Origin of the sequence: Streptomyces sp. NPDC051173, from assembly GCF_040689515.1 — a bacterium.
GTDB lineage: Bacteria > Actinomycetota > Actinomycetes > Streptomycetales > Streptomycetaceae > Streptomyces.
Genome location: NZ_JBFBBD010000008.1, coordinates 55,158 through 112,115, shown reverse-complemented (window position 1 = coordinate 112,115; position 56,958 = coordinate 55,158). Strand labels below are relative to the sequence as shown.

The following is a 56,958-nucleotide window of genomic DNA, read 5'->3' as shown; positions in this document are numbered from 1 at the left end:
CATCACGGCGACGGGCCCGTCGGCGGTCGCCGGGTCGCCGGGGCCGTTGGAGAAGAAGACACCGTCGGGGTCGACGGCGTAGACGTCCTCGGCGGTGGCGGTGGCGGGCAGGACGTGCACCTCGATGCCGCGCTCGGCCATCCGGTGCGGGGTCATGCCCTTGATGCCGAGGTCGACCGCGGCGACGGTGAAGCGCTTCTCGCCGATCGCGGGGACGACGTACGCCTCCTTGGTGGCGACCTCGGCGGAGAGGTCGGCGCCCTGCATCTCGGGGGCCTGGCGCACCTCGGCGAGCATCGTGCCCGCGTCGGGCAGGGCGTTGCCGGAGAAGATACCGACGCGCATGGCGCCGCTCTCGCGCAGGTGGCGGGTGAGGGCGCGGGTGTCGATGCCGCTGATGCCGACGACGCCCTGGCGGGCCAGCTCCTCGTCGAGGGAGCGGCGGGAGCGCCAGTTGGAGGGGATCCGGGCGGGGTCGCGGACGACGTAGCCGGCGACCCAGATCCGCTGCGACTCGGGGTCCTCGTCGTTGACGCCGGTGTTGCCGACGTGCGGGGCGGTCATGACGACCACCTGGCGGTGGTACGACGGGTCGGTCAGGGTCTCCTGGTAACCGGTCATGCCGGTGGAGAACACCGCCTCGCCGAAGGTCGCCCCCACGGCCCCGTAGGCGCGGCCGCGGAAGGTCCGGCCGTCCTCCAGGACGAGTACGGCGGGGACCTTGGCGGTCCCCCTGGTGGAGGTCGTCATCGTGCGCCTTCCATGTCGTGGTTCGGGTGGTGCAGCCGGGTGAGTGCCTCGACCCAGGCGGGGTGCTCGGCGGCCCGGTCGGAGCGGAAGCCGGAGTCGATCTCCCGGTCGCCGTGCTCCCAGGTGATCACCAGCAGGCCGCCCTCGGTGAGGACCTTGCCGGCGATGCCCTTGTCGAGCCGGGCGCCGCGCACCCGGTCCGCGGGGATGAAGAAGTCCTGGGCGCCGGGCCGTACGACGCCGACCCCCTGGTCCGTCAGGGTGAGCTCGGCGCGGCTGCGGGTGCCGAGGCCGCGCGCGACGATCCGGTCGAGCCACTGCCCGGCGGTGGTGGAGCCGTGGTAGCGGCCCGCCATCGTCAGCCGCGGCTCGGCGGCGGTGGCCGGGGCCGCCGGCAGCTCGGGCAGGTCGCCCTGGAGCGTGCCGCGCCACTTCCAGCCCTCGCGCATCAGCCAGTAGAGCAGCGCGATGAAGAGCAGCAGCCCGACGACCCAGCCGATCCGTGCGGCCCAGTCGGTGACGGCCTGGGACTTCTCCTCGACCGCCAGATTGATCAGTGCAGATGTCACGCGAGATTCCCGTCCACGACCGTCGCCCGTCCCCGCAGGAAGGTGTGGGTGACGCGTCCCGGCAGCTCACGGCCCTCGTAGGGGGTGTTGCGGCTGCGGGAGGCGAAGCCCGCGGGGTCCACAGGTCCACGGTATGCGGAATCGACCAGGGTGAGGTTGGCGGGCTCACCCGCCGCGACCGGACGGCCGTGACCGACGAGGCGGCCGATCTCCGCCGGGCGGGCGGACATCCGCTCGGCGACGCCCGCCCAGTCCAGGAGGCCGGTGTCGACCATGGTGTGCTGGACGACCGACAGGGCGGTCTCCAGGCCGACCATGCCCATGGCCGCCGCGCCCCACTCGCAGTCCTTGTCCTCGTGCGGGTGCGGGGCGTGGTCGGTGGCGACGATGTCGATCGTGCCGTCGGCCAGCGCCTCGCGCAGCGCCAGCACGTCGCGCTCGGTACGCAGCGGCGGGTTCACCTTGTAGACGGGGTTGTAGCTCCGTACGAGCTCGTCGGTGAGGAGCAGGTGGTGCGGGGTGACCTCGGCGGTGACGTCGATGCCGCGGGACTTGGCCCAGCGGACGATCTCCACCGAACCCGCCGTGGAGAGGTGGCAGATGTGCACCCGGGAGCCGACGTGCTCGGCGAGGAGGACGTCACGGGCGATGATCGACTCCTCGGCGACGGCGGGCCAGCCGCCGAGGCCGAGCTCGGCGGAGACGACGCCCTCGTTCATCTGGGCGCCCTCGGTCAGCCGCGGCTCCTGGGCGTGCTGGGCGACGACGCCGCCGAACGCCTTCACGTACTCCAGCGCGCGGCGCATGATCACGGCGTCGTCGACGCACTTGCCGTCGTCGGAGAAGACGCGGACGCCGGCGGCGGAGTCGTGCATCGCGCCCAGCTCGGCGAGCTGCTTGCCCTCCAGGCCGACCGTGACGGCGCCGATGGGCTGCACGTCGCAGTAGCCGGACTCCTTGCCCAGGCGCCACACCTGCTCGACGACGCCGGCGGTGTCGGCGACGGGGAAGGTGTTCGCCATGGCGAAGACGGCGGTGTAGCCGCCGCTGGCGGCGGCCCGGGTGCCGGTCAGGACGGTCTCGGAGTCCTCACGGCCCGGCTCGCGCAGGTGGGTGTGGAGGTCGACCAGGCCGGGCAGCAGGATCTTGCCGTCGGCCTCGATGACCGTGGCGTCGCCCGCGTCGATTCCGGTGCCCACCGCGGCGATGGTCCCGCCGTCGATGAGGACGTCCTGGGGCTCGCCGCCGAGGATCTTCGCACCGCGGATCAGGGTCTTGCTCATGGTTAGTTGTTCTCCTCGGTGCGAGTGGAAGTAACGGCCGGCTCGGAGCCGCCGAGCAGGAGGTAGAGGACGGCCATGCGGGTGCTCACGCCGTTGGCGACCTGTTCGACGGCGGTGCAGCGGTCGGAGTCGGCGACCTCCGCGGTGATCTCCATACCCCGGTTCATCGGGCCGGGGTGCATCACGATGGCGTGTTCCGGCATCCGGGCCATCCGGTCGCCGTTCAGGCCGTAGCGGCGGGAGTATTCACGCTCGGTGGGGAAGAAGGCGGCGTTCATGCGCTCGCGCTGGACGCGCAGCATCATGACGGCGTCGGACTTCGGCAGCACCGCGTCCAGGTCGTAGGAGACCTCGCAGGGCCACTGCTCGACACCGATCGGCACCAGGGTGGGCGGCGCGACCAGGGTGACGTGGGCGCCGAGGGTGTGCAGCAGGTGGACGTTGGAGCGGGCCACCCGGCTGTGCAGGACGTCGCCGACGATCGTGATCCGGCGGCCGCCGAGGTCCCGGCCGAGACCGGCGTCGCGCCCGACCAGGCGGCGGCGCATGGTGAAGGCGTCCAGGAGCGCCTGCGTGGGGTGCTCGTGGGTGCCGTCACCGGCGTTGACGACGGCGCCGTCGATCCAGCCGGAGTTCGCCAGCCGGTAGGGGGCGCCGGAGGCGTGGTGGCGGATGACGACGGCGTCGGCGCCCATGGCCTCCAGCGTCAGGGCCGTGTCCTTGAGGGACTCGCCCTTGGAGACCGAGGAGCCCTTGGCGGAGAAGTTGATGACGTCGGCGGAGAGCCGCTTGGCGGCGGCCTCGAAGGAGATGCGGGTCCGGGTCGAGTCCTCGAAGAAGAGGTTGACGACGGTACGGCCGCGCAGGGTCGGCAGCTTTTTGATCGGCCGGTCGGCGACCCGCGCCATCTCCTCGGCGGTGTCGAGGATGAGGACGGCGTCGTCGCGCGTGAGGTCGGTGGCCGAGATGAGGTGGCGCTTCATCCGGATGCTCCGTGGTCGAGGAGGTGGGGTGGGGATGGCGAACGGCGGGGCCGCGTCCGGGCATGCGGCGGCGCGGAACCGGCGGTCGCCGGGGCCGGAGGCGACCGCTACTGCTGGGCCGGGGCGGTCTCGCGCACGCCGAGGAGCACGCTGTCGCGGCCGTCCTCCTCGGTGAGCTGCACCTTGACCGTCTCCCGCAGCGACGTGGGGAGGTTCTTGCCGACGTAGTCGGCGCGGATGGGCAGCTCGCGGTGCCCGCGGTCGACGAGGACCGCGAGCTGGACGGCGCGGGGGCGGCCGATGTCGTTCAGCGCGTCGAGGGCGGCGCGGATCGTCCGGCCGGAGAAGAGCACGTCGTCGACGAGGATCACCAGGCGGCCGTCGATGCCGGGGCCGGGGATGTCGGTGCGGGCGAGCGCACGGGCAGGGCGCAGCCGCAGGTCGTCGCGGTACATGGTGATGTCGAGGGAGCCGACCGAGGTCTTGCCTCCGGTGATCTCCTCGAGCTTGGCGGCCAGCCGGCGGGCGAGGAAGACCCCGCGGGTCGGGATGCCGAGGAGCACCACGTCGTCGGCGCCCTTGGCGCGCTCGACGATCTCGTGGGCGATGCGGGTCAGGACCCGGGCGATGTCCGGTGCTTCGAGCACGGGACGAGCGGCGGAACCGGCCTGGTTCACGTCACGGTTTGCGTCCATACGAAACGGACCCCCTTCTCCGCCTCACGGGACGGACATTAAAGGACGTCGGATTTACCGACTTCACCGTACCAGGGTCCCGGACCAGGACCGGCCACCGCCCCGCACGGGGGATGCTGTGGACCATTCGGCTTGACGAAGTCAGATTACGCTGCGTAACCTCACAGTGAGTTACCAGCCACGCGGCAGAGCCGCAGATTGATACCGCGTCCGGGGAGCTTTATGTCCAGCGAATACGCCAAACAGCTCGGGGCCAAACTCCGCGCCATCCGCACCCAGCAGGGCCTCTCCCTCCATGGCGTCGAGGAGAAGTCCCAGGGCCGCTGGAAGGCCGTGGTAGTGGGCTCGTACGAGCGCGGCGACCGTGCCGTGACCGTGCAGCGCCTGGCCGAGCTGGCCGACTTCTACGGCGTTCCGGTGCAGGAACTGCTGCCGGGCACCACGCCGGGCGGGGCCGCCGAGCCGCCGCCGAAGCTGGTTCTGGACCTTGAGCGCCTGGCCCACGTGCCGGCCGAGAAGGCGGGTCCGCTCCAGCGCTATGCCGCGACCATCCAGAGCCAGCGCGGCGATTACAACGGCAAGGTCCTGTCGATCCGCCAGGACGACCTGCGCACCCTCGCCGTGATCTACGACCAGTCGCCCTCGGTGCTCACCGAGCAGCTGATCAGCTGGGGTGTGCTCGACGCCGACGCGCGCCGCGCCGTCCAGCACGAGGACGCCTGAGCCTGAAGGCTCCGGCCGAATCCCCGCCCTGACGGGCCAAAGCCGTGGGGCGGGGAGAAACCTTGAAGGTTTCTCCCCGCCCCACGGCTTTTTCGCGTCTGTCAGCTCTCGTCGCGACGAAGGCTCGGCTTGAGGTCCTTGAACCGGCCGAGCAGACCGTTCACGAAGGACGGCGAGTCGTCGGTGGAGAACTCCTTGGCGAGCTGCACCGCCTCGTCGATCGCCACCGCGTCCGGGGTCTCGTCCTCCCAGATCAGCTCGTAGGCACCGAGCCGCACGATGTTCCGGTCCGCGACCGGCATCCGGTCCAGGTCCCAGTCGACCGCGTAGGTGGCGATGAGCTCGTCGATGCGGGACACGTGCTCCGCGTACCCCTCGACCAGCTGCATCGTGTATTCGTTGACCGGCGGCTGCCGGTCGTCGGAGCGCGAATGCCGGACCCAGTCGGCGAGGACGTTCTGCACGGTGGTGCCGCGCTGATCGGCCTCGAAGAGGATCTGGAAGGCGCGCTTGCGGGCCTTGCTGCGGGCGGCCACGGTTAGCTGTTCACCCGACCGAGGTAATCACCGGTGCGCGTGTCGACCTTGATCTTCTCACCCGTGGTGATGAAGAGCGGGACCTGGATCTCGTAGCCGGTCTCCAGCTTGGCGGGCTTGGAGCCACCGGTGGAGCGGTCGCCCTGGACACCCGGGTCGGTGTGCTCGATGGTCAGCTCGACGGCGGCCGGCAGCTCGACGTAGAGCACCTCCTCGCCGTGCTTCGCGACGACGGCCTCGAAGCCCTCGATCAGGAAGTTGGCGGCGTCACCGACGGCCTTGCGGTCGACGTGCAGCTGGTCGTACGTGTCCATGTCCATGAACACGAAGTACTCGCCGTCCATGTACGAGAACTGCATACCGCGCTTGTCGACGGTGGCCGTCTCGACCTTCACGCCGGCGTTGAAGGTCTTGTCGACCACCTTGCCGGAGAGCACGTTCTTCAGCTTCGTGCGGACGAAGGCGGGGCCCTTGCCGGGCTTGACGTGCTGGAACTCGACGACGGACCAGAGCTGGCCTCCGTCGAGCTTGAGCACCATGCCGTTCTTGAGGTCGTTCGTGGAAGCCACGGTTGCGGAATCTCCTGGACTGAAGCTGGGACCCCGAAGGCACGCGCTAGAGCGCGAGCAGCTCCTTGGTCGTAATGGTGAGTAGCTCGGGTCCGCCGTCCGCCTCAGGGCGGACGACGAGCGTGTCATCGATCCGGACGCCGCCCCGCCCCGGGAGGTGAACCCCCGGATCTACGGTGACCGGCACGCAAGCGTCCAGTTTACCCATTGCCGAGGGTGTCAGCCGAGGGTCCTCGTCGTTTTCGAGTCCCACGCCGTGTCCGATGCGCGGTCCGAGCCGCTCACCATGGCCCGCGGCCTCCAGCACGACCCGTGCCGCGCGGTCCACATCGCGGTACGGAGTACCCGGCGCGAGCGTCTCCCGGCCCGCCCGCTGAGCGGCGAACACCTGGTCGTAGAGCTCGATCTGCCAGTCCGCGGGGCTGGTGCCGATGACGAAGGTCCGGGCCACCTCGCTGCGGTAGCCGCGGTAGTCGGCGCCCAGGCACACACAGAGGAAATCGCCCTCCTCCACCCGCCGGTCGGTGGGCACGTGCCCGGCCAGCCCCGAATTCGGGCCCGTGCCGACCGAGGTGGTGAAGGCCGGGCCCGACGCGCCGTGGTCGACCAGGCGGCGCTCCAGCTCCAGCGCCAGATGCCGCTCCGTGCGGCCGACGAGGATCGACTCCAGGAGCTCGCCCAGCGCCTGGTCGGCGATCTCCGCGGCGATCCGCAGCGCGGAGATCTCCTCGTTGTCCTTGACCACCCGCTGCTGCTCCACGGCCGTGCCGAGGTCGTCAAGGCGCAGCCGGGGCGCGACCGAGCGCAGGGCGCGGTGGCGGGCGACGGTCAGGTGGTGCTCCTCGACGGCCAGCGAGCGGGCACCGGCCGCGGCGGCCCGCTCGGCCCCGGCGACGGCCGGGTCGCCGTCCGGCGCGGGCAGCAGCTCGATCCGCAGGCCCTCGGCGGGGCGGTCGGCCGGGCCTCTCACGGGGAGGTCGCCCGGACACAGCAGGGCGTCCTCGGCGGGCCCGACGAGCAGGGCGGCGCCCGCCGGCACCCCGCCCGCCAGATACCGGACGTTGGCACCGCCGGACACCAGGGCGGCCTCGCTGCCGGCCGCCTCGCAGCGCTCACGCAGCCGCGCGCGGCGCGCCGCGTACACCTCGGACATGCTTCCGAGCGTACGGCGGAGTGCCGTGGCGGGCCGTTCCAGCGCGTCCGACCGGGCGCCTACGGATAGCCGGGCGGCGCGGCCAGGGCGCGGGCGACCACGTCGTCCAGCAGCCGGGCCGTGGTGGCGACGTCCTGCTGGGAGTTGTCGATGATCGGCAGGCCGGAGCCGTACCAGCCGGCCATGCGGCCGTGGATCCGGGCGACCTCCTCGTCGCCGAGGCGGCGGTTGCCGGTGCGCTCGGCGTTGCGCTCCAGGACGATCTCCAGGCCGGGCAGCAGGACCACGGGCAGCAGCCCCGGCCCCACGTGCCGCTTCCAGCCGCCGAGGCCGACGACGGGCCGGTCGGGGAAGACGGCGTCGTCCAGGACGCAGGAGATGCCGTTGGCGAGGAAGTTGCGGGCGGCGAAGCCGCAGGTGCGGCGGGCGAGGCGGTACTGCGCCTCGGAGTGGTCGTTCCAGCCGGACTGCGGGTCGGCGAAGCCGGAGCGCACCCACTCGCGCACGTCGTCGAGGCTGATGTGCGCCGTGGGCACGGCACGGGTGTCCGCCCAGTGCCGCGCCACGGTGGTCTTGCCCGCGCCGGCCGGGCCGATGAGCAGCAGGGCCACGGCGGCGTGCGTCGCGGGCGCGGCTTCGGCGACGGGTGCGGTGAAGGCCGCGGGCACGCTGAAGGCCGCGGTGGCGTCCGGCCCGGGCGGGGGTGGTACGGAAGGCATCGGGGGGTGGGGCGGTGGCACCGGCGGTCCCCCTGGGTGCTGCATGCGGTTGGCACTCCGTCTCGTGCGGCGACTTGCGCGCAGAGGCTATCCCCCGCCCGGCCCGGGCCCCGTGCGGGGGTACGGCCCGCCGGTCCGGCAGGAGCTGGTCGTGCCGTTCCGAGTCCCTCGCGGGGACCGGGGCGTAAGGCCCCGGTCCCCGGTGAAGACGCGTGGGTCAGCCCCGCAGTTCCTCCGCCAGGGCGCGGAGCGCCAGCCGGTAGGACCCGATGCCGAAGCCGGCGACCGTGCCGCTGGCCACCGCGGCGATCACGGACGTGTGGCGGAACTCCTCCCGTGCGTACGGGTTGGAGATGTGCACCTCGACCAGCGGCGCGGTGCGCTGGGCCGCGGCGTCCCGCATGGCGTACGAGTAGTGCGTGAAGGCGCCGGGGTTGATGACGACCGGGATCCGCCCGTCGGCCGCCTCGTGCAGCCAGCGGACCAGCTCGCCCTCGTCGTTGGTCTCACGCACCTCGACGTCGAAGCCGAGCTCCGCGCCGAGCTCCGCGCAGGCTTCGACCAGTCCCTTGTAGGAGGTCGAGCCATAGACGTCGGGCTCGCGCGAGCCGAGCCGGCCGAGGTTGGGCCCGTTGAGCACGAGCACCCGGGCGCGCTCGACGGCGCTCACGCGGCGATCTCCGCGTGGGCGGCGAGGAGCATCGCCGGGTCCGGGGACTCCAGGACGGTGGGCTTGGCGAGGCCGTCGAGGACGATGAAGCGCAGCCGGTCGCCGCGGGACTTCTTGTCGACCTTCATGGTCTCCACGAGCTTGGGCCACTGGTCGCCGCGGTAGGTCACGGGCAGGCCCACGGACTCCAGGATGGCGCGGTGCCGGTCGGCGGTCGCGTCGTCCAGGCGGCCGGCGATGCGGCCGAGTTCGGCGGCGAAGACCATGCCGACGGAGACCGCGGCGCCGTGCCGCCAGTTGTAGCGCTCGTTCTTCTCGATCGCGTGGGCCAGGGTGTGCCCATAGTTGAGGATCTCGCGCAGGCCCGACTCCTTGAGGTCGGCGGAGACGACCTCCGCCTTGACCCGGATCGCGCGCTCGATCAGCTCCGCCGTGTGCGGGCCCTCCGGGGTGCGGGCGGCCGCCGGGTCGGCCTCGACGAGGTCGAGGATGACCGGGTCGGCGATGAACCCCGCCTTGATGACCTCGGCGAGTCCGCTGACGTAGTCGTGGACCGGCAGCGACCGGAGCGCGGCGAGGTCGCACAGGACCCCGGCCGGGGGGTGGAAGGCGCCGACGAGGTTCTTGCCCTCGGCGGTGTTGATGCCGGTCTTGCCGCCGACGGCGGCGTCGACCATGCCCAGCACGGTGGTGGGCACGGCGATCCAGCGCACGCCGCGCAGCCAGGTCGCGGCGACGAAGCCGGCCACGTCGGTGGTGGCGCCCCCGCCGACGCCGACGATGACGTCGGTGCGGGTGAAGCCGGTCTGGCCGAGGGCCTTCCAGCAGTAGGCCGCCACCTCGACGGTCTTGGACTCCTCGGCGTTGGGGAGCTGGATGGCGATCGCTTCGTAGCCCTGCGCGGCCAGGTCCTGGCGGAGCACCTCGCCGGTCTCGGCCAGCGCCTCCGGGTGGAGCACGGCGACCCGCTTGGCCTCGGTGCCGATCAGGCCGGGCAGCTCGCCCAGCAACTGGTGGCCGACCAGGACCTCGTACGGCTCGGAGCCCGCGCTGGCGACCCGGATGCGGGTGGGGGCGTCGGTCATGCGTTCCTCATTGCGTGGTGTCGGGGGTACGGTCCCGGGGCGGCGCCAGTGCGTCGAGCACGGCGTCGGCGACCTCGTCCGGGGTGCGGCCGCCGGTGGTGACGACGGCGCGGGCGACCTCGGTGTAGAGCGGGCGGCGCGCCGCCATCAGTTCCCGCCAGCGCTGCCGCGGGTTGACGGCGAGCAGGGGGCGCGGGGCGTCCAGGCCCACCCGGTGGACGGCGTCGGCGAGTTCGACGTCGAGGAAGATCACCGGGAGGCCCTTGAGCAGGGCGCGGGTGCCGTCGTCCATGACCGCCCCGCCGCCGAGGGCGAGCACTCCGGGGTGCTCGGCCACGGCGGCGCGGACGGCCTGCCGCTCCAGCTCGCGGAAGTGCGGCTCGCCCTCGTCGATGAAGATCTCCGGGATGGGCTTGCCCGCAGTCCGCTCGATGTCGGCGTCGGTGTCGCGGTAGCCGGTGCCCAGCCGCTGGGCGAGCAGGGCACCGATGGTGGACTTGCCCGCTCCGGGCGGGCCCACCAGCACGACGGCGGGGTGGGTCACTTGATGGCCAGGTTGTCGAGGTAGCTCCGGACGTTGCGACGGGTCTCGGCGACGCTGTCGCCGCCGAACTTCTCCGCCACCGCGTCCGCCAGCACCAGCGCCACCATGGCCTCCGCCACGATGCCCGCGGCCGGGACGGCGCAGACGTCGGAGCGCTGGTGGTGCGCCTGCGTGGCCTCGCCGGTGGCCACGTCGACGGTGGCGAGCGCGCGGGGCACGGTCGCGATGGGCTTCATCGCCGCCCGCACCCGCAGCAGCTCACCGGTGGTCAGGCCGCCCTCGGTGCCACCGGAGCGGCCGGAGGTGCGGCGGATGCCGTCGTCGGTGGCCACGATCTCGTCGTGCGCCTGCGAGCCGGGCACCCGGGCCAGGCCGAAGCCGTCGCCGACCTCCACGCCCTTGATCGCCTGAATGCCCATCAGCGCGGCCGCGAGGCGCGCGTCGAGCCGGCGGTCCCAGTGCACGTGCGAGCCGAGGCCGACCGGGACGCCGTACGCGAGCACCTCGACGACGCCGCCGAGCGTGTCGCCGTCCTTGTGGGCCTGGTCGATCTCGGCGACCATCGCCTTGCTCGCGTCCTGGTCCAGGCAGCGCACCGGGTCGGCGTCGAGGCGCTCGACGTCGGAGGGCGCGGGGTAGACGCCGTACGGCGCCTTGGCCGCGGCCAGCTCCACGACGTGGGAGACGATCTCGATGCCGGCCGTCTCCTTGAGGTAGGAGCGGGCCACCGCGCCCAGCGCCACGCGGGCCGCGGTCTCACGGGCGGAGGCGCGCTCCAGCACCGGACGGGCCTCGTCGAAGCCGTACTTCTGCATGCCCGCGAGGTCGGCGTGGCCGGGGCGGGGGCGGGTCAGCGGGGCGTTGCGGGCCAGCGCGGCGAGCTCGTCGGGGTCGACGGGGTCGGCGGACATGACCTTTTCCCACTTGGGCCACTCGGTGTTGCCGACCATGACGGCGACCGGGGAACCCATGGTCAGACCGTGGCGCACACCGCCGAGGAAGGTGACCTCGTCGCGCTCGAACTTCATGCGCGCGCCGCGGCCGTAGCCGAGGCGCCGCCTGGCCAGGTGGTCCGCCACCATCTCCGTGGTGATCGGCACACCGGCGGGCAGGCCCTCCAGCGTCGCCACCAGTGCCGGACCATGGGACTCTCCGGCCGTCAGCCAGCGCAACCTGCTCAACGGGACTCCTCTGCTCGCGCCTGATCTTGCTGCGGCGCGACCCGGGGGTACCTCCCAGCGGTGGCTGGGGGCGCGCGGCCCTGGCCCGCCGTCCTCGATCCTCCCACGTCCCGGGCCCTTTCCCGGCCTCAGGTCCGGGTTGTGGACGGACTCGGTCAGGTCGTGGTCAGCGGGCGCGTGCCGCGAGGGCGTGCTCGCCCGCCGCGCGCATCGCCACGAGGGGGCCCGGCCTGCGGCCGGTCATCTGCTCGACCTGGAGCACCGCCTGGTGCACCAGGAGGTCCAGACCGCTGAGCACGGCGCCGCCGCGGGCCGTCCAGGCGGCGGCCAGCGGGGTCGGCCACGGCTCGTAGAGCACGTCGAAGAGGGTGCCGGGGCACTCGGGGACCGCGGCGGCGAGGGCATCGGTGGCGCCGGCCGGGGTGGTGGCGACGACCAGCGGCGCGGTGAGGGCCTCGGCGGCGCGGGACCAGTCGGCGACCGTGACGGCCACGCCGAGCCGCTCGCCCCACTGGCGCATCTCGGCGGCCCGCGCCTCGCTGCGCACATAGGCGGTGACCTCGCCGGTGCAGATCCGGGCGAGCGCCGCGAGGGCGGAGGAGGCGGTGGCCCCGGCGCCCAGGACGGCGGCGGAGTCGACCTTCTCGACGCCGCGCTCACGCAGGGCGGCCTCGATGCCGGGGATGTCGGTGTTGTCACCGAGGCGGCGGCCGTCCTCGGTGAGGACGACCGTGTTGACGGCCTCGACGGAGGCCGCGGTGTCGCTCACCTCGTCCAGCAGCGGCATCACCGCGCGCTTGAGCGGCATCGTGAGCGAGAACCCCGCCCAGGTGCTGTCCAGCCCCGCGAGGAAGCCGGGCAGCGCGGCCTCGTCGATCTCGAAGCGGTCGTACGTCCACTCCCCCAGGCCCAGCTCGGCGTAGGCGGCCCGGTGCAGGACCGGGGAGAGCGAGTGGCCGATCGGCGATCCGAGCACGGCCGCGCGGCGCCTGGGCTGGGGGATCATCCCTGCTTCTTCCTCTGGTTCTCGTTGAACTCCTGAACGAGCTTGTCGTGCTCGGCCAGTGTCGTGGCGAACTTCGTCGTCTTGCCGTCGACGGAGACGAAGTAGTACCAGTCGCCCTGCTCGGGGTCCATCGCGGCCTTCAGCGCCTCTTCGCCGGGGTTGCCGATGGGACCGGGCGGCAGGCCCTTCGAGTGGTACGTGTTGTACGGGTCGTCGTACGACCGGAGCTGCCTGGGGTCGAGATCGAGCTTGCTCTGGTTCTTGATGTAGTTGTACGTCGAGTCGAACTCGAGCTTGCCGTTCGTCTGGGTGTTGGTCGGCTTGAGCCGGTTGTAGATGACGCGGGACATCTTGCGGAAGTCGTCGTGCGTCATGCCCTCGGCGTTGACCAGGCTCGCCACCGTGATCAGCTGGAGCGGGGACTTCAGGCCGAGCTCCTTGGCCTTGCCCTCCAGGTCCTGCTTGGCGTAGGTCTCCTTGGCCCGCGCGACCATCTGCTTGAGGATCTCCTCGGGCTTGGTGCCCTTGCTCGCGTTGTACTGCGAGGGGAAGAGGAAGCCCTCCAGCGGGTCCTTGATCTTGGGGTCGCTGTTGGCCCAGTCGGGCAGCCCGAGGTTCTTCACCTGGTTCTTGGCGACGTCCTGGGTCGTGCCCTTCGCCAGGCCGAGCTTCTCGTCGATCGCGGCGTAGATCGACACGGCCCGGCGGCCCTCGCCGATGGTGAGGAAGTTCGCGGTGTTGGTCATCATCGACACGGCCGCGGCACCGGACATCTCCTTGTGGAGGGTGTAGGTGCCGGGCTGGATGGCCTTGCCCTTGGGGTCCTTGCCCGCGGCCTCGGTGAAGGCGCCGACGCTCTTGACCACGCCGGCCTTCTGGAGGACCTCGCCCATCTGGCTGATGCCGTAGCCCTTGGGGATCTCGACCTGGACCTGGCCGGTGCCCTCGCCGTCGTAGTCGGGCGCGGCCCCGAAGTGGGTCTGCCAGTAGTCGTAGGCGAGATAGCCACCGCCGCCCACGACGCCGACGAGCACCACGGCGACGAGGAGGCAGGCGGTGCCGCTGCGGCGCTTGGTCTTCTTGGGCTTCTTGCCCCGCCGGTCACGGCCGCGGGAGCGCTCCTCGGCCGGCTCGTCCTCCGCCGGCTCCGCCCCGGCCGCCCCGGGGAGGTCGTCGAAGAACGACAGCTTGTCCTCGGCGGGCTCGGAACGCCACTCCGCGGGCTGCTCGAACTCCTGCGTGTGGTGCTGCTGCGTCTCGTGCTGAGCCTGCCGCGGCACCTGCTGTTCGTACTGCTGGGGCTGCTGGGGCGCTTGCTGCTGCGCCTGCGGCCCGCGCTGGTGCTGGGGCTGCGGCGGCGGATAGGCGTCCTGCGTGCCGTAGTAGTCCTGGGGCGCGCCGGTGTAGGGGTCGACGGGCGGCTGCCCGTACTGCTCTCCGGTGCCGTAGGGACCCCCCGCGTTCTGCGAGGGGTCCCAGCCGTACTGCTGTTGACCGTACTGGGGCTGTGACGACTGCTGGGGATGCTGATGCTGCGGATGCTGTTGACCGTCGTATCCCGGGTCCCCGTACAGAGGGTCCTCGGGATGCCACGGTTGGGAGCCGGAGCCCCGGCCATACTCAGTCATCAATCCCCTAGAGCCGCACAGCGGCAGCCGGTCGGCACTCCGTGGAGCGCGGGTTCCGAATCGTCCGGTCCTGTACGGGAGACGTTCGAACGGCTGCCATGTCAGCGCGGAACGTTACCGTACTGCGATCAGATGACCACGTCGACGGCCTCGCCGGGAGGCCGGCCGGAGACCTTCTCGATCTCCAGCGCGTTCTGCAGGATGACCACGGCGGCCGCCTGGTCGACGACCGAGCGCCCCTTCCTCGTGTTGACGCCGGAGGCCCGCAGCCCCTGCGCGGCTGTGACGGTCGTCATGCGCTCGTCGACCAGCCGCACCGGTACGGGCGCCACCCGCCGGGCCATCTCCTTGGCGAAGGTCCGCACCTTGGCCGCGGCCGGCCCCTCTCCCCCCTTGAGGGAGCGGGGCAGACCGACGACGACCTCGATCGGCTCGTACTCCGCGACGATCGCCACCAGCCGCTTGTGGGCCTGCGGGATGTCCCGCCCCGGCACGGTCTCGACCGGGGTCGCGAGGATCCCGTCGGGGTCGCACGAGGCGACCCCGATCCGGGCGTCCCCCACATCGACGGCGATGCGCCTGCCACGTCGCACGGCGGTCAGGCCGCTTCGGCGACGAGGCGCTCGACGGCGGCGACGGCCTCGTCGACGGCGTCCGGGTTCTGACCGCCGCCCTGGGCGACGTCCGGCTTGCCGCCGCCACCGCCACCGAGGGTCTTGGCGGCCGTGCGCACCAGGTCACCGGCCTTGAGACCGCGCTCGCGGGCGGCCTCGTTGGTGGCGATGACGGTCAGCGGGCGGCCGTTGACGACGGTGAACAGCGCCACGACGGCGGCCCGGCCGCCCTGGATCCGGCCGCGGACGTCGAGGACGAGCTTGCGCAGGTCGTCGGCGCCGGTGCCGTCCGGCACCCGGCCGATGGCCAGCGCCACACCGTGGACGTCCTTGGCGCCCGCGGCGAGACCGGCGGCGGCCTGGAGCACCTTCTCGGCGCGGAAGCGCTCGATCTCCTTCTCGGCGTCCTTGAGCTTGGCGAGCATCCCGGAGATCTTCTCCGGCAGCTCCTCCGGACGGCCCTTGACCAGCTCCTGGAGCTGGGCGACGACCGTGTGCTCCTTGGCGAGGAAGTTGTAGGCGTCCGCGCCGACCAGGGCCTCGACGCGGCGCACGCCGGAGCCGATCGAGGACTCGCCGAGCAGCTTCACCAGGCCCAGCTGGGCGGTGTTGGCGACGTGCGTACCGCCGCACAGCTCCTTGGAGAAGTCGCCGATGGTCACGACGCGCACCCGTTCGCCGTACTTCTCGCCGAACTCCGCGATGGCGCCCTGCTTCTTGGCGTCGTCGATGCTCATGACCTCGGCCTGGACGTCGAGTTCCCGGGAGAGGACCTCGTTGATCCGCTGCTCGACGTCCGTGAGGACGCTGCCGGGCACGGCGGCCGGGGAGCCGAAGTCGAAGCGGAAGCGGCCGGGCGAGTTCTCCGAGCCGGCCTGGGCGGCCGTCGGGCCCAGGGCGTCGCGCAGCGCCTGGTGGGTGAGGTGGGTGGCGCTGTGGGCACGGGCGATGGCCCGGCGGCGCGTCACGTCGATGGCGGCGTGGGCGGAGGCGCCCACGGTGACCTCGCCGACCTGGACGACGCCCTTGTGGACGTGGACGCCCGGGACGGGCTTCTGCACGTCGCGGATCTCGATGACGGCGCCGTTGTCGAGCCGGATGCGGCCCTGGTCGGCGAGCTGGCCGCCGCCCTCGGCGTAGAAGGGTGTGCGGTCGAGGACGACCTCGACCTCGTCGCCCTCGGTGGCGGCGGGCGAGGGCACGCCGTCGACGAGCAGGCCGACGACGGTCGACTCGTTCTCGGTGAGGGTGTAGCCCGTGAAGTCGCTCTCGCCGGTGGTGTCGGCCACCTCGCGGTAGGCGGACAGGTCGGCGTGACCGGTCTTCTTGGCCTTGGCGTCGGCCTTGGCCCGCTCGCGCTGCTCCTTCATCAGGCGGCGGAAGCCGTCCTGATCCACCGTCAGGCCCTGCTCGACGGCCATCTCCAGGGTGAGGTCGATCGGGAAGCCCCAGGTGTCGTGGAGCAGGAACGCCTTCTCGCCGGCGAGGACCTTGCCGCCGGCGGCCTTGGTCTCGGTCACGGCGGTGTCGAGGATGTTGGTGCCGCCCTTGAGGGCCTTGAGGAAGGCGGCCTCCTCGGCGAGGGCGACGGTCTCGATGCGCTTGCGGTCGGTGACGAGCTCCGGGTACTGCTGCCCCATCGTGTCGATCACGACGTCGATCAGGTCCTTGACGACCGGACCGGTGGCACCCATCAGGCGCATGTTGCGGATGGCGCGGCGCATGATGCGGCGCAGCACGTAACCGCGGCCCTCGTTGCCGGGGGTGACGCCGTCTCCGATGAGCATGGTGGAGGTGCGCACGTGGTCGGCGACCACGCGCAGCGAGACGTCCGACTCGTGCTTGTCGCCGTAGCGGACGCCGGTCAGCTCGGTGGCCTTGTCCATGACGACGCGCAGGGTGTCGGTCTCGTACATGTTCTGCACGCCCTGCAGGATCATGGCGAGACGCTCGAGGCCGAGGCCGGTGTCGATGTTCTTGGAGGGCAGGTCCCCGAGGATCGGGAAGTCCTCCTTGCCGTCGCCGGCACCGCGCTCGTACTGCATGAAGACCAGGTTCCAGATCTCCACGTACCGCTCGTCGTTGACGGCCGGGCCGCCCTCGACGCCGAACTCGGGGCCGCGGTCGTAGTTGATCTCGGAGCACGGGCCGCAGGGGCCCGGGACGCCCATGGACCAGTAGTTGTCCTTCTTGCCCAGGCGCTGGATGCGCTCCTTGGGCACGCCGACGACCTCGTGCCAGATGCGCTCGGCCTCGTCGTCTTCGAGGTAGACCGTGATCCAGAGCTTCTCGGGCTCCAGGCCGAAGCCGCCGTCCGCCACGGAGCTGGTGAGCAGCTCCCAGGCGAGCTTGATGGCGCCTTCCTTGAAGTAGTCGCCGAAGGAGAAGTTGCCGCACATCTGGAAGAACGTGCCGTGGCGGGTGGTCTTGCCGACCTCTTCGATGTCCGGCGTGCGGACGCACTTCTGCACGCTGGTGGCGCGCGGGAAGGGCGGCTTGACCTCGCCGAGGAAGTACGGCTTGAAGGGGACCATGCCCGCGGGGACCAGCAACAGGGTCGGGTCGTCCGCGATCAGCGACGCCGAGGGAACGACGGTGTGCCCGCGCTCCTCGAAGAAGCGCAGCCAGCGGCGGCGGATTTCAGCCGACTCCATCAGTGGTCCTCTTTCCGGGTGAACGAGTGGTAGGTGTGCTGCTGTTCGAGTGCGACCAGCCGGCGCTGCTCGGGGAGCTCCCGGCGCTCGGGGTCGGGTACGGCGGTGAGGCCGAGCGCGTCCTTGAGCGCCGCCTCGCGGTGCGCCATGCCGTCGCGGACGTCGAGGGCGAAGAGCTTGACCCGGCGGCCCGCGACGACCGCGCGGTCCGCCGCCTGGAGAGCCAGACTCTCCGGGGTGAGCTGGGCCAGCTTGCGGTTGACCTTGGTCGTGGCCCAGACACCGGCGGCTACACCGGTCGTGAACCAGAAGGTGCGGCGGAACATTCCTGGGGTCAACCCTTCCCACGGGTACGGCGGCTGCCGCGCCGGGCGGACGGCAGTTTGCGGTCGACGGTCCGGCCGGCGAAGACGGAGTGCCGCGGCGCCGGCTCCGCGGGCGCGGCCTTGCGGCCGATCGCGCGCCGCACGCCGTAGCCGAACGCCGCGACCTTGACCAGGGGCCCGCCGAAGGCGGAGGAGACGGTCGAGGAGAGCGCGGAGGCGTTCGCCGTGACCTCCTGGACGTCCGCGGCGATCGAGTCGACGCGGGCGAGCTGGGTGTTGGCGGAGCGCACGGTCGCGGAGGCGTCGGCGAGCAGCGGCACGGCCTGCTCGCTGACGTCGGCCACCAGCTTGGTGGCGGCCTTGAGCGTCTGCGCGAGCCGCACCAGGACCAGGGCCATGAACGACACGAGGATCGCCCAGAAGACGGCCACGAGGATCCCGGCCACCTCTCCACCGGACACGCTGCACCGCTCCCTGCTGGCCGTCGTCGTCCGGCCCGCCGCTTGCTGTCTTCGGACGTCTTCGGACGCCTCTTGACGTCCTGTACGACCTTATCGCGCCGGGCCTCCGCGCCCGTACCGGATTGTCACCGCGCCCGCCCCGCCCACCTGCCGGAGTTTACGGTGCGCACACTCCCCAGTACGCTCTGTGTGCCATGCCCCCACTCTCCGGCTCACCGCTCCCCGGCACCCCCTCCCCCCGCACCCGCGGCGTCGCCGCGCAGGGCTGTCACCGGCCGGGGCCGCCGGGCAATCTGCCCGACGGGCCCACGCGCTTCATCGGCCGCGGTCGCGAACTGGACGCGCTCGCCGCGCAGGTGGAGCGGGCCCGGCTGGTGACGGTGACCGGGGTCGGCGGCGTGGGCAAGACCCGTGTCGCGCTCCGGCTCGCGACCGCTTTGCAGGATCGCTTCTGCGACGGGGCGTGGCTGGCCGAGCTCTCCTCGCTCGCCGACCCGGCCCTGCTGGACCACACGGTCGCCGAGGCCCTGGGGCTGACCGATCACACGGACCGGCCGCCGCGCGCGTGGCTGCTGGAGCAGGTCGCCGAGCGGCGGATGCTGCTGGTCCTGGACGGGTGCGAGCAGGTGACGGAGGGGTGTGCGGCCCTGGTCCGGGCGCTGCTGCGAGGGGCGCCGGGGCTGCGGGTGCTGGCGGTGTCCCGGCGGCCGCTGGGGGTCGCGGGCGAGCAGGTCTTCCCGCTGTCGCCGCTGTCCGGCCCGGAGTCCGCCGAGCTCTTCGAGGACCGCGCCGGGAGCGCGTGGGCCGGCGCCGGGGAGGCGGAGCGCGCCACCGCGGACGAGCTGTGCCGCAGACTCGACGGCATCCCGCTGGCCCTGGAGCTCGCGGCGGCGCGGCTGGGCGCGCTGTCGGTGGCGCAGGTGCTGGAGCGGCTGGACGACCGGTTCCGGCTGCTGGCCGGGGGTGCGCCGGGCGCGCTGCCCCGCCACCAGACGCTGCGTACGGCCATCGGCTGGAGCCACGAGCTGTGCACGCCCGCCGAACGGCTGCTGTGGGCGCGGCTGACGGTCTTCGCGGGCCTCTTCGACCTGGAGGCGGCGGAATACGTCTGCTCGGGTCCCGAGCTGCCCGCCGAGACCCTGCTCGACGTGCTGGCCGAGCTGGTGGCGCGGTCCGTGGTGGTGCGGGAGGACACCCCGCTGGGGCCGCGCTACCGCCTGCTGGACCCGGTGCGGCTGTACGGGGCGGGCTGGCTGGACGCGCTGGCGGACGGCGAGCGGATGCGCCGCAGGCACCGTGACTGGTACATGGGCCTGGTCACCTGGTGCGAGCTGGACTGGTTCAGCCCCCGGCAGGCGGAGGTGGCGGCCCGGATCGGGGCGGAGCTGCCGAATCTGCGGCTGGCCCTGGACTACAGCCTGGAGGAGAAGGGCGAGGCCCACATCGGCCAGTACCTGGCGGGCACGCTGTGGTTCCACTGGACCGGCTGCGGACGTCTCGCGGAGGGGCGCTACTGGCTGGACCGCGCGCTGGAGGCCGAGGCGGACAACGAGGAGACCCGGCTGAAGGCCCTGTGGGTGCTGGGTCACGTGGCGGTGCTCCAGGGCGATCCGGCCCGCGCGGTGGGGGCGCTGGCGGAGTGCCGTGAGACGGCCGTGCGCGGCGGCCACACCCGGGCTCTGGCCTACGCCGAGCACCGGGCCGGCCTGCTGGCCCTGGTCTCGGACGACCTGCCGCGCGCCGAGGAGCTGCTGCGGTCGGCGCTGGCGCGCTACGAGGAGGTCGGCGAGCTGAACAGCGATGTCCTCGCGGCCCAGGCGGAGCTGGCGACGGCCGTCGCCTTCCGGGGTGATCCGGCGGGCGCGGTGGCGCTGTGCACGGAGGTCCGGGAGGTCTGCGCGGCCCACGGCGAGCGCCGGGCGCTGGCGTCCGCGCTGTACGTCCTGGGCCTCGCGGCGTGGAGCGGCGGGGACGCCGTACGGGCCCGGCCGCTGCTCCAGGAGTGCCTGGCCGCCGGCCACGCCTTCCACGACCTGGGGGGCGCGGTGCTCGCGGTGGAGCTGCTGGCGCTGGTGACGCTGGAGGAGGCCGGGGGCGCCGAGGAGGCGGCGGTGCTCCAGGGGGCGGCCGGACGGCTGCGGCGGTCGGTGGGGCTGCCGCTGTCCGGTTCGCGGCACTTCAACGCGCCGCACGCGCTGTGCGAGCGCCGGCTCCGGGAGCTGCTGGGCACGCGCCGGTACGAGGAGTGCGTGCGCGAGGGGGCCCGGCTGGACCTGGACGCGGTGGTGGCCCGGACGGGCCACGGGCCGGAGCGGCCTCCGGCGGTGCCGGTGGCCCGGGGACCCGTACGCCCGCCGGAAACGCGCGAGCCCGCCGTCTCACCGGCCACGGGGGCCGGGGAGACGACGGGCTGAGCGAGGAGCTCGGAAGAGCCGCTACTACCGCTGGATCAGCGGGCGTAGTACTCGACGACGAGCTGCTCGTCGCAGATCACGGGGATCTCCTTGCGGTTCGGCTCACGGTCCAGGCGGAAGGCCAGCGCGGCCAGGTTGACCTGGAGGTAGCGCGGGGTCTCGCCCTCGGTGTCGTAGCCACCGGCCATCGCGACCTGGAAGGGGTGCTTGGCGCGGCTGCGCTCGCGGACCGTCACGACGTCGTCGGGACGGACGCGGAACGACGGCTTGTCGACCTTGCCACCGTTGACCTGGATGTGGCCGTGGACGACCATCTGGCGGGCCTGGTAGATGGTGCGGGCGATGCCCGAACGCAGGACCAGCGCGTCGAGGCGGCGCTCGAGCTCGACGACCAGCGCCTCGCCCGTCTTGCCCTCGGCCTTCTTGGCGCGGTCGTAGGCGCGGGCCATCTGGCGCTCGCTGATGTCGTACTGGGCGCGCAGACGCTGCTTCTCGAGCAGACGGACCTTGTAGTCCGAGTTCTGCTTGCGGCCACGGCCGTGCTCGCCCGGCGGGTAGGGGCGGGCCTCGAAGTACTTGACGGCCTTCGGCGTCAGCGCGATGCCGAGCGCACGAGACTTCTTGACCTTGGGACGCGACTGGTTAGGCACGTTCTCCAGACCTCCGTTGTAGGTTAGGTTAGGCTCACCTTACTCAAGGAGATCGCATGTCTCGTCCGGGGAACACCAGTCACATCACGGACAGCACGAAAGAGGCCGACGCAACTGATGGCGTCGACGCGACGGAGGTCCGATCAGATCGTGGTCAGCCGCGTCCCAGCGGACTTGAAATCGCGCGGATGCCGTCAGCAGCCGAGCGCACACGAACTCTCGTACAGAGTACATGCTCCGCGGTACTGCTCATTCCCGGGCTGACCGGCGGGGCCGCTGCGAGCGCCGCGCTGCCCGCCGAACTGCTCGCGCCCGAGGCCCGCAGCGTGGGGCCGGACGGCGAGGTGTTCCTGGTCTTCCCCGCGGACTCCCCGGCCGTACGCGCCGCCACGCACGCCCAGGACGACGAGCTGGCCGCCGTGCTGGAGCTCACCGACGTCGCACCGGTCTCCGTGCCCAACCGGATCCGCGGCCGCGCCTGGCTCTCCGGCTGGCTGACCTCGGTGCCCGGGGTGACCGAGCCCGGCCGGATCATGCTGCGGCTGGAAGTCGGCGAGAGCAGCGTCGACGACCTGTGGGGCGCGGAGAGCGTCGAGGCGGACGACTTCGCCCGCGCCGAGCCCGATCCCCTGATCGAGCACGAGGCGGAGCTGCTCCAGCACCTGCACGCCTCGCACGGCGACCAGGTGCGCGCCCTCAGCTCGCTGCTCGGCGAACGCCGGCCGCGCTGCGCCCGCGACCGGGCCGTGCCGCTCTCGCTCGACCGCTTCGGGCTGCGCGTGCGGTTCACCACCGCGCACGGCGACGGCACCGCGGCCGACCGGTCCTTCGACGTGCGCTTCGAATTCCCCCGGCCGGTGCGGGACATCGCCGGTCTGCGGCAGGCGATGCACGCGCTCTTCGACGCCGCGGAGGACTGAGCCGGCCCGGCCCGCGGGGGTGGGCCGGGGCTCAGCCCTCCGACTCGCCCCGCAACCGCTTGCGCACCCGCTCCACCACGTCCGCGTAGCGCGCCTCCGCCCCGTAGCGCGTCGGTTCGTAGTAGCGCTTGCCGTGGACCGCGTCCGGCGCGTACTGCTGGGCGGCGATGCCGCCGGGCAGGTCGTGGGGGTAGAGATAGCCCTGCGCGTGGCCGAGCTTCTCGGCGCCCTTGTAGTGCCCGTCGCGCAGGTGCGGGGGCACGGGCCCGGCGAGGCCCGCCCGGACGTCCGCGAGGGCCGCGTCGATCGCGAGATACGCCGCGTTGGACTTCGGGGCCAGGGCGAGCGCCACGGCCACCTGGCCGAGCACGATCCGGGCCTCCGGGAAGCCGATCAGCGCGACGGCCTGCGCACCGGCGACCGCCGTCTGGAGCGCGGTGGGGTCGGCCATGCCGACGTCCTCGCTCGCGGAGATCATCAGCCGCCGGGCGATGAACCGCGGATCCTCCCCGGCCTCGATCATCCGGGCCAGATAGTGCAGGGTGGCGTCCACGTCGGAGCCGCGGATGGACTTGATGAGGGCGCTGGCCACGTCGTAGTGCTGGTCGCCGGCGCGGTCGTAGCGCACGGCCGCGCGGTCGACGGCCTCCTCCAGCGTCTCCAGGGTGATCTCGGCCTCGCCCTTGGCGATGGCCGAGCCCGCGCCCGCCTCCAGGGCCGTCAGCGCCCGGCGCGCGTCGCCCCCGGCGATCCTCAGCAGGTGCCCCTCCGCGTCCTCCGGCAGCGTCACCGCGCCGCCGAGGCCGCGCTCGTCGGTGAGCGCGCGGCGCAGCAGGCCGCGCAGGTCGTCGTCGGTGAGGGCCTGGAGGGTCAGCAGCAGGGACCGGGACAGCAGGGGGGAGATGATCGAGAAGTACGGGTTCTCCGTGGTGGCCGCGATCAGGGTGACCCAGCGGTTCTCGACGGCGGGCAGCAGGGAGTCCTGCTGGGCCTTGCTGAAGCGGTGGATCTCGTCCAGGAAGAGGACGGTCTCCTTGCCGTAACCGCCCGAGGCGCGGCGGGCGCCGTCGATGACGGCCCGCACCTCCTTGACCCCGGCGGTGATCGCGGACAGCTCCACGAAGCGCTTGTTGGTGGCCTGGCTGACGACGTAGGCCAGGGTCGTCTTGCCGATGCCGGGCGGGCCCCAGAGGATCACCGAGGACGGCCCGGCCGGGCCGCCGCTCCCCTCCCCCACCAGCCTGCGCAGCGGTGACCCCTGCTTGAGGAGGTGGCCCTGGCCGACGACTTCGTCGAGGGTCCGCGGGCGCATGCGGACGGCCAGCGGACTGCTCGCCGGGTCTTTCTCCTGGCGGTCCTCGGCGGCTGCGGTGAAGAGGTCGGGTTCCACGCCGAAAACCCTATGCCACGCCACTGACAAAGCCGCCGGACCCGTACAGGTCCAGCGGCTTTGTGAGCGCTCACGGGCCGGTCAGGCGGTGCCGCCGGTCCAGAAGTCCCACCACTTGGTGAGGATCAGCATGCCGATGATGCCGATGTGCAGCACCGGGATCACCCAGTGGAACTCCACCAGCACGCCGCGCAGCGCCCGCGGCGCGGGGATGAAGCCGCTGCGGACGTTCTGCACGGTCACGTACCAGAACATCACGATCGTGGCGACCCAGGCGAGGCAGCACCACAGGCACAGCGAGCCGATCACGTACAGCGACTCGTACTGCAGCCAGCTCACGAAGCCGACGCCGAAGAGGCAGCCGGCCTGCATGCCGAGCCAGTACCACCGCGGGAAGCGGGCGCCGGAGAGCAGCGCCAGGCCGATCGCGATGATGATGCCGTAGCAGACCAGACCGAGCATCGGGTTGGGGAACCCGAAGGCCGCCGCCTGCTTGCTCTGCATGATGTTGCCGCAGGAGACGATGGGGTTGAGGCTGCACCCCGGGACGAAGTTCGGGTCCTCGAGCAGCTTGAACTTGTCCAGGGTGATGACCCAGGCCGCGAGCAGCCCCATGGCACCGGTGACGACCAGCATCAGGGCGAACGCCCGGCCGCCGCCCACGGGCCCCGTGGCCGGGCCGTCCCGCTCGTCACCGTCGAGGTCGGAGCGGTCGAGTGCCGAAGTGGTCATAGCGCCCTTGATCCCATCTGTCGGTCCTTGCGGCCCATTCTGCACGAGCCGCCGGGCAATCAGCCTTGCCGGGAGAGGAGTTCGCCCACCACGGTGTCGAATGCGACAGGTGTCTGCTCGCCGGACTCGAGGTCCTTGAGCTGCACCACGCCTTCGGCGAGGTCCCGTTCACCGGCCACGAGCGCGAAGCGGGCGCCCGAGCGGTTGGCCGATTTCATGGCGTTCTTCAGGCCCTTGCCGCCGAAGGCGAAGTCGGTGGCGACACCGGCCCGGCGCAGCTCGGTCACGAGGCCGAAGAGCACCCGGCGGGCCTCGTCGCCCAGCGGGACGGCGAAGACCTGCGTCGCGGCGGGCAGGTCGAGCTCGATGCCCTCGGCCTTGAGCGCCAGCACCGTGCGGTCGACACCGAGCGCCCAGCCGACCGACGGCAGCGCCGGTCCGCCGATCATCTCGGACAGGCCGTCGTAGCGGCCGCCGCCGCCCACCGCGGACTGCGAGCCGAGGCCGTCGTGGACGAACTCGAAGGTGGTGCGGGTGTAGTAGTCCAGGCCGCGGACCAGCTTCTCGTCGTCCTCGAAGGCCACGCCCGCCGCGGTCAGCAGCTCGCGCACCTGCTCGTGGTACTCCTTGCACGCCTCGCAGAGGTGGTCACGGAGCATCGGGGCGCCGACGAGCTGCTTCTGCACGGCCTCGCGCTTGTCGTCGAGGACGCGCAGCGGGTTGATCTCGATGCGGCGGCGGGTGTCCTCGTCGAGGTCGAGGCCGCGCAGGAAGGACTGGAGCGCGTCGCGGTAGGCCGGACGGCACTCCTTGTCACCGAGGGAGTTGAGCAGCAGGCGGAAGTTCGTGAGTCCCAGCGACTTGTAGGCGTCGACGGCCAGGATGATCAGCTCGGCGTCGAGCGCCGGGTCCTCCGCGCCGATGGCCTCCGCGCCGACCTGCGAGAAGTGGCGGTAGCGGCCGGCCTGCGGGCGCTCGTAGCGGTAGTACGAGCCGGAGTACCAGAGCTTGACCGGGAGGTTGCCGGTCTTGTGGAGGTTGGCCTCCAGGGCCGCGCGCAGCACGGAGGCGGTGCCCTCGGGGCGCAGCGCGAGCTGGTCGCCGCCGCGCGTGGTGAGGGTGTACATCTCCTTGGTCACGATGTCGGTGGACTCGCCCACACCGCGGGAGAACAGCTCGACCTGCTCGAAGCCGGGGGTCTCGATGTAGCCGTAGCCGGAGCGCTTGAGCGGCGCCGCGATGGCCTCGCGCACCGCGAGGTAGACCGCGGAGTCGGGCGGGGTCAGGTCGTAGGTGCCCTTGGGGGCCTTGAACGTACTCACGGGAAAAATCGTCACATTCCTCGTCGCGGAGGGGCGGTGGCGCCGTCTCCGAGGCCGTGGCGCGCTTCTGCCAGATCCCGCAGGTACGGGTTGGTGGCGCGCTCGCGGCCGATGCTGGTCTGGGGGCCGTGGCCGGACAGCACCACGGTCGAGTCGTCCAGGGGCAGGCACACGCGTGCCAGCGACCGGAGTATCTCGGCGTGGTCGCCGCCGGGCAGATCGGTGCGTCCGACGGAGCCGGCGAACAACAGGTCGCCCGCGAAGAACACCGACGGCACGTCGGCGGTCTCGGGCAGCCGGAAGGTCACCGACCCCTTGGTATGGCCGGGCGCGTGCGCGACGGAGAACTCCAGCCCGGCGAGGTCCAGCCGGGCGCCGTCGGTGAGCTCCTTGACGTCGTCCGGCTCGCCCACGGTCAGCTCGCCCATGAGGCGCTGCCCGATGGAGCGGCCGAGGCCCTTCTCCGGGTCGCTCATCATGTAGCGGTCCGCGGGGTGGATCCAGGCGGGGACGTCGTGCGCGCCGCACACCGGGACGACCGAGGCGACATGGTCGATGTGCCCATGTGTGAGGACGACGGCGACGGGCTTGAGCCGATGCTTCCTGAGCGCTTCCTCGATGCCCGGGGCCGCCTGGTGGCCCGGGTCGACGATCACGCACTCCTCGCCTGCGGCCGGGGCGACCAGATAGCAATTGGTGCCCCAGGCCCCGGCGGGGAACCCGGCAATAAGCACATTCGTCCTTAATGATCGACCAGCAGAATTCCAGCAGTGGACCGGCGGGGGCTCCCCGGTGGGAAACCTCGGCCGGTACAGAGCCTACCGGCGGCACTCCGGTCACAGCGAACCCGTATACGGTACGGGCACACCCCGCAACCCCGGTCCGCCATGGACCAGACGGCACGAGGAGACGACCCGGTGGTCAGTAACGAGCAGCGGCGGCGGCAGCTCGCCCGGGAGAAGTTCCAGCGGCAGCAGGAGCGCCGCGAGGCGGCCCGGCGCAAGGCGCGCCGCCGCAACGCGGTGATCGCCGCGGGTCTCGCGGTGGTGCTCGCGGCGGGCGCGACCGCCTATGCCACGGGCGCGCTGTCCGGCGACAGCAAGAAGGACACGACGGACGCGGCGGCACCGGACAGCTCCACGCCGCCGAGCAAGGGCCCGGACCCGTGCGCCAAGGCGGCCCCCGGCTCCCCCTCCACCAAGTCGTGGAAGTCCGAGCCCGCGATGGCCGTCGACAAGTCGGCCTCGTACGCGATGGATCTGAAGACGACCTGCGGCACCGTCGACATCAAACTGGACGCCGAGAAGGCGCCGCACACGGTGAACTCGTTCAACTTCCTGGCCGGCGAGGGGTTCTACGACCACAGCCCGTGCCACCGGCTCACCAACGCCGGCATCTACGTCCTCCAGTGCGGCGACCCCAAGGGCAACGGCACGGGCGGTTCGGGCTACACGATCCCGGACGAGAACCTCAAGGATCCCCGGATCAAGGACGGCATCTATCCGGCCGGCACGGTCGCGATGGCCAACACCGGCCAGCCGGACTCCGGTGGCAGCCAGTTCTTCCTGGTCTACCAGGACAGCAAGCTGGACCCGAAGTACACCCCTGTCGGCACCATCGGCGCCGAGGGCATGAAGGTGCTCAAGAAGATCGCCGGCGCCGGTGTGCAGGGCGGTGCCCCCGACGGTGCGCCCAACGCGACCGTCGTCATCGACAAGGCGACGGTGACCAAGTCCTGAGGCCCGCCCGGGTCTTCCGCCGTCCGCCGCGCCTCCCGCCGTGCCACGGGGCCCGATCCCCGCTCCGTACGGCGAAATTTCGGTCGCGCGGGATACGGACAGCCGGGCCACCGGTCGCCTATGTTGGCGTTGTGTAGGGTGCCTGATCCGACGGCTGCCCGCACCCAATCGATCAAGCCGTCGGACCGGTCAGGGCGCGGCCCTGCCGGAACAACTGTGGACGATGCCCGAGGGGCCGCGCACCGGCCCCGGCATCATGTGGAGGAGGCGCTGTGAGCAGCGACCCATGGGGCCGCGTCGATGAGACGGGGACTGTGTACGTGCGTACCGCCGACGGCGAGCAGGTCGTCGGCTCGTGGCAGGCGGGTTCCCCCGACGAGGCACTCGCCTACTTCGAGCGCAAGTACGAGGGCCTGGTCGTCGAGATCGGCCTCCTCGAGCGCCGGGTCAGGACCACCGACCTGTCGGCCAAGGACGCGACGACCGCGATCGACCACCTGCGGACGCAGGTAGACGAGCACCACGCGGTCGGCGATCTGGACGCGCTGCGCGTCCGGCTCGACAAGCTCGTGGCCACGGTCGAGACGCGCCGCGAGGAGCGCAAGGCCGCGAAGGCGAAGCAGTCCGACGAGGCCCGTACGGCCAAGGAGGCGCTGGTCGCCGAGGCCGAGGAGCTGGCCGCGAGCGAGCAGTGGCGGTCGGCCGGCGAGCGGCTGCGCGCCCTGGTCGACACCTGGAAGGGCCTGCCGCGGCTGGACCGCAAAGCGGACGACGAGCTGTGGCACCGCTTCTCGCACGCCCGCTCGGCGTTCTCCAAGCGGCGCAAGGCGCACTTCGCGTCGCTGGACGCCCAGCGCGAGGAGGCCCGCAAGGCCAAGGAGAAGCTGGTCGCCGAGGCCGAGTCGCTCTCCGGGTCCACCGACTGGGGCCCGACGGCCGCGCGTTACCGCGACCTGATGGCCGACTGGAAGGCCGCGGGCCGCGCCCAGCGCGAGGCGGAGGACGAGCTGTGGGCCCGCTTCCGGGGCGCGCAGGACGTCTTCTTCCAGGCGCGCGGCGAGGTGTTCGCCGAGCGCGACGCCGAGCAGCAGGTCAACCTCACCCGCAAGGAGGAGCTGGTCACCGAGGCCGAGAAGCTGCTCCCGGTGACGGACCTCAAGGCGGCGCGGGCGGCGTTCCGTTCGATCAACGAGCGCTGGGAGGCCGTGGGCCATGTGCCGCGGGACGCCCGGCCGAAGATCGAGGGCCGGATGCACACCGTCGAGCGCGCGCTCCAGGAGGCCGAGGAGAGCGAGTGGCGGCGCACCAACCCGGAGGCCCGGGCGCGTGCGGCCGGTCTGACCGGGCAGCTGCAGGCCGCGGTCGACAAGCTCCAGGAGCAGGCGGACAAGGCGCGTGCCGCGGGCAACGACGCCAAGGCCGACAAGCTCACCAAGGAGCTGGAGGGCCGCAAGGCGCTGCTGGACCAGGCCCTGAAGGGCCTGGAGGAGTTCGGCGGCTGAACGGGCCGAACGCCTGACGCGTGAAGTAAGGGGCTCCGGCTATGGCCGGAGCCCCTTACTCATGCGCTGCGACCCGGCTACGGCCTGCGGGCGGACGTCACGCGGTAGACGTCGTAGACACCCTCCACGCCCCGCACCGCCTTGAGGACGTGACCGAGGTGCTTGGGGTCGCCCATCTCGAAGGTGAAGCGCGAGGTCGCCACCCGGTCGCGGGAGGTCTGCACGGCGGCCGAGAGGATGTTGACGTGCTGGTCGGACAGGACGCGGGTGACGTCCGACAGCAGCCGGGACCGGTCCAGCGCCTCGACCTGGATGGCGACGAGGAAGACCGACGACTGGGTGGGCGCCCACTCGACCTCGAGGATCCGCTCGGGCTGCTGCGAGAGCGAGTCGACGTTGACGCAGTCCGCGCGGTGCACCGAGATGCCGTTGCCACGGGTGACGAAACCGATGATCGGGTCGCCCGGCACCGGCGTACAACAGCGGGCCAGCTTCACCCACACGTCGTCGACGCCCTTGACGACCACGCCCGGGTCCGCGCTGGAACGCCGCTTGGAGCGGCCGCGGATGGGCGCGGACTCCTCGATGTCCTCGGTGGCCGCGTCCTCCCCGCCCAGGGCCTGGACCAGCTTCTGCACGACGCCCTGCGCGGCGACGTGGCCCTCGCCGATGGCGGCGTAGAGGGAGGAGATGTCGGGGTAGCGCATCTCGTGCGCGAGGGTGACCAGCGAGTCGCCGGTGAGGATCCGCTGGATCGGCAGGTTCTGCTTGCGCATGGCGCGCGCGATGGCGTCCTTGCCCTGCTCGATGGCCTCGTCGCGGCGCTCCTTGGAGAACCAGGCGCGGATCTTGTTGCGGGCGCGCGGTGACTTGACGAAGCCGAGCCAGTCGCGGGACGGGGCGGCGCCGGGGGCCTTGGAGGTGAAGACCTCGACCAGGTCGCCGTTGTCCAGGGTCGATTCGAGGGGGACGAGCCGGCCGTTGACCCGGGCGCCTATGGTGCGGTGGCCGACCTCGGTGTGCACGGCGTAGGCGAAGTCGACCGGGGTGGCCCCGGCCGGGAGCGCTATGACATCGCCCTTGGGCGTGAAGACGAAGACCTCATTGCGCGAGAGGTCGAAGCGCAGGGACTCCAGGAACTCCCCCGGGTCCTCGGTCTCCTTCTGCCAGTCCAGCAACTGCCGCAGCCAGGCCATGTCATTGACGGTGTCCTGGTTCTTCCCGGCGTTCTTCGGCACGTCGGTGCGGACCTTGGAGGCCCCGGCGACGGCTTCCTGCTTGTACTTCCAGTGCGCGGCGATGCCGTACTCCGCGCGCCGGTGCATGTCGAAGGTGCGGATCTGCAGCTCTACGGGCTTGCCGCTGGGACCTATGACCGTCGTGTGCAGCGACTGGTACATGTTGAACTTCGGCATCGCGATGTAGTCCTTGAACCGCCCCGGGACCGGGTTCCACCGGGCGTGGACGGTGCCGAGCGCCGCGTAGCAGTCGCGGACGGTGTCGACGAGGACGCGGATGCCCACCAGGTCGTAGATCTCGGCGAAGTCGCGGCCCCGCACGATCATCTTCTGGTAGACGCTGTAGTAGTGCTTCGGGCGGCCGGTGACGGTGGCCTTGATCCGGGCGGCGCGCAGGTCGGCCTGGACCTCGTCGGTGACGATCGCCAGGTATTCGTCCCGCTTGGGGGCGCGCTCGGCGACGAGGCGGACGATCTCGTCGTACATCTTGGGGTAGAGGATCGCGAAGGCGAGGTCCTCCAGCTCCCACTTGATGGTGTTCATGCCCAGCCGGTGCGCCAGCGGGGCGTAGATCTCCAGCGTCTCGCGGGCCTTCTTCTCCTGCTTCTCCCGCTTGAGATAGCGCATGGTGCGCATGTTGTGCAGGCGGTCGGCGAGCTTGATGACCAGGACGCGCGGGTCCTTGGCCATGGCGACGACCATCTTGCGCACGGTCTCGGCCTGCGCGGCCTCGCCGAACTTGACCCGGTCGAGCTTGGTGACGCCGTCGACCAGCAGGGCGACCTGATCGCCGAAGTCACGGCGCAGGGTGTCCAGGCCGTACTCGGTGTCCTCGACGGTGTCGTGCAGCAGGCCCGCCATCAGCGTGGCCGGGTCCATGCCCAGTTCGGCGAGGATCGTGGTCACCGCGAGGGGGTGCGTGATGTACGGGTCGCCGCTCTTGCGCTTCTGCCCACGGTGCCAGCGCTCGGCGACCTGATAGGCCCGCTCGATCTGCCGCAGCGTCGCGGTGTCGGCCTTGGGGTCGTTGCCGCGCACGACGCGCAGCAGCGGTTCGAGCACCGGGTTGTACGGGCTGGAGCGCTGGACGCCCAGGCGGGCGAGGCGGGCCCGTACGCGGCTGGAGGAGCCGGAGCGCGGGGCGGGTCCCTGCGGGGCGGTGGGCCGGACGGGTGAGGCACCCGCGGGCACGACGGCCGCCTTGCCCGCACCGTCGGCGGGCTGCGCGCCCGGCATGACCTCGGAAGGCTTGGGGGCCTTGGGCGCCGCGGGAGCCGTGCGGCCCTCGGGCTCAGGCGCGCTGTCGGGGCGGCCCTGGGGCGTGCCCGTGGCCGCCGCGGCCTCGGGAGACGGCTTGTCCGGCTGTGCGGCGGTGAGCGGCTGGGCCTCGTCTGGCAAGAGCACTCCTCATGCGGGTCCGGCCCCCCGTTCAGGTCCGGACTGCCATGGTATCGAGCCGGGCGGCGTGACCGCCGCGCGCCCGGGTCGGTGACAGGCGAAAACGCGGGGCGGGCACCGGATCTTCCCGGTGCCCGCCCCGCGTCGTCGTGCGCGACGCCGCTGTCCCGTACAGGTCAGAGCGTGATCAGCGCCTCCAGCGGCGCGCCGCCGAGGCCCTCGGCCAGCCGCTGCCGGCCGTCGAGGAAGCCGAGCTCCATCAGCACGGCGACGCCCGCGACCTCGGCACCGGCCCGGCGGATCAGCTGGAGCGCCGCCTCCGCCGTGCCGCCGGTGGCCAGCACGTCGTCGATGACGAGCACCCGGTCGCCCGGACCCACCGCGTCGGCGTGCATCTCGATCTCGGCCGTGCCGTACTCCAGCTCGTACGACTGCGCGAGGCAGGCTCCGGGGAGCTTGCCGGCCTTGCGTACGGGGATGAAGCCGACGCCGGCGCGGACGGCGGCCGGGGCGCCCAGGATGAACCCGCGGGCCTCCAGGCCGACGACCTTGGTCGCGCCCAGGCGTTCGCAGAGCCCGGCGAAGGTGTCGGTGAGCAGGCCGAACGCCTCGGCGTCCGCGAGCAGCGGGGTGATGTCCTTGAACATCACGCCCGGCTTCGGGTAGTCCGGCACGTCGTGGATGTGCGCCAGCAGCGCCTCACGCAGCTTCTCGTCGGTCATGCCGACCTCCACGGCGCTCATCGGCGCTTCCCCGAGGGACGGCCGCGGCCGCCGCGGTTGCGGGGCGTGGCCTGGCGGACGATTCCGGCCGGAGCGGGGTCCTCGGGCTCCTCGTCGCCGGTCACGGCGTCCTGCGGCTCGCCCTCGCCCGACTCGGCCTTGGCCGTCGCGGCGGCGCGCTTGGCCGCCACCCGCTTGGCCAGGGCCCGCATCTGCGGGTCGCGCTCCTTGAGATCGGCGACCAGCGGGGTGGCGATGAAGATCGAGGAGTACGCGCCGGCCGCGAGGCCGACGAAGAGGGCGAGGGAGATGTCGTTGAGCATGCCCGCGCCCAGGAAGCCGCCGCCGATGAAGAGCAGGCCGGCGACCGGCAGCAGCGCCACGACGGTGGTGTTGATGGAGCGCACCAGGGTGCCGTTGAGGCTGCGGTTGGCGATCTCGCTGTAGGTCCAGCGGGTCTGCTTGGTGATGTCCTTCGAGCTCTCCTTCAGACCGTCGAAGACGACGACGGTGTCGTAGAGGGAGTAACCGAGGATGGTCAGCAGACCGATCACCGTGCCCGGGGTGACCTCGAAGCCCACCAGGGCGTACACCCCGACGGTGATGGTGAGGTCGTGGATCAGGGCGATGAGGGCGGCGACGGCCATCCGCCACTCGAAGGCGATCGCGAGGTAGATCACCACGAGGATCATGAAGACCGCCAGGCCCGTCCAGGCCTTGTTGGCGATCTGGTCACCCCAGCTGGGGCCGACGATATCGGCGTTGATCTTGTTCAGCGGGACGTCGAGCTTCTTGGCCAGCGCCGCCTGGGTCGTCCGCGACTGGTCGGTGGACAGCTCGCTGACCTGGACGCGCAGCGTCTTGTTGCCGAGCTTCTGGACGATGGCCGGGTGGCCGGAGGCGTCCTGCGCCGTCCGCTGGGCCTGCTCGGCCGAGACGGAGGTGCTGGGCGTGGTGAAGACCGCGCCGCCGGAGAACTCGATGCCCATGTTCAGGCCGCGCACGGCCAGGCCGACGATGGCCGTGATCGTGATGAGGATCGAGATGCCGTACCAGATCTTCCGCTTGCCGACGAAGTCGTAGCCGACCTCACCGCGGTAGAGCCGGGCGCCGAGGTTGCCGAGTTTCGACATCTCACGCCTCCTTGGGGTCGACGGGGGCGGAGGGGCGGCGGGACGCCCGCAGCGGCGGCTTGGCGCCGAGCCGCTTGGGGTCGAGCCCGGACCACGGATGGCCGCTGGCGAAGAACTTGCGGCGCGCGAGGAGCGTCATGAGCGGCTTGGTGAAGAGGAAGACCACGACGACGTCGAGGAGCGTGGTCAGACCGAGGGTGAACGCGAAGCCCTGGACCTTGCCGACGGTGACGATGAAGAGCACCGCGGCGGCGAGGAAGGACACGAAGTCGGAGACCAGGATCGTGCGGCGGGCACGCGGCCAGCCCCGCTCGACGGCCGGGCGCAGCGAACGGCCCTCCCGGATCTCGTCACGGATGCGTTCGAAGTAGACGATGAAGGAGTCGGCGGTGATACCGATCGCGACGATGGCACCGCAGACGGCCGGCAGGTTCAGCGCGAAGCCGATGGCCTGTCCCAGCAGCACCATGATCACGTAGGTGAGGATCGCGGAGCACAGGAGGCTGGCGAGGGCGACGAGCGCGAGGCCGCGGTAGTACGCCACCAGGTAGATGATCACCAGGGCGAGGCCGATGGCACCGGCGATGAGACCGGCGCGCAGCTGCTCGCCGCCGAGCGCCGCGGTGACGGTCGTCTCGGTCTCGACGCTGAAGGACAGCGGCAGGGCACCGTAGGACAGCACGTTGGCCAGGTCCTGGGCGCTCTGCTGGGTGAAGCCGCCGGAGATCTCCGCCTGGCCGCCGTTGATCGAGCTGGAGACGGAGGGGTCGGAGACGACCTCGCCGTCCAGGACGATCGCGAACTGGTTCTGCGGGGACTGCTTGGAGGCCAGCTGGCCGGTCACGTCGGCGAACTTCTTGGAGCCGCCGGAGGTGAACTTCAGCTGGACGAGCCAGCCGCGGCCCTGCTGGCTGTCGAAGACGGCCGAGGCGCTGCTGACGCCGGTGCCCTCCACGGACACCGGGCCGAGGATCTCCTTGGCGGAGCCGTCCTTCTTGCACGCGGCGATCATGTCGGTCGCCGCGGAGCGCGCGGCGGCCTCGCTCGCGTTGGAGCGGCCTTCCTTGGTGGAGCAGTCCAGCGCGTCGAGCTTCTTCTGGAGCGCGGCGACGTCGGCGGGGGGCGGCGAGGGGTTGTTGTCCTGCTTGGACTTGTCGTCCTTCTTCGCACCCTTGTCGTCCGTGCCCGCGGAGGCGGAGGCGCTCGGGGTGGTGGCGGCGTCGGCCTTCAGGGCGTCGGTGACGGCGCGGCCCTGCGGAGCGGTGCTGGCGGACGGGGAGCCGGACGGCTTGTTCTTGTCGTCCTTGCTCTTGTCACCGGCCTTATCCTTGCCCCCGGCGGAGGGGCTGGAGTTGGGCTCGGGGGTCTTGGCACCGGGGGCCACGCTCAGCACGGGCCTAAAGCCCAGCTTGGCGGTCGTGCCGACCTGCTGCCGGGCCTGCTCGGCGTTCGTCCCCTTGGGGATGTTCACGACGATGTGGTCGCGGCCCTGCGTCTGAACCTCGGCCTCGGTGACACCGAGGCCGTTGACACGCCGCTCGATGATGCCGACGGCCGTGTTCATGTTGGTGTCGTTGATCGCATTGGGCTTGCCGGGTTCGTTCTTGGCCTTCAGCGTGAAGCTGGTGCCACCAGCGAGGTCGATACCCAGCCGCGGGGTGGTGCGCCCGGAGGCGAACATTCCCCCGGTGAGCGCCACCATGGCGATCAGGATCAGGGCCAGGACACGGCCCGGCCTGCCCTGGCCGCCCGGGGACCTGCGGCCCTTCTTCGGTGCTGCCACCTTGTCGTTTCTCCCTGTCCAACCGTCCGGCGTCGGAGGTTTCCCGGACGGCCACGAAGTGTTGTGGGGACCTGCCCCCGCCGGAGCCTAGACCGAAAGGGAACCGCGGCGCACTGATCGGTGAGTGCTCCGCGGTTCCCGGGTGGTGCTACTTGGCGTCGGTGTCGCCCGGCTTGCCGTCCCGCTCGGCGTCCCCGGCCTCGGCCGTGCCCGCCTCGGCGGCCTTCTCGCCCTTGTCGGCCTTGTCCTCGGCGGGGGTCTCCTTGCCGAGGTCGATCTTCTTCTCGGCCGGGGTGTCGGTCTCGGTCAGCGACGAGGCGTCGTCCGGGACGACAGGGGTCTCGGACTCGTCACCCTCGATGCCGTGGACGATGCGGTTGTACTCGTCGTCCTGGAGAACGGCGCCGATGGAGTTCTTCGCGAAGATGGCGTGCACACCAGGGGCGATCTCGAGGAGGACCGAGTCGTCGTTGACCTCCTTGACGGTGGCGTACATGCCGCCGATCGTCCGCACGCCGGTGCCCGGCTGCATCTGGTCGCGCATCGACGCAGCCTGACGCTGCTTGTTCTTTGCCGACCGGGTCATCAGGAACATGGCCCCGATAAGCACGATGAACGGCAGGAGAGTCATGATATTCACGGGACGGGGTTTCCTTCACACGACCACGGAGGCGCGGCCTGGTCTACGGGGGTGGTATGCCGCACCGATACGGACGGCATCGGCGGAGTCTAAGCGAGTCCGCGCCTAGGGAACAACGCTCAGCATGGCACCGGGGTTCCTGACCGGACCAGCCCACGCGCCGTCACGCGTCGAACAGCCCCGGTCCCCCGGCCCCGCCCGCCGGCCGCCGCGGCGCCTCCAGACCGAGGTGTGCCCAGGCCGCGGGCGTGGCGACGCGGCCCCTGGGCGTACGGGCCAGCAGCCCTTCCCGTACGAGGAAGGGCTCGGCGACCTCCTCGACGGTCTCGCGCTCCTCGCCCACGGCGACGGCGAGGGTGGAGAGGCCGACGGGGCCGCCGCCGAAGAGCTTGAGCAGCGCGGTCAGCACGGCGCGGTCCAGCCGGTCGAGGCCGCGGGCGTCGACCTCGTAGACATCGAGCGCCTGTGCGGCGACCTCCTGGGTGATGAAACCGTCGGCCTTGACCTGGGCGTAGTCACGGACGCGGCGCAGGAGGCGGTTGGCGATGCGGGGCGTGCCCCGGGAGCGGCCGGCGATCTCGGCCGCGCCTTCCGCGTCGGTCTCGACGTCGAGCAGGCGGGCCGACCGGTGGATGACGCGCTCCAGCTCGGCGGGGGCGTAGAACTCCATATGGCCGGTGAAGCCGAAGCGGTCGCGCAGCGGGGGCGGCAGCAGCCCGGCGCGGGTGGTCGCGCCGACGAGGGTGAAGGGCGGCAGCTCCAGCGGGATGGCGGTGGCGCCGGGGCCCTTGCCGACGATGACGTCGACCCGGAAGTCCTCCATCGCCATGTAGAGCATCTCCTCGGCGGGCCGGGACATGCGGTGGATCTCGTCGAGGAAGAGCACCTCACCCTCGGTGAGGGAGGACAGGATCGCCGCGAGGTCACCGGCGTGCTGGATGGCGGGGCCGGAGGTGATGCGGATGGGGGCGCCCATCTCGGCCGCGATGATCATCGAGAGGGTGGTCTTGCCGAGCCCCGGGGCGCCGGAGAGCAGGACGTGGTCGGCCGTGGCGTTACGGGCGCGCGCGGCCTTCAGGACGAGGTCGAGCTGCTCCCGCACACGCTCCTGGCCGACGAACTCACCGAGGTCCTTCGGGCGCAGGGCGGCCTCGACCGCCTGCTCCTCGCCGTCGGCGGTGGTGCCGACCAGCCGGTCGGCTGCGGCGGATGCGGGGTCGTCTTCCCAGTTCACGGGTGGTGCCTCACGATTCGTGACGGTCGGGCTGCGGCGTTCGTCCGGGCCGGGGCGGCGCGCGGGCCCCGGCGGCCGGTCACCGGGCCCGGTTCAGGGTCTGGAGGGCCGCGCGCAGCAGCTGTCCGACCTGGGGCACGGCGCCCGCGGCCACCGTGGCCTCGGCCTGCGGTGCCACGGCCGACACGGCCTCGCCCGCCTCGCGCGCGGCGTAGCCCAGGCCGACGAGTGCCGCGTGCAGCTGCTCGCGCCACCCGGCGGCGCCGGAGGCGGCCGCGCCCGGTCCCGCGGCGGCGCCGGACCCGATCGGCTCGCCGAGGCGGTCCTTGAGCTCCAGGAGCAGCTTCTGCGCGCCCTTCTTGCCGATGCCGGGCACGGCGGTGAGCGCCTTCTCATCACCGGTGGAGACGGCGCGGCGCAGGGCGTCCGGGGAGTGCACGGCGAGCATGGCCTGGGCCAGCCGCGGGCCGACGCCGCTGGCGGTCTGGAGCAGCTCGAAGACCTGCCGCTCGTCGTCGTCGGCGAAGCCGTAGAGCGTGAGGGAGTCCTCGCGCACCACGAGGGAGGTCGCGAGCTTCGCCTCCTGGCCGATCCGCAGGCCGGAGAGGGTGTTCGGGGTGCACAGGACGGCCATGCCGATGCCGCCGACCTGGACGACGGCGGTGTCGGGGGCCAGGGCCGCGACCGGCCCGGAGACGAAGGCGATCATGCGGTGCCCTTCAGGTTGCGTACGGCCGCGTCCCGCGGGCGCGTGGTGCGGCGGTGGGCGGCGACGGCCTCCTGGAGGCGGTTGGTCGCGGGGGCCCGCCAGATATGACAGATGGCGAGAGCGAGGGCGTCGGCGGCGTCGGCCGGCTTGGGCGGCGCGTCGAGCCGGAGCAGGCGGGTGACCATCGCGCCGACCTGCGCCTTGTCGGCCCGGCCCGAGCCGGTGACGGCGGCCTTGACCTCGCTGGGGGTGTGCAGGGCGACGGGCAGGCCGCGGCGGGCCGCGCAGAGCATGGCCACGGCGCTGGCCTGCGCGGTGCCCATCACCGTGCTCACGTTGTGCTGGCTGAAGACCCGCTCCACGGCCACGAATTCGGGGCGGTGCTCGTCCAGCCACTGCTCCATGCCGCGCTCGATGAGCACGAGGCGGTCGGCGACCGGGGCGTCGGCAGGCGTCCGCACGACGCCCACGCCGAGCATGCGCAGCGGCCGCCCGGCGACGCCGTCGACCACGCCGATGCCGCACCGGGTCAGCCCCGGGTCGACCCCCAGCACCCGCATCGCGTGCCCTCCCCTTCGCCGTACGGCCGTGTGTTCCCGCTGCCGTCGCAGGCTATCGGCTGCCACTGACAACGGCGGATCACGCCGACGGGCCGACGGGTGGTGTCCCGTCGGCCCGTCGGTGAGCCCGTCGCGCGTGCCTGTGCGTCAGGCGTCGACCTTGGCCATGACCTCGTCGGAGACGTCGAAGTTGGCGAAGACGTTCTGCACGTCGTCGCTGTCCTCCAGCGCGTCGATCAGCTTGAAGATCTTGCGCGCGCCATCCTCGTCGAGCTCCACCTGCATGGTGGGCACGAAGTTGGCCTCGGCGGAGTCGTAGTCGATGCCCTGCTCCTGGAGCGCGCTGCGGACGGCGACCATGTCCGTGGCCTCGCTGAGGATCTCGAAGGACTCACCGAGGTCGTTGACCTCCTCGGCACCCGCGTCCAGGACCGCGCCGAGGACGTCGTCCTCGGTGAGCTCGCCCTTGGGGACGATGACGACGCCCTTGCGGTTGAAGAGGTAGGACACCGAGCCCGGGTCGGCCATCGAGCCGCCGTTGCGCGTCATGGCGACGCGGACGTCGGAGGCGGCGCGGTTGCGGTTGTCGGTGAGGCACTCGATGAGCACGGCGACACCGTTCGGGCCGTAGCCCTCGTACATGATCGTCTCGTAGTCGGCGCCGCCCGCCTCGAGACCGGCGCCGCGCTTGACGGCGCTGTCGATGTTCTTGTTCGGGACCGAGCTCTTCTTCGCCTTCTGGATGGCGTCGAACAGCGTCGGGTTGCCGGCCGCGTCGGCGCCGCCGGTGCGGGCGGCGACCTCGATGTTCTTGATCATCTTCGCGAAGAGCTTGCCGCGCTTGGCGTCGATCACGGCCTTCTTGTGCTTAGTCGTAGCCCATTTAGAGTGGCCGGACATCCGCCTGTCTCCTTCGCGTAACCAAATTCTGAACGAACGACTGTGATCCTACCGGGATCGGCCCACCGGTCTCCCAACGCCCACCCTCAGGCGGCGTCGGCGCGCACGCCCCCGTTGCCCGGGACGAGCTCCGCGCGGGCGTGGTTCCGGGCGATCTCCACGAACAGCGCGTGCACGCGGTGGTCGCCGGTGAGCTCCGGGTGGAAGGACGTCGCGAGCACGTTGCCCTGCCGCACGGCGACCGTGTGGCCGCCGTAGGTGGCGAGCACCTCGGCGCCCGCGCCGACGGACTCGACCCAGGGCGCGCGGATGAAGACGCCCTCGACGGGGCCGCCCTCCACGCCGGACACCTCGACGGACGCCTCGAAGGACTCGTTCTGGCGGCCGAAGGCGTTGCGGCGCACGATCATGTCGATGCCGCCCAGGGTCTCCTGGTCCTCGCGGCCGTCCAGGAGCTTGTCCGCGACCATGATCATTCCGGCGCAGGTGCCGTAGACGGGCAGCCCGGCCCGTACGCGCTCGCGCAGCGGCTCCAGCATGCCGAAGGCGACGGCCAGCTTGGACATGGTGGTGGACTCGCCACCGGGGATCACCAGTCCGTCGAGGCCGTCGAGTTCCTCGGGGCGGCGGACCGGGCGCGCGACGGCGTCGGCCGCGGCGAGGGCGATCAGGTGCTCGCGGACGTCACCCTGGAGGGCGAGCACGCCGATGACGGGGCTGTCGGCGGTGGACACGGTGGGTACCTCTCAACGCGGGACGGCCGGTGGGCGGCCCGCAGCTGCGGGCCGCCCACCGGTTCGGGACAACGGGATTACCAGCCGCGGTTGGCGTAGCGCTCCGACTCGGGGAGGGTGTCGCAGTTGATGCCGACCATGGCCTCGCCCAGGTTGCGGGAGACGTCCGCGATGACGCTCGGGTCGTCGTAGAACGTGGTGGCCTTCACGATGGCCGCGGCGCGCTTGGCCGGGTCACCGGACTTGAAGATGCCGGAGCCGACGAACACGCCCTCCGCGCCGAGCTGGCGCATCAGCGCGGCGTCGGCGGGGGTGGCGACACCACCGGCGGAGAACAGCACGACCGGCAGCTTGCCGAGCTCGGCGACCTCCTTGACGAGCTCGTACGGGGCGCGCAGCTCCTTGGCGGCGGCGTACAGCTCGTTGTTGTCGTAACCGCGCAGGCGGGCGATCTCGCCCTTGATCTGACGCAGGTGACGCACGGCCTCGACGACGTTGCCGGTGCCGGCCTCGCCCTTCGAACGGATCATGGCCGCGCCCTCGGCGATCCGGCGCAGCGCCTCGCCCAGGTTGGTGGCACCGCAGACGAAGGGGGTGGTGAAGGCCCACTTGTCGCTGTGGTTGACCTCGTCGGCCGGGGTGAGGACCTCGGACTCGTCGATGTAGTCGACACCGAGGGACTGGAGCACCTGGGCCTCGACGAAGTGCCCGATGCGGGACTTGGCCATCACCGGGATGGAGACGGCGTCGATGATGCCGTCGATCATGTCCGGGTCGGACATCCGGGCCACGCCGCCGTCCTTGCGGATGTCCGCGGGGACCCGCTCCAGGGCCATGACCGCGACAGCGCCCGCGTCCTCGGCGATCTTGGCTTCCTCGGGCGTGACGACGTCCATGATCACACCGCCCTTGAGCTGCTCGGCCATGCCGCGCTTGACGCGCGCGGTGCCGGTCTCGGGGGTGGTGGGGCTGGGGGACGTGCTGGACACGTTGTGACCTCGCTATCAAGGGCGGTGATGCTGCTCCCTCATACAAACGGCCACCTGGGTCCAGGAAAAAGGGCCAATCCGAGGACGGTGGCTTGTCGGGCGCGGGTGACCGGCGGCTTCACGGAGGTCAGGGCGGGGCGCGGGCGGGGTGTGCGGGTTGGGCGGGCGCATGGGCCGAGTGGGATGTACGGGCCGGGCGGGACGGGACGTACGGGCCGGGCGGCTCGCGGGGTGGGCGGGGCGGGGGCCGGGCGGAGCGGAGCACGCGGGCTGGGCAGGACGTACGGGCCTGGTGCGCGGACCGGGCGGAGCGCGCAGCCCGGCGGCGGGCTGGGCCGGGGCGGCCAGTGGGTGGCTCGACCGTTGCCTGGGCGGCCCCCAGGGCGGGCGCGGGTCGGGGCGAGTGCGGGCGTCAGGCCCGGGGCGGCCCCAGACCGGGCACGGGCGTCCGGCCGGGTCAGCCGCAGGCGGGTGCGCGGATCCTGTCAGCCGCGAACAGGCGCGGGACAGGACCTCCCCGGGTCGGTCGCGCGCGGCCGCCGGACCGACCGGTCAGCCGCGGGCGCGCGAAGGCACCCCCGTCGATCGTGGGCGGGTGAAGGCACCCCCGGTCAGTCGTGGGCTCCGTGGCCCAGGGCGACCGGCGGCTCGTCGTCCATCTCGAAGGCGAGGGGGAACGGCGCGTGACCCGCCAGCCGGAACCACCGCACCACCCGGTGGGTACGGACCGCCCGGGCCGCGCGGACCGCGTCGTTGTGGAAGCGCCGTGCCATGGGCACCTTGCGGACGGCCGCCGTCAGCTCGCCGAGCGACTCCTCACCGCCCGGCGCCGCCCGTACCGCCTCGACCTGCGGCACCTCGGCGAAGACCGCGCGCAGCGCCTGGCTCAACTCGCTCTCGGCGACCTCGCGGTGCTCCTCCTCTGCCTGCCGGGCCGCGTGCGCGGCCTGGTAGAGCACGATCGAGGCGGCCGGGTCGAGGACCCCGGCCGTGGCCAGCTCCTGGGCGACCGAGGTGCGCCGCAGCAATTGGGCGTCCAGCGCGGCGCGCGTGGCGTCGATACGGCTGTGCAGGCGGTCCAGCCGGCCGGCGGTCCAGCTCAGATAGACGCCGATGACGACGAGCGCGACGACGATCCAGATCACAGTGGTCACGCCGGCCCACGTTACCGCTCGCGGGCGAGCCGGCTCCGCGCCCGGCCTCCACCCACGGGTGGACCCGGCCACGCCCGGACATCCACCCGGATGTCGACCCTGGCGCCGATCCGCCTCCACCCGGGCAGCGCCTAACTTCGGGATCAGGACGCCGCACCCACGGAGGCACCCATGGAACCGCACTCCAAGCGAGCTCTGCTCGTCCCCCTGGCCGTCGACATCGGGCTCCCGCTCGCGCTGTATTACGTGATGCGGGCGCAGGGAGCGGCCCAGTGGCAGGCCCTCCTGATCAGCGGTGTGTTCCCGGCCGCACACGCGCTCGGCACGGCCGTCGTCCGCCGGCGCCTGGAGTTCTTCGACCTGTTCGTCGTCGGGCTGCTCGCCCTCTCCGCCGCTACCTCACTGATCAGCGGTAATCCGCGGGTGCTGCTCCTGAAGGACGCCGCGCTGCCGGCGCTGCTGGGCATATGGATCCTGGCCACGCTCTTCACCGCACGGCCCTTCGCCTTCCGGCTCGGTGAACGGCTGCGCACCGGAGCCGCGGTGGAGGACGCCGAGCGCGCCTGGCACGTGATGCCGGAGTACCGCGCGGCGCTGCGCGGGCTGACGGCCTTCTGGGGCTGTGTGCAGTTGCTGGACGCGGCCCTGAGCACGGTGCTGGCGCTGACCCTGCCGGTCGACGTGGTGCCCTTGATCGGGCGAATAGAGTCCTTCACCCTGCTGGGCCTGGTGGTCGTGGCCACGGTGCGGCGCAGCAAGCGCTTCCGGGCCGTGCACGGGCGGTCCCTGTTCGGCACGGCCGGATCCGGCTCCCGGGAGCGCCTGGCAGAGGCTCCGGAAGAGGTTCCGAGCAAGGTCTGAGCACGGGCGGGCCCCGGTGCTCCGGGGCTCGCCGCCGGCTGGTCCGGTCAGTCCCTCGCCAGCCCGAAGCGGGCGAAGAGGCCGGTGCGTTCGTCGGCGGCGACCGAGGCCGCACCGGCGGTCACCGTCTCGTAGACCGCCAGGATGTCCGCGCCGACCCGCGACCAGTCGAAGCGGCGCACGTGCTTGCTGCCCCGCTCGCTGAGCCCGGCCCGCCGCGCGGGGTCGCCCAGCAGCCGTACGGCGGCGGCGGCCAGCGCGTCCGCGTCCTCGTTGGCGAACAGCTCGCCCGCCGACCCCTGGTCGAGCACCTGCGCGAAGGCGTCCAGGTCGCTGGCGAGGACGACCGCGCCCGCGGACATCGCCTCGACGAGGATGATGCCGAAGGACTCGCCGCCGGTGTTCGGCGCCACGTAGACGTCGACGCTGCGCAGCAGCCGTGCCTTGTCCTCGTCGCTGACCATGCCGAGGAATTCGACGCGGTCCCGCATCTCCCGGGGCAGGCTCGCGACGGCTTCCTCCTCGTCGCCCCGCCCGGCCACCAGGAGCCGGGTGCCGGGGCACTCCGCGAGGATCTTCGGCAGGGCGCGCATCAGGACGGGCAGGCCCTTGCGGGGCTCGTCGATGCGGCCCACGAAGCCGATGGTCGGGGCCTCGGCAGTGCCCTGCCACTCCTCCTTGGGCGTGGCGCGGGCGAAGAAGTCCACGTCGACGCCGTTGGGGATGACGACGGCGTCGCCGCCCAGGTGCTCGACGAGCGTCCGGCGGGCGTATTCGCTCACCGCGATCCGCGCGCTGATCTTCTCCAGCGCCGGCTGGAGGATCGGATAGGCCGCGATCATGGCGCGTGAGCGCGGGTTGGAGGTGTGGAAGGTCGCCACGATCGGGCCCTGCGCGGCCCAGCAGGTCAGCAGTCCCAGGGAGGGGGAGGTGGGTTCATGGATATGGATGACGTCGAAGTCGCCGTCGTGCAGCCAGCGGCGCACCCGCGCGGCCGACAGGAAGCCGAAGTTCAGCCGGGCCACCGAGCCGTTGTAGGGCACCGGCACGGCGCGGCCCGCCGAGACGACGAAGGGCGGCAGCGGCGTCTCGTCGTCCGCCGGGGCCAGCACGGAGACCTCGTGGCCCAGCCGGATGAGGTGCTCGGCCAGGTCCCTGATGTGGAACTGGACGCCGCCGGGGACATCCCACGAATAAGGACAGACGATCCCGATCCTCAAGGCTTCTCCGTTCCGGAGCTCTTGTCGGTGGGCTCATCATCGCGCCGTTCGAGGTCGGCGAGCCACAGTCGCTGGAGCATATGCCAGTCCTGGGGGTGCTCGGCGATGCCTGAGGCGAAGGCGTCCGCGAGCTGCTGGGTCATGACGGCGGCCTTCTCCGCGCGGGTGCCCGTCTCGGGCACCTCCACCGGAGCGTGGATCTTCCCGCGCATCACGGGCGAGCTGTCGTACCAGAGGGTCACCGGGAGCAGCAGCGCACCGGTCTGCACCGCCAGCATCGCGGGTCCCGCAGGCATCTTCGCGGCCTCGCCGAAGAACTTGACCTCTATCCCGGAGGAGGACAGGTCGCGGTCGGCCACCAGGCAGACCAGCCCCCCGGAACGCAGCCGCCGCGCGAGCGTCCCGAAGGCGCTGCCGCCCGCGTGCGGGAGCACCTCCATACCGAGCCCCTCGCGGTAGGCCACGAACCGGTCGTAGAGCGACTCCGGCTTGAGCCGCTCGGCGACGGTGGTGAAGGGGACCCCGAGCCGGGTGGTGACCCAGGCGCCCGCGAGGTCGTAGTTGCCCATGTGGGGCAGGGCGAGCACCACACCGCGGCCGCTCGCCAGTCCCTCCTCCAGCCGGTGCAGGTCCTCCGGGGAGAAGCCCTCGCGGATCCGCTCCGCGCTCCAGGCAGGCAGCCGGAAGGACTCCATCCAGTAGCGCATGTACGAGCGCATGCCCGCGCGCGAGAGCTGGGCCAGGCGCCCCGGGCCGGCGTCGGGCAGCACCCGGGCGAGGTTGGCCTCCAGGCGCAGCACGCCCTTGCCGCGCCGCTTCCAGACCGTGTCCGCCATCCGCCGCCCCAGCGCGACGGCCACGGGCTCCGGGAGTTTCCTGACCGTGGCCCAGCCGAGCCCGTAGAGGGCGTCGGTCAGCTGCTCCCTCACGCGGCCCCGTCCTCCCGGCCCTCCGTGGCGGCCGCGACGGCGTCCGCCTCGGCGGCCTCCCGGCGCACGGTCACCACGCGCTGGACCAGCGTGACCAGGCTGCCGACGGCCACGATCCACAGCGCGACGGGCAGCAGGTACTGGATGCCGGGCACGCCGAACTTGTGCAGGCCGGCGAAGCCGCAGGCCACCAGCGAGATGACGAGCCGCTCGGCCCGCTCGACCAGACCGTCGACGTTCACCGGCAGGCCGATGCTCTCGCCGCGCGCCTTGGTGTAGGAGACCACCTGGCCGCTGGCCAGGCAGAAGATCGTGACCGCGCACAGGGTGAGGCTGTCGCCCCGCCCGGCGTACCACAGGGCCAGGCCGCCGAAGATCGCCGCGTCGGCCACCCGGTCGAGCGTGGAGTCCAGGAAGGCACCCCAGCGGCTGGACCGGCCGAGCTGGCGGGCCATGTTGCCGTCGACCAGGTCGGAGAAGACGAACAGCGTGATGACGACCGTGCCCCAGAAGAACTCACCCTGGGGGTAGAAGACCAGCGCGCCCGCCATCACACCGCCGGTCCCGATGAGGGTGACCGCGTCGGGGCTGACGCCCAGGCGGATGAGCAGGGCGGCGAACGGCGTGAGAACACGCGTGAAGAACGCACGCGCGTACTTGTTCAGCATGGCCTTCCCGGAGGGTCGTGGCGGGCCGCGTGGTCAGGAGGCCACCGGCTGGCCCATCGTAGCCAGGCGGCCGGGGGCCGCCACGCACGCATCACTCCACCCGGCCCCCGACCCCCTCGCCACGGCCGCGCCACAACACCGTCACGGCGCGTTCCCTGCCCGTTTCCAGGCCGTTTCCGGCCACTCCCGCCCGCCGCTGAAGAACCGCTTCCGGTATACGGCTGCGTGTGCGATGTATGGACGCAGCGTTACCGCAGTGGAAAGCTCGAAGTACCGCAGGTGTCGACCGGGAGGCGGGACACACATGGGCGAGAAGACGGGCACGTACCCAGGGGCCGCGGGCAGGGCGGTAGCGGCCGACCGGCCGAGCCAGGTGCGCAACGTGGTGCTGGTCGGCCACAGCGGCTCCGGAAAGACCACACTCGTGGAAGCACTGGCCCTGGCCACCGGAGCCGTCAACCGGGCGGGCCGGGTCGAGGACGGCGGCGCCCTCTCCGACTACGACGAGATCGAGCACCGCCAGCAGCGCTCCGTACAGCTGTCCCTGGTCCCCGTCGAATGGGCCGGGATCAAGATCAACCTCCTGGACGCACCCGGCTACGCCGACTTCGTCGGCGAGCTGAGGGCCGGTCTGCGCGCCGCGGACGCGGCCCTCTTCGTCGTCTCCGCCGCCGAGGGCACCGAGGGCATCACCGGCGCCACCCGCATGGTCTGGGAGGAGTGCGCCGCCGTCGGCATGCCCCGCGCGATCGTGATCACCCACCTGGAGGCCGCGCGCGCCGACTTCGAGGCGATGACCGAGACCTGCCGCACCGCCTTCGGCGACGACTCCCCGGACCGGGTGCTGCCGCTCTACCTCCCCCTGCACGGCCCCGAGGGGCCCGACGGCCACCGCGCCGTCGCCGGCCTCGTCGGCCTCCTCTCCCAGAGCGTCCTCGACTACTCCTCGGGAGAACGCGCCGAGGCCGCCCCCGGCCCCGACCAGCTCCCGCTCATCACGGAGGCCCGCAACCGGCTCATCGAGGGGATCATCGCCGAGAGCGAGGACGAGACCCTCATGGACCGCTATCTCAGCGGCGAGGAGATCGACGTCAAGACCCTGATCGAGGACCTCGAACGCGCCGTGGCACGCGGCACCTTCCACCCCGTCCTCGCCGCCGCCCCCGCCACCGAAGGCGCCCGCCAGGGCCTGGGCACCGTCGAACTGCTGGAACTGATCACCGGCGGCTTCCCCACCCCCCTGGAGCGCGCGGCCCCCGCCGTCACCACCCCCGAGGGCCGCCCGCACACCCCCCTGACCTGCGACCCCGCAGGCCCCCTCGCCGCCGAGGTCATCAAGACCTCCTCCGACCCCTACGTCGGCCGGATCTCCCTCGTCCGCGTCTTCTCCGGCACCCTGCGCCCCGACGAGACCGTGCACGTCTCCGGCCACGGCCTGGCGGACCGCGGCCACGAGGACCACGACGTCGACGAACGCGTCGGCGCCCTCTCCTCCCCCTTCGGCAAGCACCAGCGCCAGCTGAACCAGGCCATCGCCGGGGACATCGCCTGCGTCGCCAAGCTCGGCCACGCCGAGACCGGCGACACCCTCTCCGCCAGGAACACCCCGCTCCTGATGGAGCCCTGGCAGATGCCCGACCCCCTGCTGCCCGTGGCGATCCAGGCCCACAGCAAGGCCGACGAGGACAAGCTCTCCCAGGGCCTCGCCCGCCTCGTCGCCGAGGACCCCACCATGCGCCTCGAACAGAACCAGCACACCCACCAGGTCGTCCTCTGGTGCCTGGGCGAGGCCCACCGCGACGTCGCCCTGGAACGCCTGCGCACCCGCTACGGCGTACGCGTCGACACCGTCCCGCACAAGGTGTCCCTCCGCGAGACCTTCGGCTCCAAGGCCACCGGCCGCGGCCGCCACGTCAAACAGTCCGGCGGCCACGGGCAGTACGCCATCTGCGAGATCGAGGTCGAACCGCTCCCCGGCGGCTCCGGCATCGAATTCGTCGACAAGGTCGTCGGCGGCGCCGTCCCCCGCCAGTTCATCCCCTCCGTCGAGAAGGGCGTACGGGCCCAGGCCGCCCGCGGCGTCGCCGCCGGATACCCCCTCGTCGACGTCCGCGTCACCCTCCTCGACGGCAAGGCCCACTCCGTCGACTCCTCCGACGCCGCCTTCCAGACCGCCGGCGCCCTCGCCCTGCGCGAAGCCGCCGCCGACACCCGCATCCACCTCCTCGAACCCGTCGCCGAGATGGAGATCCTCGTCTCCGACGACTACGTCGGCCCCGTCATGAGCGACCTCTCCGGCCGCCGCGGCCGCGTCGTCGGCACCGAGCAGTCCGGCAGCGGCCGCACCCTCGTACGGGCCGAGGTCCCCGAGATCGAGATCGGGCGCTACGCCGTGGACCTGCGCTCCCTCTCGCACGGCACCGGCCGCTTCACCCGCACCTACGCCCGCCACGAACCGATGCCCCCTCAGCTCGCCGAGCGCATCGGCGAACTCACCGAGAACGGAGCATAGTTCGCAAGCCGCCCGCCCCAACTCCACAGGGGCGGGCGGCTTTGCGATCTCCGACGACAGCCGGCACCCCGCCCGGATACGCTGGATACGCGGACCAACACGTATGACACGGGCGGCCGTCGGAAGCGGCAGCGTAATCGGGCATGCGCGACATTGGGGGCGGCAGTGGCAGCAGGGGACCCGTTCGACTTCAGCCCGGGCGCACAGATCCCGCTCTCGGGCTCCTCCGGGCAGACCGCCGCGACCCAGGCGCTCGCCTCGGCCGCCTACCGCGACGGCCCCGTCGACGAACTCCTCAAGGCCAACTCCGACTGGGCCACCTCCGAGGTCAAACCACCCCGCATCTCCCTCTTCGAACCCAACCTCGGCGAAGCGTTCTCCCGCGCCGTCCAGCTCCGCGTCCTCGGCGGCGGCCGCAAGCCCCTCATCCAGTCCTTCGGCCTCGACCCCCAGCCCGTCGTCGAACACTGCCTGGCCGCCAGCCGCATCCGCAAACAGCGCGACATCCGCCTCACCGTCATCATGCTCGTCGCCGGAGTGCTCTTCCTCCCCGGCGTCCTCCTCTGGCTGGGCTCCTTCCAACTGCGCCGCTCCCTCGCGGGCGCGCAGAACAAGAAGGCCGGCGCCCTCGGCATGGCCCTCCTCGCCGCCCTCGCCGTCGGCGCCGTCATCTTCATGATCAAGCTGCCCTTCCACGGCTTCCTGGGCATCTATCTCCGCGCCATGCTCATCGCCCCCCTCATCGGCGGCTTCCTCGCCCACCGCGTCTGCGAGAACACCGCCAAGGACCTCCGCGACCGCTGGACCGGACTCCTCTCCGGCGGCGGCATCGGCGCCAAGATCCCCGAAGCCGTCCCCAAGAACCCCGGCGAGACCGCCGCCGAGCGCCTGCGCCAGTCCCTGGAACGGCTCGCCGCCGAACAGCACAGCAACATCGTCTTCTACGCCGGCCCCAAGGGCATACTCGGCATGGGGACCCGCTGGGGCAGCTGGCAGCTCGCCGAGGAACTCGTCCCCGCCGACCCCGAGAAGGAGATCAACCCCTTCCGCAGCTGGGACGTCATCCGCGCCATCCACGACCAGCTCCGCCTCCTGGAGCGCAGCCCCCTGCACACCGGCGGCTTCCCCACCCCCGCCGTCGAGCACTGGGTGGTCTCCCCCGTCGGCGAGGGCGCGGGCGCCGTCTCCCGCCCCGAAGGCACCGACGGCTTCCAGATACGGGGCGCGGAGCTCCAGAAGATCTGCAACGAGCAGCAGTTCGGCGCCGGCAGCAGGCACTACCTCGGCGTGCAGTTCGTCCTCTGGGACGGCCAGCTCGTCATCACCCTCCTGATCACCGTCACCGTCCTGCACAAGACCCTGCGCATCGAGGTCACCGGCCACGCCCTCGGCCCCGTCCACGGCCTCTTCATGGGCAAGCCCTCACCCCGCACCAAGACCGTCACCAAGACCGTCAAGTTCTGGGAGACCCGCACCCGGAACCTGTCCATCGTGCCCGCCAAGGAGGTCGTCCGGCTCGCCGCCCGCGCCCCCCTCACCTGGTACCCGCCCCTGCTGGAGTTCTGGGGCGGCAAGCTCGTCCTGCCCGAACCCTTCGGCCTGCGCCACGCCTGGGCCGACAAGCCCTGGCGCCACCGCTTCATGGCCGACGACGCCCTGCGCGCCACCACCCCGGTCCTCCGCGTCGTCCACCAGGCCGCCCTCCGCGTCCTCGCGGAGAACGGCGTGGACACCGAGCGCTTCGCCGGCCGCGCCATGAACCTCAGCGGCGCCGTCCAGGACCCCCAGCCGCGCGCCGCCGACGTCTACAACGCCTGAACCGGCGGGGCGGCCCCCGAGGGGACGCCCCGCCACACCCGACCCGCCGTCAGCCGCCTGACATCACCGGAAGATCCCGGTGTGCCCCAGCGAATACCGCCCCGGCTGCGGATAGACCGCCAGCCCGTGCGGCCCCGCGCCCACCGGGATCTTCGCGATCAGATGCCCGTCACTCGTGTCGATCGCGTACACCTCGGAGTCGTAACGCCCCGACAGCCACAGCACCTTGCCGTCCGCCGACACCCCGCCCATGTCCGGACTGCCACCGCCCGGCAGCTCCCACTTCTCCACCAGCTTCCGGCTCGGCAGGTCCAGCACCGAGATCGAACCCTCGCCCCGGTTGGAGATGTACATCGACTTCGAGTCCCGGCTGACATACAGCCCGTGCGCGCCCTTGCCCGTCGGCATCAGCCACGGCTCCGTGAACTTGTCACCGTCCAGCACCCAGATGCCGTCCGCCATCATGTCCGCGATGTACCACGTCTTGCCGTCCGAGGAGATCTTCACGTCCTGCGGCATGGCCCCGTCGAACGGCAGCTTCTGCTGACCGATGACCTTCATCTTCGCCGTGTCGACCTTGAGCAGCTCCCCCGAGAACTCGCAGGAGACGATGAAGTACTTCCCGTCCGGCGAGAAGTCCGCGTGGTTGACCCCCTTGCACTTCACCGGCTCCGTCTTCTTCCGCCGCATGGTGTGCGCGTCACGGAAGACCAGCTCCCGGTCCATCGACGCCATCACCACCGCGTACTTCCCGTCCGGCGTGAAATAGAGGTTGTACGGATCGTGCACGTCGACCGGCTTCCCCGCCTTGCCGGTCGCCGGGTCGATCGGCGTCAGGGTGTGCCCCCGGTCGTTGTTGACCCACAGCGTCTTCAGGTCCCACGACGGCACCACGTGCTGCGGCTGCGCGCCCACCGGGATCGTCTCGATCACCTTGTACGTCTTGGGGTCGATGACACTGACCGAATCCGACTCCGTATTGGGCACGTACACCCGCGACGGGAAGTCCTTCACCACCGGCGACAGCACATTCGGCCGGTCCGCCGCGTACAGATCGTTCGGATCCAGCAGCGGCGGCATCCCCGGCAGCCCCTGCGGAGCCGCCTGCGCCTTGCGGTGCGTGCCTTCGCGCGGATGCGCGCCGGCCGCCTCGTCACCGGAATCCCCGCCGCAACCGGAGACCAGCAGAGCACAGGCGGCGGCACACAACAGCGCCGGCCGGAGACGGGAACGGCGGGAAGAGCGAGGAGAGCGACGGCAGAGTCGGTCGTACGAGGACTGGATCATCGGGTCAGCAGCTCCGTAGTCGTCACCGCGCGCAGACCGCGGCGGTGCAGGCCGTCGAGGATCGCGGGCAGCGCGGCCACCGTGCCGTCGTGCCCGAAGTGCAGGCTCACGACCGACCCCGGCCGCGCCGCGCCCAGCACGGTGCGCCGGACCGACTCCACGCCCGGGTCGGTGTAGTCGAGGGAGTCCACGTCGTAGGAGAGGACGTGCTCATAGCCCGCCTTGCGCGCCAGCCCGGCCACCCGGTCCGTGGCGAACTGCGCGCGCGACGGCCGGAACCAGCGCCCGATCCCGCCCGTCAGCCGGCGCAGCCGGTCCGCGCACCGGGCGATCTCCGCATAGGCGTCGGCCTCGCCCATCGCCGAGATGTCGAGGTGGCGCATGGTGTGGTTGCCCAGCTCGTGACCGCCGTCGAGGATCCGGTGCGCCATCTCGGGATGGGCGTCGAGCCATTCGCCGACGGCGAGCACGGTCACCCGGGCCCCGGCCCGCTCGGCCTCCCCCAGCAGCCCGGTCGCGGACCGCGGGTCGCCCTGGCCGTGGAACGTGAGCGCGACGGCGCTGCCCGTACGGGGCCCGTGCTCGATCTGGACGGGCAGCCCCGCCGGGAGCGCGGCCAGGGCCGGCGGCGATCCGGACGGCCGGGGCGGCGCCGTCGACCGTACGGACGGGTCGGCGGCCCGGGGGCCGGGCGACCCGTCGTCCCGGCCGCAGCCCACGGCGGCCCCGGCGAGGGCGCCCCCGGCGGCCGCGCGCAACACGGTACGGCGGTGAAGGAAAGTCACCGCTCCATTAGAACTTCTTGTTATTAAGACTTTGGGAGATTTGCCCGCTTTTCACGGACGCGTGTCACCGTCCGCCCGGGTATACGAGTGAACCCGGCCACCTCAGGTGGCGGCGGGCCACACGTCCGCGAGCATCTTGCGGGTGTCCGCGAGCAGTTGGGGCAGCACCTTGGTGTGGCCGACGACCGGCATGAAATTCGTGTCGCCACCCCAGCGCGGAACCACGTGCTGGTGCAGATGAGCGGCGATACCCGCACCCGCCGCGTCGCCCTGGTTCATGCCGATGTTGAAACCGTGCGCCCCGGAAGCGGTGCGCAGCGCGGCCATCGCCCGCTTGGTGAAGTCCGCGAGCTCAAGCGTCTCGGCCTCGTCGAGCTCGGTGTAATCGGCGACATGGCGGAAGGGGACGACCATCAAGTGTCCGCCGTTGTACGGGTACAAATTCAGCACCGCATAGACGCGCTCGCCCCGCGCGACGATCAAGCCGTCCTCGTCGGACTTGGCCGGAATCGAACAGAACGGACAGCCGTCACCGGCCTCCGGGCCGCTCGGCTTGTTCTCCCCTTGGATGTACGCCATCCGGTGGGGCGTCCACAGACGCTGGAACGCGTCCGGGGACCCTACTCCGATCTGCTGTTCTGGCTCAGTCGTCATGCGGGCCAGCATATTCCTCGACGGGTATGCGGAGAGGGGCGGCCCTGGCGGGCCGCCCCTCATAAGCCCCGCGCTCAAGCGGGGATCAGGTCACACCTGGACGCGGCGCTCCACGACGTCGACCAACTTGGCCAGCGCCTGGTCACGCGGAATGCCGTTCTCCTGCGACCCGTCGCGGTAGCGGAAGGAGACCGTGCCCGCGTGCATGTCGTCGTCACCGACGATGATCATGAACGGGACCTTGAGCTTCTGCTGGTTGCGGATCTTCTTCTGCATACGGTCCGACGAGGCGTCCACCTCGACCCGCAGGCCCTTCCGCTTCGCCTCCGCCGCGAACTCCTGGAGGTACTCGACGTGCGCGTCGCCGATCGGGATACCGACCGCCTGGACCGGGGCCAGCCACGCCGGGAACGCACCCGCGTAGTGCTCGAGCAGCACGCCGAAGAACCGCTCGATGCTGCCGAACAGGGCACGGTGGATCATGACCGGCTGCTGGCGCGAGCCGTCCGCCGCCGTGTACTCCAGGCCGAAGCGCTCGGGCTGGTTGAAGTCGACCTGGAGGGTCGACATCTGCCAGGACCGGCCGATCGCGTCACGCGCCTGCACCGAGATCTTCGGGCCGTAGAACGCGGCGCCGCCCGGGTCCGGGACGAGCGGGAGGCCCTGCTTCTCGGCGGCCTGGCGGAGCGCCTCGGTGGCCTCCTCCCACGCCTCGTCCGAGCCGATGAACTTGTCCGACTCGGGGTCGCGGGTCGAGAGCTCCAGCTCGAAGTCGGTCAGGCCGTAGTCGCGGAGCAGGTCGAGCACGAAGGTGAGGAGCGTGTCGAGCTCCTCCGGCATCTGCTCCTTGGTGCAGTAGATGTGCGAGTCGTCCTGGGTGAAGCCACGGGAACGGGTCAGGCCGTGGACGACGCCCGACTTCTCGTAGCGGTAGACCGTGCCGAACTCGAACAGGCGCAGCGGCAGCTCACGGTACGAGCGCCCGCGCGACTTGAAGATCAAGTTGTGCATCGGGCAGTTCATGGCCTTGAGGCGGTAGTTCTGCCCGTCGAACTCGATGGGCGGGAACATGCCCTCCGCGTAGTGCGGCAGGTGCCCGGACGTCTCGAAGAGGTGTTCCTTCGTGATGTGCGGGGTGTTCACGAACTCATAGCCCGCGTCCTCGTGCTGCTGGCGCGAGTAGGTCTCCATCTCCTTGCGGATCACGCCACCCCTGGGGTGGAACACCGCGAGGCCCGGGCCCAGCTCGTCGGGGAAGGAGAACAGGTCCAGCTCGGCACCGAGCTTGCGGTGGTCGCGGCGCTCCGCCTCGGCCAGGAACTCCAGGTGCGCCTTCAGCTCGTCCTTCGACGGCCAGGCGGTGCCGTAGATGCGCTGGAGCATCGGGTTCTTCTCGCTGCCGCGCCAGTACGCGGCGGCGTTGCGCATGAGCTTGAACGCCGGGATGAACCGCGTGGTCGGCAGGTGCGGGCCGCGGCAGAGGTCCTTCCAGCACAGCTCGCCGGTCTTCGCGTCGAGGTTGTCGTAGATGGTGAGCTCGCCCGCGCCCACCTCGACGTCCGCGCCGTCGTCGTGCGAGGCGGAGCCCTTGAGGCCGATCAGCTCCAGCTTGTACGGCTCGTCCGCGAGCTCCTCGCGGGCGGCCTCGTCGGTGACCACGCGGCGGGAGAACTTCTGGCCCCGCTTCTGGATCTCCTGCATCTTCTTCTCGATGGCCTTGAGGTCATCGGGGTGGAAGGGCTTCTCGACGTCGAAGTCGTAGTAGAAGCCGTCCTTGACCGGCGGACCGATGCCCAGCTTGGCCTCGGGGAAGAGCTCCTGCACTGCCTGCGCCATGACGTGCGCGGTGGAGTGGCGCAGGATGTCCAGGCCGTCCTTGGAGGAGATCTCGACGGGCTCGACCTCCTCGCCGTCGGCGACGACGTACGCGAGGTCCTTCAGCTCGCCCGCGACGCGCGCGGCGACAATGGTGCGCTCACCGGCGAACAGGTCGGCGGCCGTAGTGCCCGTCGTCACCACGCGCTCTTCCCGCTCGGAATCGCGATGGATGATCACACGGACGTCTGACACCGGTCTCTCCTGACTGAAGGGGCGCGACAGTGGACACTGCGCGCCTGAATCGTACCGAGCCCGGCCCCCTGGTCGCGAAACGGTTTGGCGCCGCGGGCGGGAGGCACCGGGATCGGTCCGGTCAGCCGTCCCCGCAGCCCTCCTCGAAGAAGTCGGGATTCTCCTGCAAGGTCTTCAGCAGGCGGTCCCGCTCGGCGTCGTCCACGGTCAGCGGCATGACGCCCGCCGCGTCCGCCAGCCGCCGGAACCCGCCGCGGCTCTCCAGCCTTCCGCTCACCCGGACCGGCAGTCCCAGCAGGTGGGCGTGGCCGGCGATGCGGTAGTCGTCCTCGCCGAGCGCGATCCGCACCTGGGTCACCTCCGCCCCCGTGAGCACCCGGAGCCGCACGACTCCCGCCCCGCCGGGCCGGTCGCGGCGCATGCGCACCACGGTGCCGGTGAGCCGCACGGGCACCGAGGGTTCGTTCCGGATGTAGCGGGCGCCCGCCTCGCGGAGGACGGACAGGTCACCGGGCGAGAACTCCACGGGCTCGGGGTGCGCGGCGAAGCCCTCGGGCGGGCCTGCCGTCGGGGACCAGTGCAGGTCCATCCGGATGCCCTCGGAGCCGCGTACGAGCGTGATGATCGCCTCGGTCAGCTCCTGGCACACCCCCGCCTCGACGGCGGACTCGAACGCCTCCCGGCCCCCGGTGGCGCGCTGGTAGTCGGTGGCGTCGCGGGTCGCGTAGAGGGCACGCAGCAAGGCCGTGGTGACCGGTCGGCCGGTGCGGTCCCGTTCGTCGGGTCCGACCGGGACGAAGACCGTCAGTTCCCGGCCGCCGGGTGCGGGGCCGACGAGCAGCGGGTCCAGGGCGGCCTCCGCGCGGCGGCGGTGGCGGGCCCCGTGATAGCCGGCCCGTTCGTGGGCGGCGAGGGCGGCGGCGAGCAGCATCGCGCGCGCCCCTGCCCGTAAGCGCTCCTGGGCGGCCCAGACGGCGGCCGGTATTCCGGGGTCGGGCACCTCGCGCTGCCAGCGGATCTCGTCGCCCGGCACCCGCAGGGAGAGGAGGATGTCGCGCGCGGAGGGGTCGGGGCTGCGTTCGAGTGCGGTGAGTGCCTCGGTGAGCAGGTCGGCGCTGTCGGGGTAGCCGCGGCTCTCGGGGAGCAGCAGGCTGGTGCCGGTGCCGTCGGGCGGGGTCCAGCGGCTGTACGCGCCGGGGGTGCCGCCGCGCCGCCGCCAGCCGTGGCGGGCGAGCAGGGCGCCGAGGACGGCGGGGTCGGGCGGGACGGGGGTTCGTGCGGAGCGGTGGCTCGGCCGGTGCATCAGGGTCTCCCTCCCGCCCCGACGCGCGTCATGATCTCGCAGAGCGCGCGGTCGTCGAAGATGCGTGTGGTGGGGATGCGCACGGTGGTCCTGTTCCTGCCGGTCACCGGGTGTCCCGCGAGGTTGGTCCAGTAGCAGCAGTGCCGCAGTTCGAGGCCGTCGTGTCCGGCGCGGAGCCAGTCGTCGCGGGCGCGGGGCACGATCATCACGACGAGGATCTTGTGCACCGAGACGGGGGTGCGGGCGAGCTTGGCCAGGTGGTCGTTGTCGAGGGTGAAGGCGAAGGTGGGGGCGGGGGGCACGGCCGGGCGGGCGGTGAGCAGGTCGGTGGGGCGGGTGCCCGGCGGTCTGGCCGGGCGGGGGTCGGGGCGGGCGGCGAGCCGGGGGGCCAGCTGATAGGTGGCCTTGAGCTGGACCTTGATGGTGACTTCGTCGTCGACGGTGTGGCCGGGGGCGCTGTGGCTGACGTGCCAGTCGATGCCGTAGTCGGGGAAGGGCTGGGCCAGGGAGCAGCCGGCGGCCGCGGCGACGGCGTGCAGATAGCCGACCTGGAGTGTCTCCATGCAGGCGGTGGTGGCGAGTGCGCCGCGCGTGGGGGCGGGTGGTTCCGGCCGGTCGCGCGTCCCGTTCGCGGGGAACGGCCCGCCCCGTTCGGGCTGCGGGAAGGCCATGTCCGAATCCCTCCGGGCGTCGTCGGACCCTTCGGTCCGTACATCTGTGTTGTCTCCTTTGCAACTCCGCTGCAAACAAGGGCGGTTCGCGTGACGGATTACCCGGGTATCACCTCGCGGGGAGGGCCAAATCACGCCATTCGGCAGACAAGCGCGAGGAGTTGTGCA

At 71.8% G+C, this 56,958-nt stretch carries 53 protein-coding genes (1 of these 53 cut by a window edge); 8 read left to right on the top strand and 45 right to left on the bottom strand.

The window, feature by feature from the left end; all coding sequences use genetic code 11:
• The 5 genes from carA to pyrR form a co-directional block, all read right to left on the bottom strand.
• Positions 1-750, bottom strand: the 5' portion of a protein-coding gene (gene carA / locus AB0435_RS07955; protein WP_366002956.1) for a glutamine-hydrolyzing carbamoyl-phosphate synthase small subunit. 429 nt of this gene lie to the left of the window's left edge; the window shows 750 of its 1,179 coding nt (coding positions 1-750); it begins with the start codon at positions 748-750; the stop codon falls past the left edge of the window.
• The gene (locus AB0435_RS07950) at positions 747-1,319 is read right to left on the bottom strand and encodes a hypothetical protein (protein ID WP_366002957.1); all 573 of its coding nucleotides are present in this window, start codon (positions 1,317-1,319) and stop codon (positions 747-749) included. Before AB0435_RS07950 ends, carA begins: the two co-directional genes overlap by 4 nt.
• Positions 1,316-2,602, bottom strand: coding sequence for a dihydroorotase (locus tag AB0435_RS07945; RefSeq protein WP_366426459.1), 1,287 nt, complete (start codon positions 2,600-2,602; stop codon positions 1,316-1,318). The genes AB0435_RS07950 and AB0435_RS07945 overlap by 4 nt, the downstream gene beginning before the upstream one ends.
• 2 nt (positions 2,603-2,604) lie before the next feature.
• The gene (locus AB0435_RS07940; protein ID WP_366002959.1) at positions 2,605-3,585 is read right to left on the bottom strand and encodes an aspartate carbamoyltransferase catalytic subunit; all 981 of its coding nucleotides are present in this window, start codon (positions 3,583-3,585) and stop codon (positions 2,605-2,607) included.
• 107 nt (positions 3,586-3,692) lie between these two features.
• Entirely contained in the window at positions 3,693-4,280 is a 588-nt protein-coding gene (pyrR, locus tag AB0435_RS07935; protein WP_366002960.1) for a bifunctional pyr operon transcriptional regulator/uracil phosphoribosyltransferase PyrR, read from the bottom strand.
• 222 nt (positions 4,281-4,502) lie between these two features.
• On the opposite strand from pyrR, the gene bldD reads away from it, so the two are divergent.
• Entirely contained in the window at positions 4,503-5,003 is a 501-nt protein-coding gene (gene bldD, locus AB0435_RS07930) for a transcriptional regulator BldD (protein WP_004948690.1), read from the top strand.
• 101 nt (positions 5,004-5,104) lie between these two features.
• On the opposite strand, the gene nusB is transcribed toward bldD, so the two are convergent.
• The 14 genes from nusB to AB0435_RS07860 all read right to left on the bottom strand — a co-directional run bounded on the left by nusB (position 5,105) and on the right by AB0435_RS07860 (position 18,149).
• Positions 5,105-5,539 (bottom strand): transcription antitermination factor NusB, encoded by a 435-nt coding sequence (gene nusB / locus AB0435_RS07925; RefSeq protein WP_116210727.1) that lies wholly within the window; start codon positions 5,537-5,539, stop codon positions 5,105-5,107.
• 2 nt (positions 5,540-5,541) lie between these two features.
• Positions 5,542-6,108 carry an elongation factor P gene (gene efp / locus AB0435_RS07920; RefSeq protein ID WP_361535568.1) on the bottom strand — a complete coding sequence of 189 codons (567 nt, stop codon included), beginning with the start codon at positions 6,106-6,108 and terminating at the stop codon, positions 5,542-5,544.
• A 46-nt stretch (positions 6,109-6,154) separates the two neighbouring features.
• Positions 6,155-7,261 carry a M24 family metallopeptidase gene (locus AB0435_RS07915; protein WP_366426458.1) on the bottom strand — a complete coding sequence of 369 codons (1,107 nt, stop codon included), beginning with the start codon at positions 7,259-7,261 and terminating at the stop codon, positions 6,155-6,157.
• 59 nt (positions 7,262-7,320) lie between these two features.
• On the bottom strand, positions 7,321-8,025 hold the full coding sequence (locus tag AB0435_RS07910; RefSeq protein ID WP_366002962.1) for an AAA family ATPase: 705 nt from the start codon (positions 8,023-8,025) through the stop codon (positions 7,321-7,323).
• A gap of 172 nt (positions 8,026-8,197) precedes the next feature.
• Positions 8,198-8,650, bottom strand: a complete 453-nt coding sequence (aroQ, locus tag AB0435_RS07905; protein WP_366002963.1) for a type II 3-dehydroquinate dehydratase — start codon at positions 8,648-8,650, stop codon at positions 8,198-8,200.
• A complete protein-coding gene (gene aroB / locus AB0435_RS07900) occupies positions 8,647-9,735 on the bottom strand; it encodes a 3-dehydroquinate synthase (protein ID WP_366002964.1) in 1,089 nt (362 codons plus the stop codon). Before aroB ends, aroQ begins: the two co-directional genes overlap by 4 nt.
• A 7-nt stretch (positions 9,736-9,742) precedes the next feature.
• Positions 9,743-10,279: a shikimate kinase gene (locus AB0435_RS07895; protein WP_366002965.1), complete on the bottom strand. Its 537-nt coding sequence runs from the start codon at positions 10,277-10,279 to the stop codon at positions 9,743-9,745.
• Positions 10,276-11,460, bottom strand: a complete 1,185-nt coding sequence (gene aroC / locus AB0435_RS07890) for a chorismate synthase (protein ID WP_366002967.1) — start codon at positions 11,458-11,460, stop codon at positions 10,276-10,278. Before aroC ends, AB0435_RS07895 begins: the two co-directional genes overlap by 4 nt.
• Before the next feature lie 166 nt (positions 11,461-11,626).
• Positions 11,627-12,466 carry a shikimate dehydrogenase gene (locus tag AB0435_RS07885; protein WP_366426457.1) on the bottom strand — a complete coding sequence of 280 codons (840 nt, stop codon included), beginning with the start codon at positions 12,464-12,466 and terminating at the stop codon, positions 11,627-11,629.
• On the bottom strand, positions 12,463-14,094 hold the full coding sequence (gene mltG, locus AB0435_RS07880) for an endolytic transglycosylase MltG (RefSeq protein WP_366426456.1): 1,632 nt from the start codon (positions 14,092-14,094) through the stop codon (positions 12,463-12,465). Before mltG ends, AB0435_RS07885 begins: the two co-directional genes overlap by 4 nt.
• A gap of 128 nt (positions 14,095-14,222) precedes the next feature.
• Positions 14,223-14,687, bottom strand: coding sequence for a Holliday junction resolvase RuvX (gene ruvX / locus AB0435_RS07875; protein WP_301888993.1), 465 nt, complete (start codon positions 14,685-14,687; stop codon positions 14,223-14,225).
• A 5-nt stretch (positions 14,688-14,692) separates the two neighbouring features.
• Complete coding sequence (alaS, locus tag AB0435_RS07870; protein WP_366002970.1) at positions 14,693-17,362, bottom strand: alanine--tRNA ligase; 2,670 nt, start codon at positions 17,360-17,362, stop codon at positions 14,693-14,695.
• A complete protein-coding gene (locus tag AB0435_RS07865) occupies positions 17,362-17,688 on the bottom strand; it encodes a DUF6167 family protein (protein ID WP_361522377.1) in 327 nt (108 codons plus the stop codon). The genes alaS and AB0435_RS07865 overlap by 1 nt, the downstream gene beginning before the upstream one ends.
• Positions 17,689-17,696: 8 nt before the next feature.
• Positions 17,697-18,149 carry a DUF948 domain-containing protein gene (locus tag AB0435_RS07860; protein WP_366426455.1) on the bottom strand — a complete coding sequence of 151 codons (453 nt, stop codon included), beginning with the start codon at positions 18,147-18,149 and terminating at the stop codon, positions 17,697-17,699.
• Between the two features lie 194 nt (positions 18,150-18,343).
• Between AB0435_RS07860 and AB0435_RS07855 the strand changes: the two genes are divergently transcribed.
• Positions 18,344-20,563 carry an AAA family ATPase gene (locus AB0435_RS07855; protein WP_366426454.1) on the top strand — a complete coding sequence of 740 codons (2,220 nt, stop codon included), beginning with the start codon at positions 18,344-18,346 and terminating at the stop codon, positions 20,561-20,563.
• Between the two features lie 35 nt (positions 20,564-20,598).
• Here the strand turns inward: AB0435_RS07855 and rpsD are convergent, their stop codons facing one another.
• Positions 20,599-21,213, bottom strand: a complete 615-nt coding sequence (gene rpsD / locus AB0435_RS07850) for a 30S ribosomal protein S4 (protein ID WP_366002974.1) — start codon at positions 21,211-21,213, stop codon at positions 20,599-20,601.
• Between the two features lie 188 nt (positions 21,214-21,401).
• Between rpsD and AB0435_RS07845 the strand changes: the two genes are divergently transcribed.
• Positions 21,402-22,133 (top strand): DUF2470 domain-containing protein, encoded by a 732-nt coding sequence (locus tag AB0435_RS07845; protein ID WP_366426453.1) that lies wholly within the window; start codon positions 21,402-21,404, stop codon positions 22,131-22,133.
• Positions 22,134-22,164: 31 nt separating this feature from the next.
• Here AB0435_RS07845 and AB0435_RS07840 read toward each other — a convergent pair whose 3' ends face one another.
• From AB0435_RS07840 to AB0435_RS07825, 4 genes are all read right to left on the bottom strand, one after another.
• The gene (locus tag AB0435_RS07840; RefSeq protein ID WP_366002977.1) at positions 22,165-23,523 is read right to left on the bottom strand and encodes a replication-associated recombination protein A; all 1,359 of its coding nucleotides are present in this window, start codon (positions 23,521-23,523) and stop codon (positions 22,165-22,167) included.
• Between the two features lie 81 nt (positions 23,524-23,604).
• Positions 23,605-24,255, bottom strand: a complete 651-nt coding sequence (locus AB0435_RS07835) for a vitamin K epoxide reductase family protein (protein WP_366002978.1) — start codon at positions 24,253-24,255, stop codon at positions 23,605-23,607.
• A gap of 59 nt (positions 24,256-24,314) precedes the next feature.
• The gene (gene hisS / locus AB0435_RS07830; protein ID WP_366002979.1) at positions 24,315-25,577 is read right to left on the bottom strand and encodes a histidine--tRNA ligase; all 1,263 of its coding nucleotides are present in this window, start codon (positions 25,575-25,577) and stop codon (positions 24,315-24,317) included.
• A gap of 11 nt (positions 25,578-25,588) precedes the next feature.
• Positions 25,589-26,311, bottom strand: coding sequence for an MBL fold metallo-hydrolase (locus AB0435_RS07825; protein ID WP_366002980.1), 723 nt, complete (start codon positions 26,309-26,311; stop codon positions 25,589-25,591).
• A gap of 183 nt (positions 26,312-26,494) precedes the next feature.
• Between AB0435_RS07825 and AB0435_RS07820 the strand changes: the two genes are divergently transcribed.
• Positions 26,495-27,316 (top strand): peptidylprolyl isomerase, encoded by an 822-nt coding sequence (locus AB0435_RS07820; RefSeq protein WP_366002981.1) that lies wholly within the window; start codon positions 26,495-26,497, stop codon positions 27,314-27,316.
• 272 nt (positions 27,317-27,588) lie between these two features.
• Positions 27,589-28,818: a DUF349 domain-containing protein gene (locus tag AB0435_RS07815; protein ID WP_366426452.1), complete on the top strand. Its 1,230-nt coding sequence runs from the start codon at positions 27,589-27,591 to the stop codon at positions 28,816-28,818.
• A 77-nt stretch (positions 28,819-28,895) separates the two neighbouring features.
• On the opposite strand, the gene AB0435_RS07810 is transcribed toward AB0435_RS07815, so the two are convergent.
• The 12 genes from AB0435_RS07810 to AB0435_RS07755 all read right to left on the bottom strand — a co-directional run bounded on the left by AB0435_RS07810 (position 28,896) and on the right by AB0435_RS07755 (position 42,012).
• Complete coding sequence (locus tag AB0435_RS07810) at positions 28,896-31,454, bottom strand: RelA/SpoT family protein (protein ID WP_366426451.1); 2,559 nt, start codon at positions 31,452-31,454, stop codon at positions 28,896-28,898.
• Between the two features lie 176 nt (positions 31,455-31,630).
• On the bottom strand, positions 31,631-32,176 hold the full coding sequence (locus AB0435_RS07805; protein WP_366003065.1) for an adenine phosphoribosyltransferase: 546 nt from the start codon (positions 32,174-32,176) through the stop codon (positions 31,631-31,633).
• 17 nt (positions 32,177-32,193) lie between these two features.
• A complete protein-coding gene (secF, locus tag AB0435_RS07800) occupies positions 32,194-33,309 on the bottom strand; it encodes a protein translocase subunit SecF (RefSeq protein ID WP_366426450.1) in 1,116 nt (371 codons plus the stop codon).
• A gap of 1 nt (position 33,310) precedes the next feature.
• Positions 33,311-35,092 carry a protein translocase subunit SecD gene (gene secD / locus AB0435_RS07795; RefSeq protein ID WP_366002986.1) on the bottom strand — a complete coding sequence of 594 codons (1,782 nt, stop codon included), beginning with the start codon at positions 35,090-35,092 and terminating at the stop codon, positions 33,311-33,313.
• Between the two features lie 148 nt (positions 35,093-35,240).
• On the bottom strand, positions 35,241-35,732 hold the full coding sequence (gene yajC, locus AB0435_RS07790; protein ID WP_366426449.1) for a preprotein translocase subunit YajC: 492 nt from the start codon (positions 35,730-35,732) through the stop codon (positions 35,241-35,243).
• 163 nt (positions 35,733-35,895) lie between these two features.
• Positions 35,896-36,966 (bottom strand): Holliday junction branch migration DNA helicase RuvB, encoded by a 1,071-nt coding sequence (gene ruvB, locus AB0435_RS07785; protein WP_366426448.1) that lies wholly within the window; start codon positions 36,964-36,966, stop codon positions 35,896-35,898.
• Between the two features lie 79 nt (positions 36,967-37,045).
• Positions 37,046-37,675: a Holliday junction branch migration protein RuvA gene (gene ruvA / locus AB0435_RS07780; RefSeq protein WP_366002989.1), complete on the bottom strand. Its 630-nt coding sequence runs from the start codon at positions 37,673-37,675 to the stop codon at positions 37,046-37,048.
• A complete protein-coding gene (gene ruvC, locus AB0435_RS07775) occupies positions 37,672-38,235 on the bottom strand; it encodes a crossover junction endodeoxyribonuclease RuvC (protein ID WP_366002990.1) in 564 nt (187 codons plus the stop codon). Before ruvC ends, ruvA begins: the two co-directional genes overlap by 4 nt.
• Before the next feature lie 147 nt (positions 38,236-38,382).
• On the bottom strand, positions 38,383-39,135 hold the full coding sequence (locus AB0435_RS07770; RefSeq protein ID WP_366002991.1) for a YebC/PmpR family DNA-binding transcriptional regulator: 753 nt from the start codon (positions 39,133-39,135) through the stop codon (positions 38,383-38,385).
• Positions 39,136-39,221: 86 nt separating this feature from the next.
• Complete coding sequence (pdxT, locus tag AB0435_RS07765) at positions 39,222-39,869, bottom strand: pyridoxal 5'-phosphate synthase glutaminase subunit PdxT (RefSeq protein WP_366002992.1); 648 nt, start codon at positions 39,867-39,869, stop codon at positions 39,222-39,224.
• Positions 39,870-39,946: 77 nt separating this feature from the next.
• The gene (gene pdxS / locus AB0435_RS07760) at positions 39,947-40,858 is read right to left on the bottom strand and encodes a pyridoxal 5'-phosphate synthase lyase subunit PdxS (RefSeq protein ID WP_366002993.1); all 912 of its coding nucleotides are present in this window, start codon (positions 40,856-40,858) and stop codon (positions 39,947-39,949) included.
• 611 nt (positions 40,859-41,469) lie between these two features.
• Positions 41,470-42,012: a hypothetical protein gene (locus tag AB0435_RS07755; protein ID WP_366002994.1), complete on the bottom strand. Its 543-nt coding sequence runs from the start codon at positions 42,010-42,012 to the stop codon at positions 41,470-41,472.
• A gap of 171 nt (positions 42,013-42,183) precedes the next feature.
• Here AB0435_RS07755 and AB0435_RS07750 point away from each other — a divergent pair, with 171 nt between their 5' ends.
• A complete protein-coding gene (locus AB0435_RS07750) occupies positions 42,184-42,873 on the top strand; it encodes a VC0807 family protein (protein ID WP_366002995.1) in 690 nt (229 codons plus the stop codon).
• 47 nt (positions 42,874-42,920) lie between these two features.
• Here the strand turns inward: AB0435_RS07750 and AB0435_RS07745 are convergent, their stop codons facing one another.
• Genes AB0435_RS07745 through pgsA form a run of 3 tightly spaced genes read right to left on the bottom strand, consistent with a single transcriptional unit; the run spans position 42,921 to position 45,690 of the window.
• Complete coding sequence (locus AB0435_RS07745; RefSeq protein WP_366002996.1) at positions 42,921-44,093, bottom strand: glycosyltransferase family 4 protein; 1,173 nt, start codon at positions 44,091-44,093, stop codon at positions 42,921-42,923.
• Positions 44,090-45,022 (bottom strand): phosphatidylinositol mannoside acyltransferase, encoded by a 933-nt coding sequence (locus AB0435_RS07740; RefSeq protein ID WP_366002998.1) that lies wholly within the window; start codon positions 45,020-45,022, stop codon positions 44,090-44,092. The genes AB0435_RS07745 and AB0435_RS07740 overlap by 4 nt, the downstream gene beginning before the upstream one ends.
• Positions 45,019-45,690: a phosphatidylinositol phosphate synthase gene (pgsA, locus tag AB0435_RS07735; protein WP_366426447.1), complete on the bottom strand. Its 672-nt coding sequence runs from the start codon at positions 45,688-45,690 to the stop codon at positions 45,019-45,021. The genes AB0435_RS07740 and pgsA overlap by 4 nt, the downstream gene beginning before the upstream one ends.
• Before the next feature lie 304 nt (positions 45,691-45,994).
• On the opposite strand from pgsA, the gene AB0435_RS07730 reads away from it, so the two are divergent.
• Both AB0435_RS07730 and AB0435_RS07725 read left to right on the top strand, forming a co-directional pair.
• Positions 45,995-48,202, top strand: a complete 2,208-nt coding sequence (locus AB0435_RS07730; RefSeq protein ID WP_366426446.1) for an elongation factor G-like protein EF-G2 — start codon at positions 45,995-45,997, stop codon at positions 48,200-48,202.
• Between the two features lie 165 nt (positions 48,203-48,367).
• Positions 48,368-50,020 (top strand): hypothetical protein, encoded by a 1,653-nt coding sequence (locus AB0435_RS07725; protein WP_366426445.1) that lies wholly within the window; start codon positions 48,368-48,370, stop codon positions 50,018-50,020.
• Positions 50,021-50,083: 63 nt separating this feature from the next.
• Here the strand turns inward: AB0435_RS07725 and AB0435_RS07720 are convergent, their stop codons facing one another.
• From AB0435_RS07720 to AB0435_RS07695, 6 genes are all read right to left on the bottom strand, one after another.
• The gene (locus tag AB0435_RS07720; protein ID WP_366426444.1) at positions 50,084-51,307 is read right to left on the bottom strand and encodes a hypothetical protein; all 1,224 of its coding nucleotides are present in this window, start codon (positions 51,305-51,307) and stop codon (positions 50,084-50,086) included.
• Positions 51,304-52,092, bottom strand: coding sequence for a polysaccharide deacetylase family protein (locus tag AB0435_RS07715; protein WP_366003003.1), 789 nt, complete (start codon positions 52,090-52,092; stop codon positions 51,304-51,306). The genes AB0435_RS07720 and AB0435_RS07715 overlap by 4 nt, the downstream gene beginning before the upstream one ends.
• A gap of 102 nt (positions 52,093-52,194) precedes the next feature.
• A complete protein-coding gene (locus AB0435_RS07710; RefSeq protein ID WP_366003004.1) occupies positions 52,195-52,758 on the bottom strand; it encodes an HIT domain-containing protein in 564 nt (187 codons plus the stop codon).
• 78 nt (positions 52,759-52,836) lie between these two features.
• Positions 52,837-54,801, bottom strand: coding sequence for a threonine--tRNA ligase (thrS, locus tag AB0435_RS07705; RefSeq protein WP_366003066.1), 1,965 nt, complete (start codon positions 54,799-54,801; stop codon positions 52,837-52,839).
• 136 nt (positions 54,802-54,937) lie between these two features.
• Positions 54,938-56,119, bottom strand: a complete 1,182-nt coding sequence (locus tag AB0435_RS07700; RefSeq protein ID WP_366426443.1) for a hypothetical protein — start codon at positions 56,117-56,119, stop codon at positions 54,938-54,940.
• Complete coding sequence (locus AB0435_RS07695; RefSeq protein ID WP_366426442.1) at positions 56,119-56,790, bottom strand: DUF4365 domain-containing protein; 672 nt, start codon at positions 56,788-56,790, stop codon at positions 56,119-56,121. Before AB0435_RS07695 ends, AB0435_RS07700 begins: the two co-directional genes overlap by 1 nt.
• Positions 56,791-56,958 lie beyond the last annotated feature (168 nt).

What these genes read in the sequence shown, in the direction of transcription:
- pgsA (WP_366426447.1), bottom strand. Translation starts at nt 45,690, where the DNA reads ATGCTGAACAAGTACGCGCGTGCGTTCTTCACGCGTGTTCTCACGCCG.
- ruvC (WP_366002990.1), bottom strand. Translation starts at nt 38,235, where the DNA reads ATGCGGGTGCTGGGGGTCGACCCGGGGCTGACCCGGTGCGGCATCGGC.
- AB0435_RS07730 (WP_366426446.1), top strand. Translation starts at nt 45,995, where the DNA reads ATGGGCGAGAAGACGGGCACGTACCCAGGGGCCGCGGGCAGGGCGGTA.
- AB0435_RS07910 (WP_366002962.1), bottom strand. Translation starts at nt 8,025, where the DNA reads ATGCAGCACCCAGGGGGACCGCCGGTGCCACCGCCCCACCCCCCGATG.
- AB0435_RS07855 (WP_366426454.1), top strand. Translation starts at nt 18,344, where the DNA reads ATGCCCCCACTCTCCGGCTCACCGCTCCCCGGCACCCCCTCCCCCCGC.
- pyrR (WP_366002960.1), bottom strand. Translation starts at nt 4,280, where the DNA reads ATGGACGCAAACCGTGACGTGAACCAGGCCGGTTCCGCCGCTCGTCCC.
- AB0435_RS07945 (WP_366426459.1), bottom strand. Translation starts at nt 2,602, where the DNA reads ATGAGCAAGACCCTGATCCGCGGTGCGAAGATCCTCGGCGGCGAGCCC.
- AB0435_RS07835 (WP_366002978.1), bottom strand. Translation starts at nt 24,255, where the DNA reads ATGACCACTTCGGCACTCGACCGCTCCGACCTCGACGGTGACGAGCGG.
- aroB (WP_366002964.1), bottom strand. Translation starts at nt 9,735, where the DNA reads ATGACCGACGCCCCCACCCGCATCCGGGTCGCCAGCGCGGGCTCCGAG.
- ruvA (WP_366002989.1), bottom strand. Translation starts at nt 37,675, where the DNA reads ATGATCGCCTTCGTCTCCGGGCCGGTCGCGGCCCTGGCCCCCGACACC.
- AB0435_RS07940 (WP_366002959.1), bottom strand. Translation starts at nt 3,585, where the DNA reads ATGAAGCGCCACCTCATCTCGGCCACCGACCTCACGCGCGACGACGCC.
- AB0435_RS07805 (WP_366003065.1), bottom strand. Translation starts at nt 32,176, where the DNA reads ATGACCGACGAGAAGCTGCGTGAGGCGCTGCTGGCGCACATCCACGAC.
- secF (WP_366426450.1), bottom strand. Translation starts at nt 33,309, where the DNA reads ATGTCGAAACTCGGCAACCTCGGCGCCCGGCTCTACCGCGGTGAGGTC.
- AB0435_RS07720 (WP_366426444.1), bottom strand. Translation starts at nt 51,307, where the DNA reads ATGATCCAGTCCTCGTACGACCGACTCTGCCGTCGCTCTCCTCGCTCT.
- bldD (WP_004948690.1), top strand. Translation starts at nt 4,503, where the DNA reads ATGTCCAGCGAATACGCCAAACAGCTCGGGGCCAAACTCCGCGCCATC.
- mltG (WP_366426456.1), bottom strand. Translation starts at nt 14,094, where the DNA reads ATGACTGAGTATGGCCGGGGCTCCGGCTCCCAACCGTGGCATCCCGAG.
- AB0435_RS07845 (WP_366426453.1), top strand. Translation starts at nt 21,402, where the DNA reads ATGCCGTCAGCAGCCGAGCGCACACGAACTCTCGTACAGAGTACATGC.
- AB0435_RS07885 (WP_366426457.1), bottom strand. Translation starts at nt 12,466, where the DNA reads ATGATCCCCCAGCCCAGGCGCCGCGCGGCCGTGCTCGGATCGCCGATC.
- AB0435_RS07700 (WP_366426443.1), bottom strand. Translation starts at nt 56,119, where the DNA reads ATGCACCGGCCGAGCCACCGCTCCGCACGAACCCCCGTCCCGCCCGAC.
- AB0435_RS07915 (WP_366426458.1), bottom strand. Translation starts at nt 7,261, where the DNA reads ATGTCCGAGGTGTACGCGGCGCGCCGCGCGCGGCTGCGTGAGCGCTGC.
- AB0435_RS07865 (WP_361522377.1), bottom strand. Translation starts at nt 17,688, where the DNA reads ATGTTCCGCCGCACCTTCTGGTTCACGACCGGTGTAGCCGCCGGTGTC.
- AB0435_RS07710 (WP_366003004.1), bottom strand. Translation starts at nt 52,758, where the DNA reads ATGCTGGCCCGCATGACGACTGAGCCAGAACAGCAGATCGGAGTAGGG.
- alaS (WP_366002970.1), bottom strand. Translation starts at nt 17,362, where the DNA reads ATGGAGTCGGCTGAAATCCGCCGCCGCTGGCTGCGCTTCTTCGAGGAG.
- AB0435_RS07695 (WP_366426442.1), bottom strand. Translation starts at nt 56,790, where the DNA reads ATGGCCTTCCCGCAGCCCGAACGGGGCGGGCCGTTCCCCGCGAACGGG.
- AB0435_RS07770 (WP_366002991.1), bottom strand. Translation starts at nt 39,135, where the DNA reads ATGTCCGGCCACTCTAAATGGGCTACGACTAAGCACAAGAAGGCCGTG.
- AB0435_RS07750 (WP_366002995.1), top strand. Translation starts at nt 42,184, where the DNA reads ATGGAACCGCACTCCAAGCGAGCTCTGCTCGTCCCCCTGGCCGTCGAC.